This is a genomic window from Pseudomonas sp. BIGb0558 (genome assembly GCF_024807515.1).
In the GTDB taxonomy this organism is placed as follows: Bacteria; Pseudomonadota; Gammaproteobacteria; order Pseudomonadales; family Pseudomonadaceae; genus Aquipseudomonas; species Aquipseudomonas yamanorum_A.
Genome location: NZ_JANUEW010000036.1, coordinates 1 through 54,320 on the forward strand (window position 1 = coordinate 1; position 54,320 = coordinate 54,320).

The window sequence follows — 54,320 nt, forward strand, 5'->3', positions numbered from 1 at the left end:
ACACCGAGCATTAGCGAGGTGCCGAGTGGTGGGGCAAGAGCCTTTTGGTTACTTTTGGGCTCCTTTCAAAAGTGACCCGCTGTAAGAGCGGAACCAATCTAAGCCATCACCCAAATATCGGATATGTACTCAACAGCAGAGCCAATCAAACCCGCCGCGCAAACGTGTCGCTGTAAGTCCCGGAAACCTTCCGGCAATGCACCAACGCATCCCGAATCATGAAGTTCACCAACGTCGGCGAAACCCCAAGCTCCTTGGCAATATCCTTCTGCGGCACCCCATGCAACCGGTACATCTCAAACGCATACCGCGTGCGCTGAGGCAACTCGGTCAATGCATCCGCAATGTTTTCCAAGGTGGAGAAATTGATGTGCGAAGTCTCAGGTGAAGCCCCGTGAATAACCACATTCAAACCTTCCTCTTCAGTACCGGAGTACTTCAACTCCAGCGCCTGCTTACGGTAGTGATCGATGGCCAGGTTACGCACGATCTGGAACAGGTAACTGAGCTGCGCCTTGAACGATGACGTAATGGTCGGTGCCGATTGCAACCGGAAGTAGGCGTCCTGCACCACGTCTTCGGCGCGAGAGCGGCAGCCGGTAATACGCGCGGCGATCTTGACCAGGATCAGCCGGTTATCGACAAAGGCCTGAAGGAGGGGTGAGTCGCACCTGCCTGTGGATACTTGTTCCGTCATGGAAATCACCTAGTTGCAAGAGAAGGTTGGGGGAGGGCGTCCTTGCTGAGGCCTCCTACACATCGGGCAACAAATTATGCTTAATGATAATGATTGTCAAATGAGAAGACGAACTAATCTTATGCTTTATCGAGAGGTGTGAACCGCGTCTCGCTGACTAATTATTTCCAGGTGCCATCCGTTCTCATGGGTGAAAGGCCAGTTAACAAACCGGCCAAGGATCAGCGCCTGGAGGAGTACAAAATGGGTTTTTATCGTGTGGGTCGGGGTGGTCTGAAATGAACACGCCGCTTCGATTACGCCTGTTTTGCCTGCCTTATTCCGGTGCCAGCGCCATGGTCTACAGCCGCTGGCGGCGGGCGCTTCCCGAGTGGTTGCAGGTGCGCCCGCTGGAGTTGCCGGGGCGCGGCATGCGCATGGACGAGCCGCTGCAGCGCGACATCAAGGCCCTGGCCGGGCAACTGGCCGATGAGATCAGCGCCGAGCTGGACGGCCCTTACGCTTTGTTTGGCCACAGCCTCGGCGGCCTGCTGGCGTTCGAACTGGCCCATGCCCTGCGTGAGCGGGGTGTACCGCAGCCACTGGCGTTGTTCGCATCGGGCACCGCCGGCCCGGCCTGCCGCGATGTCAGCGAATACGCCACCGAGAAAAACGACGAGCAACTGATCGCCCGCCTGCGTGAACTCAAGGGCACCGGCGAGGACGTATTGGCTAACGCCGAGCTGATGCAGTTGATGCTGCCGATCCTGCGGGCTGACTTCCTCCTGTGCGGCAGTTTCGAGTATGGCGAGCGCGAGCCGCTGAGGCTGCCCATCCATGTATTCGGCGGCAAGCAAGACACAGTGACCGCCGATCAATTGCTGGACTGGCAGCAAGACACCGCCAGCGGTTTTTCCCTCGACATGTTCGACGGTCACCACTTCTTCCTGATGCAGCACGAGAGTTCTGTGCTGCGCTGTGTCCGGCGTTACGCCGACGAACACCTGGCCCGCTGGCGCAATGACGCCGCGCGGCAGATGGCCCGGGCAGCCGGCTGAACAAGCCCCCTGGCCACACATTCCCCGATTTCCCAGTAAGCCGATTTCAGGCAGGAACCCCACGATGGACGCCTTCGAACTTCCCCGCACCCTGGTTCAGTCCCTTCAACGCCGCGCCGCGCAAACCCCGGATCAACTGGCGTTGCGCTTCCTCGCCGAGACGGCCGAGCAGGGCGCTGTCCTCAGTTACCGCGACCTCGACCTGCGCGCCCGCACCATCGCCGCCGCTTTGCAGGCCAACGCCGGGTTGGGTGACCGTGCGGTGCTGTTGTTCCCCAGCGGGCCGGATTACGTTGCTGCGTTTTTTGGTTGCCTGTACGCCGGGGTGATCGCGGTGCCGGCGTATCCGCCGGAGTCCACTCGCCGTCATCATCAGGAGCGGCTGCTGTCGATCATCGCGGACGCCGAGCCAAGCGTGCTGCTGACCACCACCAGCCTCGGTGATGCGCTGCTGCAACTCGAAGGCGCGCCGCAGTTGCTGTGCGTCGACAGCCTCAATGCCGAAATCGCGGGCAATTGGGTCGCACCGAACTTGCAAGACGATGACATCGCCTTCCTGCAATACACCTCCGGTTCCACCGCGTTGCCCAAGGGCGTGCAAGTCACCCACGGCAACCTGGTGGCCAACGAATTACTGATCCGCCGGGGCTTCGGCATCGACCTGAACCCCGACGACGTGATCGTCAGCTGGCTGCCGCTGTACCACGACATGGGCCTGATCGGCGGCCTGCTGCAGCCAATCTTCAGCGGCGTGCCGTGCGTGTTGATGTCGCCGGCGTACTTCCTCGGCCGGCCACTGCGCTGGCTGGAAGCGATCAGCGAATACGGCGGCACCATCAGCGGCGGGCCGGACTTCGCCTATCGGCTGTGCAGCGAACGGGTCAGTGATTCGGCCCTGGAGCGCCTGGACTTGAGCAAATGGCGCGTGGCGTATTCCGGCTCAGAGCCGATCCGCCTCGACACCCTCGAGCGTTTCGCCGAGAAGTTCGCTACCTGCGGTTTTACCCCGAACAATTTCTTCGCGTCCTACGGCCTGGCCGAAGCCACCCTGTTCGTTGCCGGCGGCACCCGTGGCCAGGGTATCCCGGCCCTGCGTCTCGACGAACAGGCCCTGGCCGCCAACCGCGCCGAGCCGGGGCAGGGCGCGGCGATCATGAGTTGCGGCACCAGCCAGCCTGAACACGCAGTGCTGATTGCCGACCCCGCCACCCTGACGACGCTCCCCGACAATGCGGTCGGTGAACTCTGGGCCACCGGCCCGAGCATCGCCCACGGTTACTGGCGCAACCCTGAGGCCACCGCCAAGACCTTCGTCCAGCACGCAGGCCGCACATGGTTGCGTACCGGCGACCTGGGCTTTATTCGCGACGGTGAAGTGTTCATCACCGGCCGCCTCAAAGACCTGCTGATCGTGCGGGGCCACAACCTGTATCCCCAGGACATCGAGCAAGCCATCGAGCGCGAAGTGGAAGTGGTGCGCAAGGGCCGGGTCGCGGCGTTTGCGGTGAATGACAACGGCCAGGAAGGCATCGGCATCGCCGCGGAAATCAGCCGCAGCGTGCAGAAAATCCTGCCACCCGAAGCGCTGATCAAGGCGATTCGCCAAGCGGTGGCCGAGGCCTGCCAGGAAGCCCCGAGCGTGGTGGTGTTGCTCAATCCCGGTGGCTTGCCGAAAACCTCCAGTGGCAAGGTGCAGCGTTCGGCCTGCCGCACGCGCCTGGCGGATGGCAGTCTCGACAGTTATGCGCAGTTCCCCGGCGTGCCGGCCCAGGCCGCTGATGCGGCGCTGGAGTCCGAGTTGCAGAGCCAAATTGCCGCGATCTGGTGCGAGCAATTGCAGCTGGCGCAAGTCGCCGCCGACGATCACTTTTTCCTGCTGGGGGGCAACTCCATCAGCGCCACCCAGGTGGTCGCCCGGCTGCGGGAAACCCTTGGTCTGGAGCTGAACCTGCGGCTGTTGTTCGAAGCGCCAACCCTGGCCGCCTTCGCCGCCGGCGTCGCGCAATTGCAACAGGACGGCGGTGTGGCCCAAGGCGCGATCCAGGCCCTGTCACGCCAGGAAGACCTGCCGCAATCCCTGGCGCAAAACCGCCTGTGGATCACCTGGCAACTCGACCCGCAAAGCAGTGCCTACACCATTCCCGGCGGCCTGCGTTTGCGTGGCGAGCTGGACGAAGACGCGGTGCGCTCAAGCTTCCAGCAACTGATCCAGCGTCACGAAGCCCTGCGTACGCGCTTCTTTGAGCGCGATGGCCAAGGCTTTCAGCGGGTCGATGCCAAGGTGGATTTCGACCTGCAAGTTATCGACCTCAGCGACCTGCCGGCCGCCGAGCGTGAAGCCCGTGCGACGCAGATCCGCGAAGACGAAGCCCGCACCCAGTTCGATTTGGAGAAAGGCCCGCTGCTGTGGGTCACGCTGGTACGCCTGGATGACGAAGACCACCAGTTGCTGGTGACGCTGCACCACATCATCGCGGACGGTTGGTCGCTCACTGTATTGATCGACGAATTCTCCCGCCTGTATGCCGCAGCGTCCCAGGGCCAAACCCTTGAGCTGCCGGCGCTGGCCCTCCAATACGCCGACTACGGCAACTGGCAGCGCCAGTGGCTGGCCGAAGGCGAGGGCCAGCGGCAACTGGCGTATTGGAAACAACAACTGGGCGACGAACACCCGACCCTGAGCCTGGCCACCGATCACCCGCGTTCGGCTCAACATGTGCGCAGTGCTTCACGTCACAGTGTGCGTTTGAGCGCGAGCCTCGGCGAAGCCATTCGCAAGACTGCCCAGGCCCATGAATCCACTCCGTTCATGCTGTTGCTCGCGGCGTTCCAGAGCCTGCTCCATCGCTACAGCGGCCAGCGCGATATTCGCATCGGCATACCCAGCGCCAACCGTCCGCGCCAGGAAACCCAGGGCCTGATCGGGTTCTTTATCAACACCCTCGTGCTGCGCGCTGAACTGGATGCACGCCTGCCCTTCGCCGAGTTGCTGGCGGCGACGCGAACCGCGGCGCTGGGCGCCCAGGCGCATCAGGATTTGCCTTTCGAACAACTGCTGGAAGCCTTCCCCCAAGCCCGCGAGCAAGGCCTGTTCCAGGTCATGTTCAACCACCAGCAACGCGACCTCGGCGCCTTGCGCCGCCTGCCGGGCCTGTTGGCCGACGAGCTGGCGTGGCACAGCCGCGAAGCCAAGTTCGACCTGCAACTGCACAGCGAAGAAGACCGTAACGGGCGCCTGAGCCTGTCCTTCGACTACGCTGACGAACTGTTCGACGCCGCGACTATCGAGCGTCTGGCCGAGCACTTCATCAACCTGCTGCAAGCCGCCTGCGAGCACCCGCAACAGGCCATCGGCGACTTGAAACTGCTGCATGACGACGAGCACACGCAGCAACACCAGTGGAGCGCTGCACCTTGCGCGGCGGCGCAGCAGTGGCTGCCGGAACACCTCAACCAACAGGTCTCGGAACGCACCGCGCTGGTGTGGCAGGACGGCAGCCTGACCTTCGCCCAACTGCACACCCAGGCCAACCGTCTGGCCCATTACCTGCGGGACAAGGGCGTCGGCCCGGACGTGTGCGTGGCCATCGCCGCCGAGCGCTCGCCGCAACTGTTGATCGGCCTGCTGGCGATCATCAAGGCCGGCGGCGCCTACGTGCCCCTGGACCCGGATTACCCCGCCGAACGCTTGGCCTACATGCTCAAGGACAGCGGCGTGCAACTGCTGCTGACCCAGACCTCGCTGCTGGAGCAACTGCCCACGGCTGAAGGCGTGTGCGTCATCGCCATGGACAGCCTCAAGCTGGAAAGCTGGCCGACCCACGCGCCGGGCCTGCACCTGAATGGCGACAACCTGGCCTACGTGATCTACACCTCCGGCTCCACCGGCCAGCCCAAGGGCGTGGGCAATACCCACGCCGCCCTGGCCGAGCGTTTGCAGTGGATGCAAGCCACCTACCCACTGGATGAAACCGATGTGCTGATGCAAAAGGCACCCATCAGTTTCGACGTGTCGGTGTGGGAATGCTTCTGGCCGTTGATCACCGGTTGCCGGCTGGTACTGGCCGGGCCGGGTGAGCACCGCGACCCGCATCGCATCGCCCAGCTGGTGCAGGAACACGGCGTGACCACGCTGCACTTTGTGCCGCCGCTGTTGCAGCTGTTTGTCGATGAACCGTTGGCCGCCGAATGCACCAGCCTGCGACGCCTGTTCTCCGGCGGTGAAGCGTTGCCTGCCGAGTTGCGCAACCGGGTGCTGGCGCAGTTGCCGGCGGTGCAGTTGCACAACCGATATGGCCCCACCGAAACCGCGATCAACGTGACGCACTGGCATTGCCAGGCCCAAGACGGCGAGCGCTCGCCGATTGGCCGGCCACTGGGCAACGTGATCTGCCGCGTGCTGGATGATCAGTTCAATCCGTTGCCGGCAGGTGTGCCGGGTGAGTTGTGCATTGGTGGCATCGGCCTGGCTCGCGGTTACCTCGGGCGTGCGGGGCTGACCGCTGAACGATTCGTCGCCGACCCGTTGGGCGAGGCGGGCGCACGTCTGTATCGCACCGGTGACCGCGTGCGCTGGAGTGCCGACGGTGTGCTGGAATACCTTGGTCGCCTGGACCAGCAGGTCAAACTGCGTGGCTTCCGTGTCGAACCGGAAGAAATCGAAGCTCGCCTGCTGGCCCTCGACGGTATCGCCCAAGCGGTGGTGCTGGTGCGCGAAACCGCTGCCGGTGCGCAGTTGATCGGTTACTACACCGCCAACGAGCCGCTGGATGAACAGGACGTAAAAACCGCCCTGGCCGCCGAGCTGCCCGACTATATGGTCCCGGCGCAACTCATGCGCCTGGACGCAATGCCCCTGAGCCCCAGCGGCAAGCTCGACCGCCGTGCCTTGCCGGAACCGCTGTGGCAAGTGCGTGAACACGTCGAACCCGAAACAGCGCTGCAACAGCAAATCGCCGGGATCTGGCGCGAAGTCCTGGCCCTGCCACGCATCGGCCTGCGGGACGACTTCTTCGCCCTCGGCGGCCATTCGTTGCTGGCCACGCAAATCATCTCTCGCACCCGCCAGGCCTGCGACGTCGAGCTGCCGTTGCGCACGCTGTTCGAAGCCAGCGAGTTGGGGGCTTTCGCCGAGCAGGTCCGCCTGATCCAGGCCTCGGGCCAACGCAACCAGCAACTGGCCATCGGCAAGGTCGACCGCAGCCAACCGGTGCCGCTGTCCTATTCCCAGCAGCGCATGTGGTTCCTCTGGCAGATGGAACCGGACAGCCCGGCGTATAACGTCGGCGGCATGGCGCGGCTGCGCGGGGTGCTGGACGTGGGGCGTTTCGAGGCGGCGTTGCAGGCCTTGATCATGCGTCACGAAACCCTGCGCACCACCTTCCCGAGCATCAACGGCGTGGCGCAGCAGAAGGTCGCGGCGCAAACCGGCGTGCGCATGGATTGGCAGGACTTCTCGGCGTTCAATCAAGCCGAGCGCCAACAGCGTGTGCAGCAACTGGCCGACCATGAGGCTCATACACCGTTCAACCTGGAAACCGGGCCGCTGCTGCGCGCCTGCCTGGTCAAGGCCGGTGAGCAGGAACATTACCTGGTGCTGACCCTGCACCATATCGTCACCGAAGGCTGGGCCATGGACATCTTTGCCCGTGAACTCAGCGCGCTGTACGAAGCCTTTATCGACGACCGCGAATCGCCGCTGGCGCCGTTGCCGGTGCAATACCTGGACTACAGCGTGTGGCAACGGCAGTGGCTGGAATCCGGCGAGCGTCAGCGCCAGCTGGATTACTGGACCGCGCAACTGGGCACTGAGCATCCACTGCTGGAACTGCCGGGCGACCGTCCGCGCCCACCGGTGCAAAGTCACCAGGGCGAGCTGTACCGTTTCGATTTGAGCGATGACCTGGCCGCCCGCGTGCGTGCCTTCAACGCCGAGCGTGGTTTGACTTTGTTCATGACCATGACCGCCACCCTTGCCGTATTGCTCTACCGCTACAGCGGCCAGACCGACCTGCGTATCGGGGCGCCGGTGGCCAACCGCATTCGCCCGGAAAGCGAAGGGCTGATCGGCGCGTTCCTCAACACCCAGGTGCTGCGTTGCCAGCTCAACGGGCAGATGAGCGTCGGTGAATTGTTCGAGCAGGTGCGTCACACGGTAATCGAAGGTCAGTCTCACCAGGACCTGCCGTTCGACCACCTGGTGGAAGCCCTGCAACCACCCCGCAGTGCGGCGTACAACCCGCTGTTCCAGGTGATGTGCAACGTGCAGCGCTGGGAGTTCCAGCAAAGCCGCACGCTGGCCGGGATGACCGTCGAGTACCTGGCCAATGATGCCCGCGCCACCAAGTTCGACCTCAACCTGGAAGTCACCGACCTCGACCATCGCCTGGGCTGCTGCCTGACTTACAGCACCGATCTGTTCGACGAGCCACGTATTGCCCGCATGGCCGCGCATTGGCAAAACCTGCTGGAAGCCTTGCTCGCCGATCCGCACCAGCGCCTGAGCGAGTTGCCGTTGCTGGAAACCGCCGAACAGCGCGCCCTGCAAGACAGCCTCGGCATTGAAGCCGGCGAACATCGCCTCGACCAGTGCATCCATCACCTGTTCAGCGAGCAGGCCCTGGCCCGTCCGGATGCCCCGGCGTTGACCTTTGCCGGGCAGACCCTGAGCTACAGCGAACTCGACGGCCGCGCCAACCGCCTGGCCTGGATGCTGCGCGAGCGTGGCGTAGGCCCGCAGGTGCGGGTTGGCCTGGCGCTGCCGCGTTCGCTTGAGATGGTCGTCGGCCTGCTGGCGATCCTCAAGGCCGGCGGCGCCTATGTGCCGCTGGACCCGGAATACCCGCTGGACCGCCTGCACTACATGATCGAAGACAGCGGCATCGGCCTGCTGCTCAGCGACGCCGCGATGTTCGACGCGCTGGGCGAGCTGCCCGCCAGCGTCGGCCGCTGGTGCCTGGAAGATGACCTGCCGACCCTGGCCGCGTACCCGGCCAGCGAGTTGCCTTTCATCAGCCTGCCGCAACACCAGGCGTACCTGATCTACACCTCCGGCTCCACCGGCAAGCCCAAGGGCGTGGTGGTGTCCCACGGTGAAATCGCCATGCATTGCCAGGCGGTGATCGAGCGCTTCGGCATGCGCCCGGATGACTGCGAGCTGCACTTCTATTCCATCAACTTTGACGCCGCCACCGAGCGTCTGCTGGTGCCGTTGCTCAGCGGCGCGCAGGTGGTATTGCGGGCCCAGGGCCAATGGGATGCGGAAGAAATCTGCGGTCTGATTCGTCAGCACCGCATCAATATCCTCGGCTTTACCCCGAGCTACGGCAGTCAGTTGGCGCAATGGCTGGCCACACAAAACCAGACCCTGCCGGTGCGCATGTGCATCACCGGCGGTGAGGCTTTGACCGGAGAACACCTGCAGCGTATTCGCGCCGCGTTCAAGCCGGCGCTGTTTTTCAACGCCTATGGCCCGACTGAAACGGTGGTGATGCCGCTGGCCAGCCTTGCCCCGCAAACCCTGGAAGAGGGCGCCGGCAGCGTGCCGATCGGCAGCATCATCGGCGCGCGCGTGGCCTACATTCTGGACGCGGATCTGGCCCTGGTGCCGCAAGGTGCGACCGGCGAGTTGTATGTCGGCGGTGCTGGCCTGGCTCAGGGTTATCACCAGCGCCCGGGCATGACGGCAGAGCGGTTTGTGGCTGATCCGTTTGCCACGAACGGCGGTCGGCTGTATCGCACCGGCGACCTGGTGCGCCAGCGTGCCGATGGCCTGGTGGAGTACCTCGGCCGTATTGACCATCAAGTGAAGATTCGCGGTTTCCGTATCGAGCTGGGGGAAATTGAAACCCGCCTGCTGGAACACACAGCGGTGCGTGAAGCGGTGGTGCTGGCGCTGGACTCACCGAGTGGCAAACAGTTGGTGGCCTACCTGGTCAGCGACGAAGAACAGGGCGCCTTGCGTGAATCCCTCAAGAACCATCTGAAAGCACAGCTGCCGGACTACATGGTGCCCGCGCACCTGATCGTCCTCGACAGCATGCCGCTGACCGCCAACGGCAAGCTCGACCGTCGCGCCTTGCCGCAGCCGGACCCCGAAGCGAACCGTCAACAGTACGTGGCGCCGCGCAACGAGTTGGAGCAAACCCTGGCGGCGATCTGGTGTGCGGTATTGAACGTGCAGCAGGTTGGCCTCGACGATAACTTCTTTGAGCTGGGCGGCGACTCGATCCTGTCGATCCAGGTGGTCAGCCGGGCACGGCAGGCGGGGATTCATTTCAGCCCGCGTGATCTGTTCCAGCACCAGACCGTGCAGACCCTGGCCGCCGTGGCGACCCGCACCGAGCAGGTCATCGCCGAACAAGGCGTGTTGACCGGCGCGTCCGGGCTGACCCCGATCCAGCACTGGTTCTTCGACACCGACATTCCCGAGCGCCAACACTGGAACCAGGCACTGCTGCTGGAACCGGCTCAACCCCTGGAACCCCATCGGCTGGAACAAGCCCTGCTAGCGGTGCTGGAGCACCACGACGCCTTGCGCCTGAGCTTCACCCAGCGCGATGCCCAATGGCACGCCGAACACCTGGCGGTGCCGGAAGGCGGCCTGCTGTTGCAAGCCCAGGTGGCAGACATGGAGCAGTGCAGCGCGCTGTTCACCGACACCCAGCGCAGCCTCAATCTTGCCCATGGCCCGCTGATGCGCGCGCTGCTGGTGGACGGCCCGCAAGGCCAGCGTCGCCTGCTGATCGCGATCCATCACCTGGTGGTGGACGGTGTTTCCTGGCGCGTGTTGCTGGAAGATTTGCAGACCGTGTACCGCCAATTGAGCGACGGCCAACCTGTCAGCCTGCCGGCCAAGACCAGCGCCTTGCGCGACTGGGCGACACGCTTGCAGGCCTATGCCGGCAGCGAATCCCTGCGTGAAGAACTGGACGTGTGGCAGCAGCAGTTGGCCGGCCCTGCCGTTGAGTTGCCGGTGGATCGCCCCCAAGGTTCACTGCGCAATCGCGACGCCGATACCGTCAGCGTGCGCCTGGATGCCGAGCGTACCCGCCAGCTGTTGCAGCAGGCGCCGAGCGCTTACCGCACCCAGGTCAACGATTTGCTGCTGACCGCCCTGGCCCGTGTGTTGTGCCGCTGGAGCGGCCACGCATCGGCCCTGATCCAGCTGGAAGGCCACGGCCGCGAAACCCTGTTCGATGAGATCGACCTGACCCGCAGCGTCGGCTGGTTCACCAGCGCCTACCCGCTGCGCCTGACCCCGCTGCACATCGAAGAAGCCGCCGGGCAGGGCGCTTCGATCAAGGCGATCAAGGAGCAACTGCGCGGCGTGCCCCACAAAGGCCTGGGTTATGGCGTGCTGCGCTACCTGGCCGACGACCTGTGCCGCCAGACCATGGCCGCGTTGCCGACGGCCAGCATCACCTTCAACTACCTTGGCCAGTTCGACCAGAGCTTTGGTGCCGATGCGCTGTTCCACCCGCTGGATGAATTCGCCGGGATTGCCCACGACCCGGACGCGCCGCTGCCCAACGAGCTGAGCGTCGACAGCCAGGTGTATGGCGGTGAACTGGTGCTGCGCTGGACCTTCAGCCGCGAGCGTCACGACAGCCAGACCATCGCTGAACTGGCGGACGCTTACCTGGCAGAATTGCAGAGCCTGATCGAGCATTGCCTCAAGCCAGACGCCGGCGGCCTCACGCCGTCGGACTTCCCGCTGGCGCACCTGACCCAAGGGCAACTCGATGCACTGCCGGTGCCGGCCACTGCCATCGAAGACGTGTACCCGCTGACCCCGATGCAGGAAGGCTTGCTGCTGCACACCCTGCTGGAACCGGGCACCGGTCTCTACTACATGCAGGACCGCTACCGCATCAACAGCGCCCTGGACCCGGAGCGTTTTGCCCAAGCCTGGCAGGCGGTGATCGCCCGGCATGAAGCGTTGCGTGCCTCGTTCTGCTGGAACGTCGGTGAAGACATGCTGCAGGTTATCCACAAGCCGGGCAGCACGCCGATCGAATACCTCGACTGGAGCGCTGACCCTGAAAGTGAACAGGAACCGCGTCTGCAAGCGCTGCTGAAAAGCGAGCGCGAAGCCGGCTTCGATCTGCTCAACCAGGCGCCGTTCCACCTGCGGCTGATCCGCGTGGGCGAGGCGCGCTACTGGTTCATGATGAGCAACCACCACATCCTGATCGATGCCTGGTGCCGCTCGCTGCTGATGAACGATTTCTTCGACATCTACATGGCCCTCGGCGAAGGCCGCGAGGCGCAACTGGCGACGCCGCCGCGTTACCGCGACTACATCGCCTGGCTGCAACGCCAGAACCTGGCCGAGGCGCGTCAGTGGTGGCAGCAGAACCTGAAAGGCTTTGAACGCACCACGCCGATCCCGAGCGACCGGCCGTTCCTGCGGGAACACGCCGGCCACAGCGGCGGCATGGTGGTGGGGGACTGCTACACCCGCCTGGATGTGCGCGACGGTGCGCAATTGCGCGAGTTGGCCCAGGCTCATCAACTGACGGTGAACACCTTCGCCCAGGCGGCGTGGGCCCTGGTGCTGCGGCGTCTGAGTGGTGATCGCGACGTGCTGTTCGGCGTCACCGTGGCCGGGCGCCCGGTGGAAATGCCGGAGATGCAGCGCACCGTCGGGCTGTTTATCAACAGCATCGCGTTACGGGTGAAGCTGCCTGAGGACGACCAGAAGTGCAGCGTGCGCCAATGGTTGAGCGGCCTGCTCGACAGCAATATGCAACTGCGCGAGTACGAATACCTGCCGCTGGTGACCATCCAGGAGCACAGCGAACTGCCCAAGGGGCAGCCGCTGTTCGACAGCCTGTTCGTGTTCGAAAACGCCCCGGTGGAAGTCTCGGTACTGGACCGTGCGCAAAGCCTGAATGCCACCTCGGATTCCGGGCGCACCCACACCAACTTCCCGCTCACCGCCGTGTGCTACCCGGGGGATGACCTGGGCTTGCACCTGTCTTACGACCAGCGTTATTTCGATGAAACCACCGTGCAAGGCATGCTCGGCGAATTCAAGCGCCTGCTGCTGGCATTGGTGCAGGGCTTCCACGGCGATATGGCCGACTTGCCGCTGATTGGCGAGCAGGAGCGCGAGTTCCTGGTGGAGGGCTGCAACCAGAGCGAGCATGAGTACCCGCTGGAGCGCAGTTACGTCGAGCTGTTCGAGGAGCAAGTGGCACGGCATCCACAACGGATTGCCGCCAGTTGCCTGGATCAGCAATGGAGCTATGCCGAGCTGAACCGGCACAGTAACCGCCTGGGCCATGCGCTGATTGCCGCCGGTGTCGGGCTGGATCAACCGGTGGCGTTGCTGGCCGAGCGCAATCTGGACTTGCTGGGCATGATCATCGGCAGCTTCAAGGCCGGTGCGGGTTACCTGCCGCTGGATCCGGGGCTGCCGGGCCAGCGCCTGAGCCGGATCATCGACCTCAGCCGTACGCCGTTACTGGTGTGCACCGAGGCGTGCCTTGAGCAGGCGCAGGTGTTGCTGGAAGAGTTTGCCTGTGGCTCGCGACCGAGGCTGCTGGTGTGGGAGGAGCTGGTGGGGTCAGAGCAGAACCCGGGCATCTACAGCGCGCCGGATAACCTGGCCTACGTGATCTACACCTCGGGTTCCACCGGCCTGCCCAAGGGCGTGATGGTGGAACAGCGCGGCATGCTGAATAACCAGTTGAGCAAGGTGCCGTACCTGAACCTGGGCCAGGACGATGTCATCGCCCAGACCGCCTCGCAAAGCTTCGATATCTCGGTGTGGCAATTCCTCGCCGCACCACTGTTCGGCGCGCGGGTGGATATTGTGCCGAACACCCTTGCCCATGATCCCCAAGGCTTGCTGGCTCACGTCCAGGCCCAGGGCGTCACCGTACTGGAAAGCGTGCCGTCGCTGATCCAGGGCATGCTCGCCCAGGATCGCATCAGCCTGGAGGGTTTGCGCTGGATGCTGCCGACCGGTGAAGCGATGCCGCCGGAGCTGGCGCACCAGTGGTTGCTGCGTTACCCGGAGATTGGCCTGGTAAACGCTTATGGCCCGGCGGAATGCTCGGACGACGTGGCGTTCTTCCGCGTGGACCTGGCGTCAACCCGTAGCACCTATCTGCCGATTGGTACGCCGACCGACAACAACCGGTTGTACCTGCTGGACGGCGCGCTGGAGCTGGTGCCTCAAGGCGCCGTCGGCGAGTTGTGCGTGGCCGGGACCGGTGTGGGTCGTGGTTATGTCAGCGACCCGGTGCGCACGGCGCAAGCGTTTGTGCCGAATCCATTTGGTGCGGACCGGTTGTATCGAACAGGGGATTTGGCCCGCCGTCGCAGTGATGGGGTGTTGGAATATGTCGGTCGCATCGACCATCAGGTGAAGATTCGCGGTTACCGGATCGAGCTGGGTGAAATCGAGGCGCGCCTGCATGAGCAACCGGAAGTTCGCGATGCGGCCGTCGGGGTGCAGGAGGGCGTCAATGGCAAGCATCTGGTGGGTTATCTGGTGGCGACCGATGCGCAGCTCAACCCGGGCGAGCGCCTTGATCGCATCAAGCAGCGCCTGCGGGCCGAGTTGCCGGAGTACATGGTGCCGCTGCATTGGTTGTGGATCGAGCGTTTGCCGCTGAACGCCAACGGCAAGCTGGACCGCAAGGCCTTGCCGGTACTGGAGATTGGCCAGTTGCACAGCCAGGATTACCTGGCGCCGCGTAATGAGCTGGAGCAGACGTTGGCCGGGATTTGGGCCGAAGTGCTCAAGGTCGAGCGGGTCGGGGTGCAGGACAACTTCTTTGAGCTGGGCGGGCATTCGTTGCTGGCCACGCAGATTGCTTCACGGGTGCAGAAGACATTGCAGCGGGATGTGCCGTTGCGGGCGATGTTCGAGTGCAGCACGGTGGAGGAGTTGGCGGGGTATATCGACGGGCTGGCGGCGAATGAGATCAGCGCGGAGAAGGTGGATCGGTTGAGTGATTTGATGGCGGAGCTGGAGGGGTTGTAAGGCGCTGAATCTTCGCTGTTTATGACGGCCTCATCGCAGGCAAGCCAGCTCCCACATTTTTGAATGTGTTCACAATCCAAAATGTGGGAGCTGGCTTGCCTGCGATGGCGTCAGACCGGTCGCCGCTTATTTCGGCCCCAGAATCTTCACCAACTTATCCGGCGACGGCGCCCCTTGCTGTTGCTGCAAACCGCCCTTGTCATCCAGATAGAAAATCGCCGGCGTCGCCGACAATTCCAGCTCATCCATCAGCTTCATGTTCGAATCGAGCTTGGCCTGGATATCCGCCGGGATCTTTTCCAGCGCCTGCAACTTGCTGCCTTTACCGGCCGACTCATGGGCTTCCAGCGCCTGCTGCGGATCCTTGGCGGCAAACAGCGCGGCGGATTTGCCAGGGCTGTCCTCACGAATAATCCCCACCATGATGTGCCGCAACTGCACCTTGCCTGCCTTCACCCACGGCCGCGCCTGTTCCCAGAACATGTTGCAGTACGGGCAGTTCGGATCGCTGAACAGATAAACAATGCGTGGCGCGTCCTTGTTGCCGTCCTGGATCCAGTTGCTGTGTTCCATCTTCGCCCAGACTTCCTTGGCCATGGGCGCGTACACCAGTTTTTCCAGGGGCGCAGTGCTCAGGTCATTGCCGGCGGCGTCGTACAGGTTGCCGGCGATCACGCTTTTGCCGTCTGCGGTCAGGTACAGCGCCATGCCACGGTTCTGGTACTGCGCGGCGTAGCCGGTGAGGCCGCTGGGCGCGTCGAACTTGCCGATGATCTTGGCACCCTTGGCCTCGATGTTCTTGATCGGCGCCGGCCAGTCTTCGGCGTGGACCAAAGTGGCAGCGAGGGTCAGGGGCAACAGGGTCAGCAGGTGGCGGAGGCGGAGCATGGCGAATTCCTTGTGGTGGCCGGCAGGGCCGGCTTGGCGTTGATCGGTTCGAAGCGCTCCATGGCGCGGGCCAGGCTGGCTTGGGACAACTCGCCCAGGTGGCTGTTGATCAGGCGACCGTCCGGTTGATAGAAGAGGGTGGTGGGCAAGGCCATGGAGCCCACGGCCTGGCCGAGGCGGCCGCTGGCGTCGAACAGCACGTTGTCCAGGTTCAGGCCCTGGGTCGCCAGGTAGGTGGCGACGCTTTGCATGCTTTCGGCCTGGTTGACGAACAGGAAGGTCACGTCCGGGCGCTGGCGCTGGGCGCTTTCCAGTACCGGCATTTCACGCCGGCACGGCGGGCACCAGGTGGCCCAGAGGTTGATCACCAGCGGGCCGCCCTTGTAGTCGGCCAGTTGCACGGTTTCGCCATTGGCGTTGCGCAGGGCAATGTCCGGCAGTTGGGTGCCTTTTTCGTAGAGGGTCAGGGACAGGCTGGTCAAGGCCCAGAACGCCAGGCCGGTGATCACCCCGGCGCTCAGTGGCTTGCGCAACAGCGGGCGGCGCCAGCCGTAGACCAAGGCGCCGAGGACCAGCGCGATGACGCCGGGCCAGGCGAGGAAGCCGCCGTCGCGCAGGTCGACGATTTGCAGCGGGTCATTCTGGTAGTACGTCCAGTACATCAGCACAAAGCTGACGCGGGCGGCGAGCATGCCCAGCAAGAACAGGGTGAACAGCACCGACTCCGGGTTTTCGCCGCCGCGCTTGGCCACGCGCCAGCCCACCAGGGTGGCGAGGATCAACGCCGTGATCAGCAGCAAGTGATTCAGGGCGATGGCGAACGTGCCGATGGTCAGTGTCAGCATCAGAGGGCTTCCCGGGCTTGGGTCCAGCGTTGCAGGAAGGCCGCGGCGTCGACTTCGCCGGTGATGCGCTGGGCGCGGCGCTCTTCACCGTCGGGGCCGATCCAGACGAAACTCGGCGGGCCGGGGACCTTGTAGCGGCCCAGCAGCTCGCGGCTGGCGGCGTTGTCGGCGGTTACGTCGAGGCGCAGCAGGCGCACATCCTTGAGAGCGTCGAGGACTTCGGGTTTGCCGAACACCTGTTTTTCCATGATCTTGCACGACACGCACCAGTCGGCGTAGTAGTCCACCAGCACCCATTGGCCCTGGGCCTTGGCGCTGTCGAGCTGGCTTTGCAGCACGGCCGGGTCGTTGATGGTCATGAAGGCTTCGTGGGCGGTGGGGGCTGCGGCCACCCGCGAGCCGCTGTAGACCTTCAACGGTTGCCACAGATCGTCGCTGCCGCCGGCCGCGCCGATCACCAATACGCTGCCCCAAAGGCCCAGTACCAGGGAGCCGGCACCGAACAGCATGGCGGTGCGCCCGAAATCCCGGGCCAGCCGCCAGCCGCAATAGGCCATGACCAGCGCCAGCACACCCCACAAGCCAAGCCACAGGGTTTCGCCGACTACCGGGCGAATCATCAACACGGCGGTGGCGAGGAACAGGAAGCCGAAGATGCCCTTGAGGATATTCATCCAGGTACCGGGCTTGGGCAGGAAGCGGTTACCTACGGTCACCAGCAGCAACAGCGGCACGCCGATGCCGATGCCCATGGCAAACAGGATCAGGCCGCCATGCAGGGCGTTGCCGCTCTGGGCGATATACAGCAGGGCGCCGGCCAGGGGCGCCGTCATGCACGGGCCTACGAGCAGGCCGGACAAGGCGCCGAGCACGCCGGCACCTACCAGGCTGCCGCCGCTTTGGTTGCGGCTGACGTTATCCAGGCGGTCCCGCAGGAAGGCCGGCAGTTGCAGTTCAAAGAAGCCGAACATCGGCAAGGCCAGGATCACAAACAACGCGGCGAAACTGCCGAGGATCCACGGGGTTTGCAGCAGGGCGGCGAGGTTGCCGCCGAGCAGTGCGGCCAATACGCCGAGGGCGGCATACACCAGCGCCATGCACACCACGTAGCTGGCGGCCAGGGCAAAGCCGCGGCGTGGACTGGCGCCGCTGCCGACCACAAGGCCGGCGAGGATCGGCAGCATCGGCAAGGAGCAAGGGGCAAAGGCCAGCAGCAGGCCCAGGCCGAAGAACACCAGCAGGCTCCAGCCCAGGCTGCGCTGTTGCAGGCCGCTGGCCAGGCTTTGGTCCTGGGCCTGGCCGGTAGCGGCGACGGCGGGGTTGCCGCCCAGGTCCACGGTGATCGACTGCGGCGGGTAGCACAGGCCGGCATCGGCGCAGCCTTGCCAGCCGACCTTGACCTGGCCGGTGGCGCCGGCGGGAATCTTCACTTCCAGGCCCTGGCGATAGACCTGCTGCTCACCGAAGAATTCGTCGCTATGGGCTTCGCCCTGGGGCAACGTCGGCTTTTCGGCCAGGCCGTCGAACTTCATGCGCTGCTGGTACAGGTAATAACCGTCGGCAATCTGCCAGAACAGCTGGGTTTCGCCGGAGGCCAGACGCTCGGAGGTAAAGGTGAAGGCTTTGCCCACCGGGAGAAAATCGGGTTTGGTCTCGAAAGGATTGTTGCCCGGCGCGGCCTGGGCGAATCCAGCAAACACTACCAGCAGGAAGATAAACAGATGCCGCATGATCAAGCCTTAGTTCGAAGCAAGTGGGACACACAATGTGTGGCGTTGATTAACCGATGATTAACCGGGCTATCCTAGAGAAGAAGGGATTATCCGGGTTTACGCGCGTTGGCGGCATAATGCGCGCTTAATCCACCGCCTTTTAAATCACCCTCACATTTTGCAAAGGGTTCACCATGCACGTACTGGTCTGTGAAGACGACGAGCTGATCGCCAGCGGCATTGTTGCCGGGCTCAGCGCCCAGGGGCTGACCGTCGAGCGCGTCGGCACGGCTGCCGCTGCCCGGGCGATGCTCAAGGTGGCGGAGTTCGACGTGATGGTACTCGACCTCGGCCTGCCGGATGAAGACGGCTTGAAGCTGTTGCAGCAATTGCGCAGCCAGGGCCTGGAGATTCCGGTGCTGATCCTCACGGCGCGGGACTCGGTGACCAACCGGGTCGATGGCCTGCAAGCCGGTGCCGACGACTACCTGCTCAAACCCTTCGACCTGCGGGAACTGGCAGCGCGCCTGCACACCCTGTTGCGCCGGGTCGCCGGGCGCAGCGTCAACCTGATCGAACACGGGCGCCTGACCTACAACCCCAGCAGCCGCGAAACCCTGCTGGGTGGTGAGTCGGTGGACCTGTCCCGCCGCGAGCAGGCGCTGCTGCAGGCCCTGTTGCAAAACCGTGGCCGGGTGCTCTCCAGCGAGCAGCTCAAGGACAGTGTCTACGGCTTGAACGACGAGCTGGAAAGCAACGCCCTCAACGTGCACATCCACCACCTGCGACGCAAACTCGGCAACGGCATCGTCGAAACCGTACGCGGCCTGGGCTATCGCCTGGGCCCGGCTGATGGTGGAGAGGACGCTTCGTGATGAGCCTGCGCCTGCGGCTGACCTTCAAGCTCGGCGCGGCCTTCGTGCTGATCTGGGCACTGGCCGCCGCGTGGATGCTCAACGACCTGCGCAACCAGATGATGTTTTCCCTGGACCAGCGCCTGGTGGCTTCGGCGCGCATGGTGGCCGGGCTGATGGAGCAGATGCCGGGCCTGTCCAGCACGGGCGAGGGCGCGCATTTCAGCGCTGAACAATTGAATGTACCCGGCGGCATGGCGTGCCAGGTCAGCTCCTTGCGCGGGGTGGTGCTTGCCCGCAGCCATACCACCCCGGACCAGGGCCTGGAGTCGCGCAAGAGCGGCTTTCGCGACCAGATGATTGATGGCGTGGGCTGGCGCAGCTTCACCCTGTCCCGTGGCGATTTGTTTATCACCACCGCCGACCGGCAGGTGGAGCGTGAAGCCTTGAATATGTCGATCCTGCTGGCGGCTTCGGTGCCGGTGGGCGTGGCACTCCTGGGCTGCCTGTGCCTGCTGTGGCTGGGGATCGGCCAAAGCCTGTTGCCGCTCAACCGCATGCGTGACGCCTTGATGCGCCGCAGTGCCGACTCCCTGGAGCCGTTGCAGATCAGCCCGCTGCCCAGCGAGCTCAAGCCGCTGCTCGACACCCAGAACCAATTGCTGCAACGCATCGCCAAGACCATCGAGCGCGAGCGTCGCCTGACCGGCGACGCCGCCCACGAACTGCGCAGCCCGCTGACCGCGATCAAGACCCACCTGCAAGTGGCGCGCATGACCGAAGGCGCCGCCCGTGACCAGTCCCTGGCCCACGCCGAGGAAGGCGCCGACCGCCTGCACCGCACCCTTGAGCAGCTCCTGCTGCTGGCGCGGGTCGAAGGCAGCCTGTCGTTTGATGACGGCCTGCAATCGAGTGCCGAGCAAGTCGCTCAACTGGCGATCCAGGATGCCAACGGTGGTGACAATCAGCGCATTGACCTGGTGCTGGCAGACAGCCTCTCTGACCAACCGGTGGAAATGCCGGTGGGCCTGGCCGTTGCCGCCTTGCGCAACCTGCTGGATAACGCCCTGCGCCACACACCGGCAGATACCCGGGTGGAGCTGAGTGTGTCCAGTACTGGCGATAACGTGGTGTTCCGGGTACGTGACCACGGCGCGCCGATTTCCAGTGAAGACTTGCAACACCTGACCCAGCGCTTCTGGCGCAATGGCAACAGCCCCGGTTGCGGCCTGGGGTTGGCGATTGTGCAGGCGATTGTGCAGCGCTGCTCATGTTCGCTGAAATTCGACAGCCAGGCCGATGGCCTGCGGGTCGACCTCGGCATGCCGCTGCGTCGCTGACACCTTCTTTTCACGGCACACATAGCTACCGCCATCCTCAAGCGCAACGCTTCAGGATGGCGGTAATTTTTTTGTGTTTGAACGGGCTGAATGATTCGGCCTGTGTTGAAAAGGACAGCCTCCATGTTGGTCATCGATTCCACGTACCCCGCAACAGACTTTAACGGCCGTAACGGCGAAGCCGTGCGCCAGGTGATTGTGCACTACACCGCCGCGCCTTTTGCCTCGTCGCTGCAGACACTGACCTGCGGCGGCGTCAGTTCGCACTACCTGTTGGCCGATCCTCATGACCCGAGTTACCGCGCAGCGGGTTATCAGGAGTTGCGGGTCTTCCGCCTGGTGGATGAAGCCCACCGCGCGTGGCATGCGGGCGCCAGCCATTGGGCCGGGCGCGATAACCTCAACCGCAGTTCCATCGGCATCGAAATCGTCAACCAGGCCCGGGATGAGGCCGGTGTGTTCAGCTTTCCTGCGTATGGGCAGGAGCAGGTCGACGTGTTGATTGCCCTGATTCATGACATCCAGGCACGCTATCCGGCGATTGGCCCCACCGACATGCTCGGGCACTCGGACATTGCCTATTGGCGCAAGAGCGACCCCGGGCCTCGTTTGCCGTGGCGTTGCCTGTTCGAAGCAGGCGTAGGCGCCTGGTTTGAGGACACCGCCAAGATCGCCTATCAACGCTGGTTCGACATCGGCCTGCCGCCCGAGGTTGAAGTCGAACGGGCGTTCCAGCGCTACGGGTACGCCCCGGCGAAAAATCGCCTGGGGTTCCAGCAGCGTGTCCGCGCGTTCCAGATGCATTTTCGCCCCTGTGACTACAGTGGGCGGCTGGACGCGGAGACCTGCGCCATCCTGTATGCGTTGAATGAAAAATACACCGGGGTCGTCGGGTAAATCCGCTAAAGCGGTTTTTAACGACCACAGGTGTAAATCCTCCCCGCGCTGATGCGTTTCCAGAACAGGAAATCCGTGCGCTGCCCTTGGGCCAGACGCCAACGGGTTGGCAGTTTGGTCACCATCATCAGCGTATTGAGGGATCGAGAGATGTCAGTCGCTACCAGCCGTATTCAAGAGACCCTGGCGGTCCCTGCGGAAACGCTCTATCAGTTCGACGAAACCCCGCTGCTGGCCCGCCAGCGCCAGCAGGAGTCCAATGCCCGCAGTTATCCGCGACGCATTCCCCTGGCCCTCAAGCGTGCGCGCGGGATTTACGTCGAGGACGTCGAAGGCCGCAGCTTTATCGATTGCCTGGCGGGCGCCGGCACGCTGGCGCTGGGGCACAACCACCCGGTGGTGATCGAAGCGATTCGCCAGGTGCTGAGCGATGAATTGCCGTTGCACACCCTGGACCTGACCACGCCGGTCAAGGACCAGTTTGTGCAGGACCTGTTCGGCCTGCTGCCGCCGGCGCTGGCGCGGGAAGCCAAGATCCAGTTCTGCGGCCCCACCGGCACCGACGCGGTGGAAGCCGCGCTGAAACTGGTGCGTACCGCCACCGGGCGCAGCACCGTGCTGTCGTTCCAGGGCGGTTATCACGGCATGAGCCAGGGCTCCCTGAGCCTGATGGGCAGCCTGGGGCCGAAGAAACCCTTGGGCGCGCTGCTCGGCAATGGCGTGCAATTCCTGCCATTCCCTTACGACTATCGCTGCCCGTTCGGGCTGGGCGGGGCGGAAGGGGTGAAGGTCAACCTGCACTACCTGGAAAACCTGCTTAACGACCCCGAGGCCGGTGTATTGTTGCCGGCAGCGGTGATCGTCGAGGTGGTGCAAGGCGAGGGCGGCGTGATTCCGGCCGATCTCGATTGGCTGCGCGGCCTGCGGCGCATCACCGAGCAAGCCGGCGTGGCGTTGATCGTCGACGAAATCCAGAGCGGCTTTGGCCGTACCGGCAAGATGTTTGCCTTCGAACATGCCGGCATCGTCCCGGACGTGGTGGTGTTGTCCAAGGCCATCGGCGGCAGCCTGCCCCTGGCGGTGGTGGTTTATCGCGACTGGCTCGACACCTGGTTGCCGGGCGCCCATGCCGGGACCTTCCGGGGCAATCAGATGGCCATGGCGGCCGGCTCGGCGGTGATGCGTTATCTCAAGGAGCACGACATTCCCGCCCATGCGGCGGCCATGGGCGAGCGTCTCGGCGAACATCTACGCATCCTGCAGCGTGACTTCCCGCAGTTGGGGGACATTCGTGGGCGCGGGCTGATGCTGGGTGTGGAGTTGGTGGACCCTGCCGGCGCGCCCGACACCCAGGGCCATCCGCCGGTGCATCGCCAACTGGCACCGCTGGTGCAGCGTGAATGCCTCAAGCGTGGATTGATTCTCGAACTGGGCGGGCGACACGGCAGTGTCGTGCGTTTCCTGCCACCGCTGGTGATCACCGCTGTGGAAATCGACCGCGTGGCCGAGATTTTTGGTCGCGCCCTGGCAGCCGCCGTCGCCAGCCTCTAATTTTTTAGCGGGCTGGCACGTTCCTTCTTACATTACACCGACGGAGAACCGTAATGACCTCAGTATTCGACCGCGAAGACATCCTGTTTCAGGTAGTGGTCAACCATGAAGAGCAATATTCCATCTGGCCCGACTACAAGGCTGTGCCGGAAGGCTGGCGTACCGTGGGCAAAAGCGGGATGAAGAAAGAGTGCCTGGCCTACATCGAAGAGGTGTGGACCGACATGCGCCCGCTGAGCCTGCGCCAGAAGATGGATAGCCAGGCGCTGGCTGGCTGATCACCACCTTGAAGGTTGTGAAGATCGAATGTGGGAGCTGGCTTGCCTGCGATAGCGGTGAGTCAGCTTGCATCTCTGTTGACTGATACTCCGCTATCGCAGGCAAGCCAGCTCCCACACTGACCGCGTTTGTCCTTAAGGTGTCAGCGCCTTGATTACCTGATCCACATTGCCTTCCAGCTCCGCCACCGGGTCTGCGCCATCGGTGCCCAGCACCAGCAACTTCGACCCACCCGCCGTGACAGCCGCCTGTACCGCATCGCTTGGCTTGCGGTGATGCAGCACCACGGCCACCTCATTCTCCTTCAGGCTTTCACTCAGTTGCTGCAATGCTTCGGGCGTCCAGTCCGTGTCTGCCCGCGCATCGGTGCTGACCAGTTCCAGGTTCAACCCGCTCACAAGGTAACCAAAGTGATCACTCAGGCTGACCACCGTCAGGTTGTCGGCCTTGGCCAGTCGTGCCTCGCTGTCGGCGGTGAGCTTGAGCAGGCGTTGCTTGAGCGCGGCCAGGTTGGCCTCGATCTGCGGCTTGGCCCCGGGTGCCAGGCGGCTCAGGTCGGCGGCCATCACATCGGCCATGCGTCCCATGTTGTTGCTGGCTTGCCACGGCTGGCTGTTCAGGCCGTCGCTGGCGCCCGGCTGCACGGCAATCCCCGGCAAGCCGCCGTCCACCGGGCGCGCGGCGTCGACTTCGACGATGCGGATATTGCTGCGCCGGGCCACCGGGTACAGCGGGTCGTCGGGCCATAACGAGCGCAGGCCGATGGCCGCATCGGCGTCCAGCGCCAGTGTGTTCAGCGCCGGCGCGCCGCGCCCGGTGAAATAGGCGACTTGCCGCGAGCCGGGCAGGTTGGCCGGCGCCGCACGTTCAAGCTGCACGTCGGTGCCTTTGAGCAGCACTTGTGCCAGGCCATAAGTGATCGGCAACGCGGCGAGGACCTTCACCGGCTTGCTCGCGTGAACACCCTGGGGCGCGGGCTTGACGGCGTCAGCCGCCATCACCGGAGCCGCGATCAAGCAGGCGATGGCCAGGGCCAGTGGATTCAGGACGGTGCGCATTATCCAAGATTCCCTTTCAGGCTGGGGACCGTGCCGCGAGCGATAGCGGCGAGGGCGAAGGCGATACCGGCGACCAGGATGATGGCGGCACCGGATGGAATCGGCAGGTCGAAGATGATCGGCAGCAGAATCCCGCACAGGGTGCTGACGGTGGCGATCACCACCGAGATCCAGAAGAAGCCCTTGAGCGACTGACTCAACAGGCGTGCGGCGGCCGCCGGAATCACCAGCAACGCGCCTACGAGGATCGCGCCGATGACCTTGACTGCGGCAACGGTGATCAACGTCACCAGGATCACGAACAGATAGTCCAGGGTCTTCACCGCCACCCCGCGCACCGCTGCCAGTTGCGGGTTGAAGCTGGCGAGCATGATGCGGTTGTACAGCGGCAACGCCAGGGCCATCACCAGCGAGCCGACAATCGCCAGCACCAGCAGGTCATTGCCGTTCACCGTCAGCACCGAACCGAACAGCACGTTTTCGAGGATGTGTACGTTGATCTTGCCCGCCAGAATCAGCAGCAGGCTCGCGCCCAAGGCCAGGGACACCGACAGGAATACGCCGATCAGCGTATCCGGCGCCAGGCCCGTGCGGTTGCGCAGGTAGTTGAGCAGGATGCCGAACAGCAGGCAGTAGCCGAACAGGCTGCCGTAAGGCCCGGTGTAGGGTTCCCCCAGCAGAATGCCCACGGCCACGCCGGTCAGTGCGGCATGGCCCACGGCTTCGGAAAAGAACGCAAAGCGCTTGACCACCACCAGCGTACCCAAACCGCCCAGTACCGGGCCGATCAGCAGCCCGGCCAGCAGGGCGTTGACCACAAATCCATAGGCCAGCGCTTCCGGCAGATACCCGGAAGACGCCCAGCCCTGGACCATCAAGCGAAAGGCTTCGTAGCTCATAAGGCCGTGCTCCGTGGATGGGTGGAGAACAGGGTCAGCAGGCGGTCGGGGGTCAGCGCCTCCTTGGGCGTGGCGTCGAACAGCACGCGGCGGTTCAGGCCGGTAACACGGTCAGCCAGGCGGCCGACGGCTTCCAGGTCGTGTTCGATCCACAGCACGGTGATCCCGGCGTGGCGCCAGTCGTTCAGCAGCCGCTCGAACACCTGGATGCCGGCTTCGTCCAGCGCCGACATCGGTTCGTCCAGCACCAGCAATTGCGGCGCCGGGATCAAGCCCTGGGCCAGCAGCACCCGCTGGCGTTCACCGCCAGACAGGGCGCCCATGCGCCGCTTGCGTTTGTCCTGCATGCCGACCCGTTCGAGTGCTTCGCCAATCGCGGCGGCGTAATGTCTGGACAGCCCGAGAAACGCCGGACGCCGCTGGCACATGGCAGCCATGAAGTCGTCGACGGTCATCGGCAAGCCGCGGTCGAACTCCAGCGCCTGGGGCACGTAGCCGATGGTGCCCGGCACATCGGGCCAGTGCAGGCTCAACTGGCCCTGGTGCGGCGTTTGCCCCAGCAGGGTCTTGATCAACGAGCTTTTGCCGCCGCCGTTGGGGCCCACCAGCGCGTGGATGCTGCCGGGCTGGACCTGGAAACTCACCGCGTCGAGGATCACCGTGCGGCCCAGGGTCAGCGCCACTTTATTGAAGTCGAGGGTCGGGCCAACACTGACCACCTTCAAATGTTCCGCTGCCGTCATGCCCCGGACTCCTGGATCGCCCGTACCACGGTGTTGAGGTTGCCGGTCATTTCCACTTCGTACTTTTCAGCGCTGTAGTCGCCATAGGAAATGTGCGACAGCGGGTACAGCTTCACGCCCGACTCACGCTGGATGGTGTCGACGTAGCTGGACGGGAAATCCATCTCCGAGAAGATCACTTTCACGTCCAGTTCCCGCAGTTGATCGATGGTTTTCTTCAACTGGCTCGGGCTCGGTTCGATACCGTGGGCCGGTTCTACCACGGCGGTAACTTCCAGGCCGAACTCCCGCAGCAGGTAGTCATAAGCCGCGTGCACCGTGGCTACCCGCAGGTCCGGGTTGGGCGCGCTGGTGAGTTTGGCCAGGGCGTCGGCGCGCATCTGGCGCAGGCGCTTGCCGTAGGCGCGGGCGTTCTGGGTGTAGGTCTTGGCGTTGTCCGGGTCGAGCTTGCCCAGTTCCCGGGCGATGTTATTCACCTGGGCAATCGAGGCGCTGATGGACAGGAAGGTGTGCGGGTTGACTACCTTGCCGGCACCGCGCGCGGCGTTGCCGGTGGCGGCCAGCAGCGGCACGTTGGCGTTGGCTTCGATCACCGGAATGTCCGGGCGCTCGCTGGTGGCGATCATGCGGTCGGCGAAATCGTCATGGCCCACGCCATTGAGCACGATCACATCGAGGGTGCCGATGCGCTTGATGTCTTCAGCGCGGGGTTCGTAGGCGTGGGGGTTGAAGCCGGCCGGAATCAGCGGGACGACTTCGGCCTTGTCCCCGACAATATTGGCCACATAGCTGTAATAAGGATGCAGGGTGATGCCGATGCGCAGGCGTTTGGCAGGGTCGGCGCTGGCCATTGGCGCCAGCAGCAAGGTGAACAAACCCGCGAGCACCAGGCGTAAAAATGGAGATGAAATAGACATGGTCTTCTCTCGGCTACAGCGTGAATTCAATGACGATGCTGGCGGGTGACACCCGCATCGAACTGCGCGACCACTTGTTGCCAGCCCGCGCTGATCAGCGCCTGGTCAGTGAGGTCGGTGGGGGCGGTGAGGTTGGCGCTGCGGTTGAGCCAGATATCCGGCTCGGCTCCACTGATGCGCATCAGTAGCGAACCGCTGAGGGCCGGGGTCTGGCTCAGGCCCAGGTAGGCGGTGTCCAGCAACTGCCAGCGGTGGTCGCCACGGCTCACCGAACTGGCGTCCTGGGCGAAGGGCGCAAAGCCTTCTTCGGCCAGTTGTTCAGGCGTCGGCAGGGCGCTGTGTTCCTCCTGCAGCAAATGGATTTCGTCCAGGGTCACCCGCAGGTCGGCATAGATGCCTTGCTCGGCGGCGCTGAGGTCGCGGCGGGCGTCCAACTGGTGGCTTGGTACCGCAGCGATCTCCTGGCTTTCACCGCGCAAGGCCACCACTGTGCCGGCAACGGCGAGGATGATCAGGCACAGCAGCAGGACGTACAGGGTTTCGTGCCCGGCACCGGCCGGGCGAACAACGTGAGTCGTGCTCATTGGGGCTGGATATCCGCTTGGTCGATTTCCACCACGTGGCCGGGGCCGGCGTCAAACAGCACGTAGAACTCGGCGGACGGTTTCTTGAAGGTCAACTTCGAGTCTTCACCCAGCTTGCCGGGCACCAGGATGGTTTCGTCGTAGCCGATCACGTCCAGGGTCACGCCCGGGGCGCCGCTGCCATCGGAGAAACCGCCGGTGCACTGGATCTGCTCGCCGGCGATTTCCTTGCATTCGCACATCGGGTTGTGGGCGAGGGCGACGGTACTGAAACCGGCGCCGAGGATCAGCACGCCACAGGCGCGGGCCAATTGCTGCAAGGTCATGGTTTGACTCCTCGTTTTTTCAGCCAGTCGATGGTGGCCGGCGATGCCTGGCTCAAGGGAATGGAGGCCTGGTGCATGGCGCCGTCCCAGCCTTCCATGGTGATCCACACTTCGGCGTCCAGCGGCGTGCGTTCAGGGATCGGCAGCGCGGCGCCCATGCGGTACGGGGTGCCGAAGAAAATCACCCCGGCGGCCCGCAGGCTGCGGGGCTTGCCGATGCGCAGGTAGGTGGCCTTGACCTGGTCGGTGCAGGTGTCGCACAGGGCCGCGTTGAAGGATTTCATCGGGCCCGCCGGGTTGGGGCGCGGCGGCTCGTTGCGTAGCTCTGCGAGCTTCAGGCTCCAGGGGCCGACCTGTACGTCACCGATCTCCCGTTCACCCAGGCCGCTGTCACCGCGAAACAGCGCGGCGTCGGCGAAGTACTTGGGCATGAAGCCGAGGGGCACCAGCAACAGCAGGATATTGATGTGGAAGCGCCACTTGAGCCAAAAGGCCCGCAGCGGCGAGGGCGGTTGAATCGTCGTGGCCTTGTTCATGGATTGGCCTCCGTTGTTTCAGCCTGCAAGGCCTGGATTTTCGCCGGTTGACGGGACGCCTTGGCTTCGCGTTTCAGGGCATTGAGGGTGGCCAGGGCCGTGCGTTTGGTCCAGATCAGCAAGCCGCTCAAGACCATCATGCTCAACACCAGGCCGAAGAAGGCCCAGATCAGCTTGATCCAGATACCGCCAAAATCCCCGGTGTGCAGCGGGCGCATGGATTCGGTGACGAACTCCAGGGCCGATCGGTCGGACAGCAGGTGCGAGGCGGCGATTTCGCCGTTGTACAGGTTGATTTCCGCAGTCTGGAACATCAGCGGGTACCAGCCACGCCCGCCGATGCGCAGGTGGCTGTAGGCGTTGCTGGGCAGGCTTACAAAGCTGGCCTCAAGCCCCGGAATCCGCTGGGTGGCGATGGTGATCGCCTCGTCCAGTGGAATCATGGGCGCCGGCACGCCCGGGGCGGACATCGGTACTTTGTCGCGGGCAATCGCCGGGACGATCGGCTCGCTGGAAATGGTGATCTGGTTATCGCCCAGGATCGCCTGGATCAGGAACCAGGTGCCGGTGATGGAAATCACCGCGATAAACCAGATCGACCAGATGCCGCTCAACCGGTGGAAGTCGCCCCAGAAAATCCGCGCACCGTGACGAATGCGCAGCGTTGGCCTGAAAAAACCTTTCCAGAAGCGCTTGTAGACCACGAGGCCGGTGACCAGCGAGGCCAACAGCGGCAAGCCCAGCAGCGAGACCAGGTACCAGCCCCAGCTGTAACCATTGGTGAACGGCACCAGCCACCAGCCATGCAGGGCACGGGTAAATTGCTGGAAGTTGAACGATGGGCTGATGCCCTGGATCACCCCGGTGTACGGGTTGACGTAAACCTCCAGCGAGCGCCCGTCGGGGTAGCTCAGGTCGGCGCTGAGGGCGAAGTGCGATTCGTCCGGGCGGCTCAGGGATTCGACGATCACCTGGGGTTCGGCGCGCTTGATGGCGCCGATCACCTGGTCGTAGGTGAGCGGTTCGGCATCGTCCGACGGCTTGCTGGCGCGGATGTCCGGGTTGGCCAGCCAGACGATCTCCTGGCTGACCACCGCCAGGGTGCCGGTGACGCAGACGATCAGCACAAAGAACCAGATGGGCAATGCCAGCCAGCTGTGCACGAGAAACCAGAGTTTTGAGCGTGACTTCTTCGACATGTGAATGAGGGTCTTGATCGGAGGGGGGCAGTAAAGGCCCGGAAAACGCCACCCGTAGCTTTTGCTGACGCGAGCGGCTGTATCTAAGTTAAGACGGATGAGAAACGCAAAACCCTAAGGCGGATATGAAAGTAAATGTTTCAGATACTCATTCATGCAACACGAAACATGTTTCGAGTCATCACCAAGGCGGGATTGATGGGGCGGGGGCGCTGCCTATGATGGGGTCATACCGTTGAGCGAGCCCCATAATGACTTCTGCCAGAACCCTCTACGACAAACACATCGATTCCCACACGGTGTGCCGCCTGGATGACCAGGGCCATGTGCTGCTGTACATCGACCGCCAGGTGATCAACGAATACACCAGCCCCCAGGCCTTCAGCGGCTTGCGCGAGGCGGGCCGCGGCGTGTGGCGCCCCGGCACGGCGCTGGCGGTGGTCGACCATGTGAACCCCACCACGCCCAAGCGCATCGCGGCCATGCCGGATGCGGGCGGCGCGCGGCAAGTGTCGTACCTGGCGGAAAACTGCCGGGACTTCGGGATTGAACTGCTGGACATCCTCGACAAACGCCAGGGCATCGAACACGTAATCGCCCCGGAGCAGGGTTTTATCCTGCCGGGCATGGTGATCGCCGCCGGCGACAGCCACACCACCACTTACGGTGCGTTGGGCGCGTTCGGCTTTGGCATCGGCACGTCGGAAATCGAGCATCTGCTGGCCTCGCAAACCCTGGTCTACAAACGCCTCAAGAGCATGCGCGTGACCGTGGACGGTACATTGGCCCACGGCCTGACCTCCAAGGACGTGATCATGGCGCTGATCGGCAAGATCGGCGCTTCGGGCGCCACCGGCTACGCCATCGAGTTTCGTGGCTCGACCATCGATGCCCTGAGCGTCGAGGCCCGCATGACCATCTGCAACATGGCGGTGGAAGCGGGCGCACGCGGTGCCTTCATGGCGCCGGATGAAAAAGTTTTCGCCTACCTCAAGGGCAAGCCCCGGGCGCCGAAGGGCGAATTGTGGGAACGCGCCCTGGTGGGCTGGCGCCAACTGCACTCGGACGCCGACGCGGTGTTCGACCTCGAAGTGCAACTGGACGCCACCGCGCTGGAGCCGATGGTCACCTGGGGCACCAGCCCCGACCAGGCCGCGCCCATCGGCGCCCGCGTGCCGGACCCGCAAGACGTCAGCGACCTGATCCTGCGCCAGGACATGCGCCGCGCCCTGAACTACATGGGCCTGGAAGCCGGCATGCCCTTGAGCGAGATCGTCATCAGCCACGCGTTTATCGGCTCCTGCACCAACGCCCGCATCGAAGACCTGCGGGACGCCGCCAGCGTGGTGCGCGGCAAGCACGTGGCCGACCATGTGCGGGCGATGATTGTGCCGGGCTCCACTGAAGTGCGCGACCAGGCCGAAGCCGAAGGCCTTGCCGCGATCTTTATCGACGCCGGTTTTGAGTGGCGCCAGTCCGGCTGCTCGATGTGCCTGGCCATGAACGACGACGTGCTGGAACCGGGCGACCGCTGTGCCTCCAGCACCAACCGCAACTTCGAAGGCCGCCAGGGCGCGGGTGCCCGCACCCACCTGATGAGCCCGGCCATGGTCGCCGCCGCCGCCATCACCGGCCGCCTGACGGACATTCGCCACTTTGGAGACCGCACATGAGCCTGCAACCCTTTACCCGCATCACCGGCAAAGCCGCGCCGATGCTGGCGGCCAATATCGACACTGATGTGATCATGCCCAAGCAGTTTCTCAAGGGCATCGACCGCAACGGGCTGGATCGCGGGTTGTTCTTTGATTTGCGCTTCTTGCCTTCGGGCGAGCCTAACCCGCAATTCGTGCTGAACCAGCCGGCCTGGCAGGGCGCGAGCTTTATGGTGGTGGGGCCTAACTTCGGTTGTGGTTCCAGCCGCGAGCATGCGGTGTGGGGCTTGAAGCAGATGGGCATTCGGGCGCTGATCGGCAGCAGCTTTGCCGGGATTTTTTATGACAACTGCCAGCGTAATGGGGTGCTGTTGATCACGCTGGAGGAGGCGGTGTTGCAGCGGCTGGGGCAGACGGTGAGCCAGCCTGAACAGGCGCAGATCAGTGTGGACCTTGAGGCCCAGGAGATTCGGTTGGCGGACGGGCAGGTGATTTCGTTCCAGATTGATACGTTGCGCAAGACTGCGTTGTTGCTGGGGTTGGATGCTATCGGTACTACGTTGCAGCGCAGCGAGCAGATCAAGGCGTTTGAACGTGAACATCTGGCGGCCAATCCCTGGCTTAGCTGAGCAAGATCACCTGTGGGAGCTGTCGAGCTTCAGCGAGGCTGCGATGCAGGCGCTGCGGTGCTGCAGGTGTACCGCGGTGATCCCATCGCAGCCTCGCTGAAGCTCGACAGCTCCTACAGGGGAGGGGCAGTTTTCCAATGCGATCGTTCCCACAGGGGGGCAGTTCGCCAATTAGACTCAGCACCTTACGTTGACACCTTGGGCACCGTGGGCTTAAGTGGGCCGCGACATGGAGGTTGGTCCGTCACGGAAAAAGGAATTTCAGCGTGTGTAACCGCAATCCCGAGTTCGCCCTGTCGACCCGAAACGCCCGCCTGATCATCTTCGCCCGGGGTGTTTCGGATTTCGGCGCGTTCCTCAACATGGTGGCCTTGTCCACTTACGTCTACTGGCTCAGCCAAAGCGTGGTGTTTGTCAGCCTCTTCCTGGCATGCCGCGTCACCGGCGGCATTGTCGCCAGCCTGTTCGGCATCCCGTTTTTCCGGCGCTTTGCCGGGCGTGGCACGTTGGCGGGGCTTGACCTGGCCCGGGCGCTGTTGCTGACGCCGTTGCTGGTGTTGATCCCGGACCTTCAGCTCAGTGTGCTGCCCTTTATCGCCTTCGGGATCGGCTTGTGCAATTCGCTGTTTGCCATCGGTCTGAACAGTCAGTTACCGACCTGGGTCGCGCTTGAGCAGCGGGTTTCCACCAATGCGTGGATCACTTCAGCGGCTGCCACTGGTGCGGTATTCGGCAGCTTGCTGTCCGGGCTGTTGATCGCCACCGGCGGGTTCGAGGCGGTGTTTGCCGTCAACATCGCCACTTATATTGTGGCCGCCGGCTTGATCCTGCCGCTGCGCGGGCTGTACGCCGTCGCCATGGCCGTGCATCGCGGCCTCTCGGCGGAATGGCACGAACTGAAGAAAGGCTTGCGCGGCGCCCCGGTGCTGGCCGCCATGTTGCTGATCAGCATGCTCGATACCCTGGGCAGCGCTGCCCATAACGTCGGCTGGCCGGTGCTGTCCCAGTACATTTCCCCCGACACGGCAAACACCGTCATGGGCTATCTGCTGGCGGTGTGGGCTTGCGGCAAGTTTATTGGCGCACGCCTGGCCAGTGCGGTTCTAAAAAACCGTGGCACCCAAGGCATGGAACGGATGTTCATGGCCGGTGTAGCGCTGATGTCCAGCGGCTTTATCCTGACCTTCCAGCAAACCGAACTGTGGCTGGCGTTGGTACTGGTAGTGTGGGCCGGGCTGGGAGACGGTATATCCGAGGTGGCCCTGGTCTCCCGCGCGCAAAGTGAACCCGATAGCCTGCGCTTGCCGCTGTTCAGTCTATTGACCCTGATTCAAATGGCCGGCTTCGGCGTGGGCATGCTGGTGGTCGGGCCGTTCTACCTGACGTGGACGCCGGCCCAGGTGATTGTGCTGTTCCACGGGCTGCCGTTGAGCGCCCTGGTGGTCATGGGGTTGTGGATGGGGTTCAGGACTCAGCGGGGTATCAGATCGACAACCCCTTGAAGTGCTCCTGCAAGAACTCCACACACGCCCGCAGCTTCCCGGAGTACGCCAACCGCGTCGGATACACCGCCCACACGTTGGCGCTCTGGGTATAGTCGTGCAGCACCTGCACCAGTTTCCCTTGCTCCAGCAGCGGCTTCACATCCCACATCGACCGCAACAACACCCCACGCCCATCAAGTGCCCATTGCAAGACAATCTCTCCATTGTTGGACGACAACGGCCCGCGCACGCGCACGCTGTCCTGCACGCCATCGCGCTCCAGGTGCCAGATGCCAAAGGCGTTGTCACGTTCCTTGAGCACCAGGCAGTCGTGCTGCTCCAGATCGCCCAAGTGCTGCGGTGTGCCACGGCGTTCGAGGTAGGCGGGCGCGGCACATAGCACCCGGCGGTTGCTCACCAGCCGGCGGCCGATGTGTTGGCCGGGAATGTCGTCGCCCACGCGGATCTCCAGGTCGAAACCTTCGCTGACGATGTCCACCACGCGGTCGAACAGGTCCAGGCGAATCTCCAGGTCCGGGTATTGCTCAGCCAGCAGCGACAGGGCCGGCGCCACATGGTTGCGGCCGAAGCCGAAGCTGCTGCACAAATGCAGATGGCCGCGAGGGCTGTCGTGGGCGTCGGAGAGTTCGTCGGACAGTTGCTGGAAGTCTTCGAGAATGCGCACGGCCCAGCGCTGTACCCGCTCACCGTCTTCGGTCAGGGCGATACGCCGGCTGGTGCGGTGCAACAGGCGGGTGGCCAGGGTGGTTTCGAGAATCTGGATACGCTTGCTGACGTAGGCCGGGGACAGCCCCAGTTCATCGGCAGCCGCAGCAAAGCCGGCCTTGCGGATCACGGTCAGGAATACCCGCAGGTCTTCAGGTAGGGGCACGGTATCTTTCTTGTTAGTCATCAGAAACAGGCGTGGCGGCATGAGCCGCCAGAATAGCACCGGTGTGGTGAGGGAGCTTGCTATGGGAAGGGAGTTTGCTGTGGGGATGGAGCTTACTGTGGCGAGGGAGCTTGCTCCCGCTGGGCTGCGCAGCGGCCCCAAAAAAGATGGGAGCGCTGCGCACTCCAGCGGGAGCAAGCTCCCTCGCCACAGCAAGCCCCCTCACCACAGCAAGCTCCCTCACCACAGGGGATTGGTACTTAAGGTCTACTCGGCAGCGATCTTCGCCTGCGCAGCAGCCCGCGCATGGCGGCCATGCTTGAGGGCGATGGGCGCCATCTTCTCGCGGTCCAGTTCACCCTCCCACGCAGCCACCACCAGTGCAGCCACGGCATTACCGATAATGTTGGTCAGCGAACGGCACTCCGCCATGAAACGGTCAACCCCCAGGATCAGCACCATCGCCGCCACCGGCACCGTCGGCACCACCGCCAGGCTGGCGGCCAGTGCGACAAAACCTGCACCCACCACCGCACCGGCGCCTTTGGAGGTGAGCATTGCCACCGCCAGAAGCGTCAGTTGTTGTTCCAGCGTCAGGTCGATATTCGTCGCCTGGGCCAGGAACAGCACCGCCAGGGTCATATAGATGTTGGTGCCGTCCAGGTTGAAGGTATAGCCGGTGGGCACCACGATCCCCACAACACCTTTGGAGGCGCCGAGGCTCTCGAGTTTCTGGATCAGTTGCGGCAAGGCAGACTCGGAGGAACTGGTGCCCAGCACGATCAGCAGTTCGGCCTTGATGTAGGTCAGCAGCTTGAAGATGCTGAAGCCGACATACCGGGCGATGCTGCCCAGCACCACGGCCACGAAGAAAAACGCGGTGACGTAGAACGTGCCCACCAGTTTCAACAACGGCAACAGCGAACCCAGGCCGTATTTGCCGATGGTGAAGGCGATCGCCCCGAACGCACCGATCGGCGCGACGCGGCTGATCATCCCGACGATGCGGAAGAACACTTCGCTGGCCTGGTTGATCACACCCACCAACGGCCGGCCTTTCTCGCCGATCATCACCAGCCCGAGGCCGAACAGCACCGACACAAACAGCACCGGCAGGATTTCACCTTTGGAGAAGGCGTCGAAGAAGGTGGTCGGAATCACGTGCATCAGGAACCCGGTGACGCCTTCACCATGTTCGGCCTGGCCGACAAAACCGGCGATGGCCGAAGTGTCGAGGGTCTTCACGTCAATGTTGAACCCCACGCCCGGGTGCAGCAGGTGCGCGGCGAGGATGCCGATCACCAGGGCGATGCTGGAGACAATCTCGAAATACAGCAGCGCCTTGCCGCCCACACGTCCCACCTGCTTCACGTCGTGCATGCTGGTGATGCCGGAGACCACCGTGCAGAAGATGATCGGGCCGATGATCATCTTGATCAGCTTGATAAACCCATCGCCCAGGGGCTTGAGGTCGATGCCCACCTGGGGCCAGTGGTTGCCGATCAGTACGCCCAGCACAATGGCGATGATCACCTGCACATACAGGGTTCCCAGCAGTTTTCTGATTGTCATTTTTATTATCTCGAGACGTTTTTTGGGCAAGCAGATCCCGTCGCAGGCTGTTTCAAGCCTGCGGGGCGGGATCAATCAGATCAGCGGTTTACTAAAACCTCAGCGAAGGAAGGTCAGGACTTCGCCCAGCAACAGTTCAGGAGCTTCTTCAGCGATGTAGTGGCCGGCCGGCAGGGCCTTGCCACGTACGTCGGTGGCGACTTTCTGCCATTCCTTGAGGGGTTCGAAGCAGCGCCCGACGGTGCCTTCGGCGCCCCACATCACCAGCAGCGGCAGGTTGAGGTGGTTGCCGTTGTCGAGGTCGGCGCGGTCGTGCTCAAGGTCGATGCCGGCGGCGGCGCGGTAGTCTTCGCAGATGCCGGTGGCGGTGCCGGGCAGTTTCAGGCAGCGCAGGTATTCGGCGAAGGCTTCGTCGGTGAACGGCTTGAGCCCGGCACTGCGGCTGCCCATGACGCTGCGCAGGTACAGTTCCGGGTTGCCTTCGATCAGGCTCTCGGGCAACGGCGCCGGGCGGATCAGGAAGAACCAGTGCCAGTAGGCGCGGGCGAAGGCTTCGTCGGTCTGGGCATACATCGCAAGCGTCGGTGCGATGTCCAGCAGCACCATGCGCTGCACGGCCTTGGGGTGGTCCAGGGCCAGGCGATGGGCGACGCGGGCGCCACGGTCGTGGGCCAGCACCGAGAACTCATCAAAGCCCAGGGCCTTCATCAACTCGACCCCGTCGCGGGCCATTTCGCGCTTGGAATAGTTGGAGTGTTGATCACTGGCGGCGGGCTTGCTGCTGTCGCCATAACCGCGCAGATCGGCGGCGACCACGGTGAAGTGTTCGGCCAGTTGCTCGGCGACCTTGTGCCAGATGACGTGGGTCTGCGGGTGCCCGTGCAGCAGGAGCAGGCCGGGACCCGCGCCGCCTTTGCGGTAGCTGATGTCCACACCGTTGACGTGGCGCTGGTCTTTTTGGAATCCGGCGAACATGGAATGACTCCTTGTGATGATTGCCTGCATCCTGAAATCACACGGCGCCTGGGGCAAGGGGGAAAACGTGGAGGGGTTGTTCATGAAGTGTGTTGAAGCCCGATCTTTCAGGCAATGCAGGTCAACTGTAGGAGCTGGCTTGCCTGCGATGCAGGCAACTCGGTGTATCAGTCGCACCGAGGTGTTGCCCACACAACAGCAAACCGGCAGTTTGCTGCGCCATGGGCGGTCTGCCGCGCGCACATCAGGCGCAAACCCTTGTGTTTGATAGCCTGGCGCCTCAGGCACAGAAGCTGCAATGCCTCAGGTAAATCATTCGCCCGAGAGCGTTGTATGTCTGTACTGCCTGTATCTGCCGATTACCCGATTCACACGCCCCACGCCGAGCTGATCCGTGACGAGGCCCAGGCCCTGGCCGTTGCCCACCAGGTCGCCGCCGTATTGCTGGAGCAAGACGCCGAACGCGACCGCACCCGCCAGGTGCCGGCGGACGTGGTCGACCTGTATTCCAACAGCGGCCTGTGGGGCATCAGCGTGCCCCGCGAGTTTGGCGGTGCCCAGGTGTCCTACGCGGTGCTGGCCCAGGTAATTGCGATTATCTCGGCGGCCGACCCGTCGCTGGGGCAAATCCCGCAGAACCATTACTGCCTGCTGGAAGACATCCGCCTGCAAGGTACGCCCGAGCAGCAGGCGTACTTTTTTGGCCTGGCGCTGGAGGGGCATCGGTTTGCCAATGCGCTGTCGGAAACCGGCGGCAAGAACGTCCAGGACATCCAGGCAACCATTCGCCGGCAAGGTGATGGCTATGTGATCAACGGCCGCAAGGGCTATTGCACCGGTTCGCTTTACGCCCACTGGCTGGCGGTGCTGGCGCTGGATGAGCAGCAGAATGCGCAGTTGGCCTTTGTGCCCCGCGGCACTGAAGGCCTGGTGGTGGTCGACGACTGGGACAGCATGGGCCAGCGCACCACGTCCAGCGGTACGGTGTTGGCCGAAGACCTGAAGGTGCCGGCGTTCAACCTGTTTCCTACCCATCGTTCCTACGATTCGCCGACCCTGGCGGGCCCTTTCGCGCAACTGACCACCGCCGCCATCGACGCCGGCATCGCCCGCGCCGCGTTGCGCGACACGGTGCAGTTCGTCCAGCAATTTGCCCGCCCATGGATCGATGCCGGGGTGGAAAAAGCCAGTGAAGACCCGCTGACCATCATTCAGGTGGGCGCGCTGGATATTCGCCTGGAAGCGGCAGAGGCCTTGCTGGAGCGCGCCGGAAAAGCCCTCGACGCCGCACGCCCGGCGCCCGATGAAGACAACGTCGCTCACGCTTCCCTGGCCGTCGCCCGGGCCAAGGTGCTGACCACCGAAATCGCCATCGAAGCCAGCAACAAGCTCTTCGAACTCGGCGGCACAAGGTCAACCCTGAAGAAGCACAACTTCGATCGTCACTGGCGCAATGCCCGGGTGCACACCCTGCATGACCCGGTGCGCTGGAAGTACCACGTGGTGGGCAACTGGTTGCTCAACGCCGCCAAGCCCCCGCGTCACGACTGGTCTTGAACCATGGCCGAGCTGTTTAAACACATCTATTGGGCCGACATCGGCCAGGCCTGCCTGGAAACCCTGAGCATGCTCAGCGCGGCCCTGGGTTTTACCGTGTTGCTGGGGTTGCCGCTGGGGGTGGTGTTGTTCCTCACCGGCAAGCGCCAGTTGCACGAAACCCTGGTGGTGTACCGAGCGCTGTCGGTGGTGGTGAACGTGCTGCGTTCGCTGCCGTTCATCATCCTGCTGATTGTGCTGATCCCGGTGACCACCTTGCTGGTGGGCACCTCATTGGGCGTGCCCGGCACGATCCCGCCGTTGGTGGTGGGCTGTACGCCGTTCTTCGCGCGGCTGGTGGAAACCGCCTTGCGTGAAGTCGACCGTGGCGTGGTGGAAGCCACCCAATCCATGGGCGCCAGCACCTGGCAGGTGATCCGCCACACGCTGTTGCCGGAAGCCCGGGGCGGGCTGCTGGCGGCGGTCACCGTCACCGCGATTGTGCTGGTGGACTACACCGCCATGGCCGGGGTGATCGGCGGCGGTGGCCTGGGCGACTTGGCCATCCGCTATGGCTATCAGCGTTTCCAGACCGACGTGATGGTGGTCACCGTGTTGCTGCTGTTGGTGCTGGTGCAGGCCCTGCAGATGACCGGCGACCGCCTGGTGGCGCGTTACAGCCGCCGTTGAAACCTATTCCTAGAACCACTGCTTTCGGAGCAATCATGAAAAAATCCCTGGCCATTTTGGCTGCTGTCTTCTCCCTGAATGCCGTCGCCAACGAGACGTTGGTGGTGGGGGCCACGCCCGTGCCGCATGCGGAGATCCTCGAATTCGTCAAACCGGTGCTGGCCAAGGAAGGCGTGGACTTGCAAATCAAGGTCTTCACCGATTTCATCCAGCCCAACCAACAACTGGCGCTGAAGAATATCGACGCCAACTACTACCAGTACCGGCCGTTCCTGGATGACTACAACAAGACCCGGCATACCAATCTGGTGCCGGTGGTAGGCGTGCACATCGAGCCGTTCGGTGCTTATTCGACCAAGATCAAAAATATCTCGGAGTTGAAAGACGGCGCCACGGTGTCGATCCCCAACGACCCGGTCAACACCGGACGCGCGCTGGTGCTGCTGGATGAAGCCGGCCTGATCAAGCTCAAGGACCCGAGCAACACCCTGGCCACCCCGCGGGATATCGTCGAAAACCCCAAGCACCTGAAAATCCGTGAACTGGAAGGGGCATTGCTGGCCCGCTCGGTGAGCCAGGTGGACCTGGCATTCGTGTTCGCCAACTACGCCCTGGAAGCGGGGATCGATACCAACAGTGCGTTGATCGTCGAGAAGGGCAAGAGCCTGTACGTCGAGTACCTGGTAGCGCGCCCGGACAACATCAACGACCCGGGCATCCAGAAGCTGGCCAAGGCGTTGAATTCCGATGAAGTACGCCAGTTCATCCTGACCCGCTACAAAGGGCAGATTGCCCCGGGTTTCTAAGACCCAGACCGATCTAAGGTGGGCGCTGGCTTTTGTGGGAGCCGGGCTTGCCCGCGATAGCATCACTGCGGTTTGCCAGAAAAACCGAGGTGCTTGCATCGCAGGCAAGCCAGCTCCCACATTGAGTGGGTTCACACATCAGGGATCAGGGGTGGGCTCCAAGAGTTGTGCGCCGGGGCCGCGCTCACCGAGTACGTCGTCGTGATTGCGCAACGGGCACGCCTGCAGCGACAAACATCCGCAGCCAATGCAGCCACTGAGTTTGTCCCGCAGCAGCATCAGCTTGTCGATGCGCTGGTCCAGGTCTTCACGCCATAGCGCAGACAGTCGCTCCCAGTCGGCCGCGTTAGGCGTGCGACCATCGGGCAGGGTTTGCAGCGCCTCATGGATCGTCGCCAGGGGAATGCCCAAACGCTGGGCAATCTTGATCACCACCACCCGGCGCAACACATCCCGTGGGTAGCGCCGTTGATTGCCGGCGTTGCGGTTGCTCTTGATCAACCCCTTGGTTTCATAGAAGTGCAGCGCGGTGACTGCCACGCCGCTACGGGCCGCCAGTTGGCCGACGGTAAGTTCTTTGTTGACCATGAAAAAGCCCTTGACCTTGACTTAACTAGAGGTTTTACCCTGCGTGGCATCGAATCGCAAGATTGTGCCTACAGTGAGAGGGGAATGTTCATGCAGGTATCAGAGAAGCGTCTGAGTTTTACCCAGATGGTCGAGTTCCAGATCGAACCGCAGCAGCAATCGGCTTTGGTGGCGGCCCTGTCATCCCAAAGCGAGCGTCTGGCCCAAGGCCATGGCGGCTTTATCAATGCCAGCGTGCAGGTCAGCGATGATGGACGCCGGGTGCTCAGCTACTTGCAATGGCGCTCCCGCGAAGACGGGGAGGCGGCCTTCAAGTGTTTTGAGCACGGTGAGGAAGATTTCTGGACGCTGATCCGCGCCCACCAGGCCACGGCAGTCACCTTCGGTTCGTTCCAGGTGCTGCGCAGCATCGAGCGCAGCCATGACAACGCCTTGCACTGCCGCCTAAATTGACAGGTGCAGCATGCGCTCGCCCTGCACGTTCTCGCCGGGGCGTCGCTTGTTTACCGCCAGCTCACCGATCTTGATCAAACGGGTTCGCGTCACGTTGCGGCTCAGGCCCAGCAGGTTGGCGGTGTGCACCTGGTTGTAATGGCTGAAGCGGTAGGCGGCCCGCAGCAGCGCATCCTCGACCTTTTCATGCAGGGCGCCGGCCTGTTCTTCGAAGAGCTTTTGAAAGGCCCGTTCCAGCAACGCTTCGGCGCTGTTGTCGATGCCGTGCTGGCTGTCGTCCTGACGCTCGATGCGCATGTTCGACAGGCGCAGGTCGTCGCGCTCGATCACGCCGTTGCGGCAGATCAGCAGGGTGTGGTGGATCACGTTTTCCAGCTCGCGGATGTTGCCCGGCCAGCTGTAGCTTTTGAGTTTCTGCTCGGCCTCGCGGCTGATGGTGATCGGGCCGTAACCCAGGCGCTGGCTGTAGGCTTCGATGAAGTGCCGGGTCAGCGGCAGGATGTCACCGGGGCGGTCCCGCAGCGGGCTCAGCTCCAGGCTGACCACGTCGAGGCGGTAGTACAGGTCCTCGCGGAAATGCCCGGCGTTGATGGCTTTTTCCAACTGAACGTTGGTGGCGGCCAACACCCGCACGTCGATGGGAATGCTTTTGCGTGAGCCCAGGCGCACCACTTCGCGCTCCTGCAGGACACGCAGCAGCTTGACCTGAATCGCCATCGGCAAGTCGCCGATTTCATCGAGGAACAGGGTGCCGCCGTCCGCCTCTTCGAACCAGCCGGCCTTGGCGCTGAGGGCGCCGGTGAAGGCGCCTTTTTCATGGCCGAACAGTTCGGCCTCCACCAGGGATTCGGAAAACGCGCCGCAGTTCACCGCCACGAACGGCCGGTTGCGCCGCGCGCTGAGGTTGTGGATATGGCGCGCCACCAGCTCTTTACCGGTGCCGGTTTCGCCGATGATCAGCACGCTGGCTTCGCTCGGCGCGACTTGCTGGATGTGCGCCAGCAACGCCTGGGATTTGGGGTCTTCGAAGACCTGGGCCGTGGCGCGGATCGAGGTCGCAAGAGCGGGCGAGGGCGGTAAGGTTAAAAGCTGCATGGGCACCTCTTCTAGGAGTAGAACGTGGGAATCGGCAGGGACTGGTTCAACGCCCAGTCCCCCAGTTCGTGGAGTTTGTAGTCCACCGGGTCGTGCAGGGTTTGCGTGCGCAGGTTGCGCCAGTGCCGGTCCAGGCGCAGGGAGGCGTGGGTGGAGCGCGCGCCGGTGACTTCGAACAGGCGGCTGCACAGTTCCAGGCCGTTGCGGGTGGCGGCCACCTTGGCCGTGGCGATGGCGATGGCCAGTTCGCCGCGCTCACCTTCGCTGAGGCTCGGGCCTTTGGCCCAGGCCTGGTCCAGCAGTTCGGCGGCACGCTCCACCAGCAGGCGCACGCCTTCCAGCGCGACCCAGAATTCGCCGTAGTGGTTGAGTACGTAAGGGTCCTGGCGAATGTCCTGCACCGTGGATTTATGCCAGGGCCGGGTTTCGGTCAGGGTGTAATGGCGGGCTTCGGCAAAGGCGCCTTCGGCGATGCCGAGGAACATGTGGGTGAAGGTCAGTTGTGCGATCAGCGGGCGCAGGCAGGCGAAGGGTGTGCTCAGCGGGCCGGGGTCCAGGAGCAGTTCCGACTCCTCCACACGTACCCGTTCGAAAGAGGCGCTGCCGCTGTCGGTCTGGCGCTGGCCGATGTTGTTCCAGTCGTTGTGCAAGGTGATGCCGCTGCGCCCGCTGGGAATTGCGGCGATCAGCAGTTTGCCGCCTGCGCTTTCATCCACGGCCGAGGCGATCAGCATTTCCGAGTCGCTGGCGCCGGAGCAAAAACTCTTTTTGCCGGAAAATTCCCGCCAGCCGCCGAAGGCCTTGACTACCGTGCGCGTGTCCAGCGGGTTGAGGGCGTTGCCCCAGAACCAGTTTTTGCGTGCGGTTTGTTCGTACCAGGGTTGCCATTGCTCCGGGCGGGAGAACAGCCGTACGGTGGCGAGCATCAGGTGATGAAAACCGAAGACGTGGGCGATGGAGCTGTCGACCTTGGCGAATTCGCGCACGATCTCCAGGGTCTCGCTCCAGCGGGCGCCGAGGCCGCCGTATTGGGTGGGAATGCTCAGCGCCAGCAGGCCGCTCTGGCGCAGGGCGTCGCGTTCGGTCTTGGGGGTGCCGCCACGTTCGTCGCGTTCGACGGCGGTGAGGGCGAATTCGGCGGCCAGCAGTTTGGCGGTCTGCAACGGTGAGGGCAGGACGCTGTTGGGTTTGGCTGTCACGCGGTATTCCTCAATGTCTGTTTGGCAATAAAGCCCAAATGTGGGAGCGGGCTTGCTCGCGAATGCGGTGGCCCAGAAACAACTTCGGTGACTGACACACCGCTTTCGCGAGCAAGCCCGCTCCCACATACAGCAGATCTCAGCGTGCTCAGGCTTTTGCCGGCAGCACGTCGTTGGCAATCATTTCGCCGAACGGTCCGGTGAGGTTGGTGACGCCGCGCCCGGCTAGGCTCGCGTAGGGCTCCGGCAGCAGCGGGAACACCAGCTCGGCAAAGCGGTACGCCTCTTCCAGGTGCGGGTAGCCGGAGAAGATGAAGCTTTCGATGCCCAGGTCCGCGTATTCCTTGATCCGCTCGGCGACTTGCTGGGGGTTGCCCACCAGGGCCGTGCCCGCGCCGCCTCGCACCAGGCCAACGCCGGCCCACAGGTTGGGGGCGATTTCCAGGTTGTCGCGACGCCCGTCGTGCAGGGCGGCCATGCGCCGCTGGCCTTCGGAGTCGAAGCGCGAGAAGGATTTTTGCGCGGCGGCGATGGTGTCGTCGCTGATGTGTTCGATCAGTTTGGCGGCGGCTTTCCAGGCGTCTTCTTCGGTTTCGCGCACGATCACATGCAGGCGAATCCCGAACTTGACGGCGCGGCCATGGCGCGCGGCGCGTTCACGCACGTCGGCGAGTTTTTCCGCGACGGCAGCCGGTGGTTCGCCCCAGGTCAGGTACACGTCTACCTGTTCGGCAGCGAGGTCGTGGGCAGCGTCCGAGGAACCGCCGAAGTACAGCGGTGGATACGGCTTCTGCACCGGTGGGTAAAGTGCCTTGGCGTTCTGCACACGCAGGTGTTTGCCTTCGAAATCCACCGATTCGCCCTGCAACACGCGGCGCCAGATCTTGAGGAATTCGTCAGTTACTTCGTAGCGTTCGCTGTGATCGAGGAAGCTGCCGTCGCCGCGGTTTTCGTCGGGGTCGCCGCCGGTCACCACGTTGATCAACAGGCGGCCACCGGACAGGCGGTCAAGGGTGGCGGCCATGCGGGCCGAGACGGTCGGCGAAATGATCCCCGGGCGAATCGCTACCAGGTAGCGCAGGCGTTCGGTCAGCGGCACCAGCGCCGAGGCGATCACCCAGGAGTCTTCGCAGGAGCGGCCGGTGGGGATCAACACGCCGTGGTAGCCGAGGTTGTCGGCGGCCTGGGCGACTTGTTTCAAATAGTTGAGGGTGACCGGGCGAGCGCCTTGGGTGGTGCCCAAATAATGGCCGTCACCGTGTGTAGGTAGAAACCAGAAAACATCCATGACAAATCCTTAAGCGATTTTCAGCAGAGAGGTGGGATGCGCGGCAAACAACGGCGCGGCGCGTTCTGCAGCAAGGCGAATGCGGGCCTTCAAGGGCTCACTGGTTATTTGGTAATCGGTGAAATCGGCCTCGGTGGCGTACACGCCAATCGGCAAGGTCAAGGCCTGGAAGAAACTGAACAGCGGGCGCAACTGGTGATCGAGTACCAGCGCATGGCGTTCGCTGCCGCCGGTGGCCGCCAGCAACACCGGGGTGTTGATCAGGGCGTTGAGGTCCACCAGGTCGAACAGGTGCTTGAGCAGGCCAGGGTAGGAGCCGCGATACACCGGGGCGGCGACGATCAGCAGGTCGGCCTGTTCGATGGCTTGCAGTTGGGCTTCGACGTCGGCGGGCAATTCCTGGCGGGACAGTGCGCCGCCCAGCGGCCGGGCAATGTCGCCCAATTCAATCAGGGTGGTCTGGATCGGCAATTGATTGGCCAGTTCGGCCAGCACCGCCTGGGTCAACACCAGGGTGCGGGACGGACGCCAGGTTCCGCCGGAGAGGGCAACGACATTCAGTGGACGGGTCATCAACAGTTCCTTTTTCAACAGTGGCTCAGGGCAAGAGCAGTAGCGGGGCTTGAGCAAGAGCTGTACCAAGCTGCGTAGCCCTTGACTGGCGCGGGCTGTGGGCCAGGTGTTGGAAAATGGCGGTGTTGTCTGCCTGGTGTTTTGTTGAATGACTGTTGCCTGGGCAACAGTTGCCAGGCGAACAGTGGCGTGAGCGTTGAAGCCATTTATAGAGGGTTGTGTTTATTCCGTAAATGAACGTATTTCCATACTTATAGATCCGTATGGAATATATGGCGCAACTATCACCAGCGTCGCAAAGGTTGATAGCGACTATCACGGCTGATGATTTTTCACCTTGAAGGGGCGGGAGTAGCCTGTGCTCATTGACTTCAACCCGTTTCGCAGGACCTTCGCCATGAACCGTTTTCTCGCCATTTCCGTATTGCTTGTCACCTCAGTCCTTGCCGGTTGTGCGACACCGTCGTCGCCTGAACTGCGTGGTTACTCGGCTGAGGAAAGCAAGGAGCTGGCGCTGGAAGCCCTGAGCCGCCGAGGCCTGTCGTTTGATGAATACCAACAGAAGAAAGCCGAACTGACCGGCCAGCCACAGAAAAGCTTTGGTTTTGACCGTCAGGGCGAGATGAATGCCGAGCGCGGTGTAACGCTGCATGGTCGCCCCAGCTGAGTCAGTGGCCAGGTCGATGAGCCCGAGGTTTCCTACAGGAACCTCGGGCTTTTTGTTTGCCATCCGTTTCCCGGAGCCTGTTAAGCTGAGTTTCAGGAGCGTTCCTACGCACTTTTAAATAAAGTGGTCTTTCTTTAACGGCACGGGATCAGGTAAACCATCTTCCTTTCTGATCGCTGCCCCTGAGACGCTGCTCTCGGGAACATGCTCTGCGAGTCTTTAACGTCATGAATAAACGTCCGCTGTATTTCGACTATGCCGCCACCACGCCGGTGGATGAGCGGGTCATCCAGGTGATGGTCGAGTGCCTGGGTTTCAACGCCAACTTCGGTAACCCTGCGTCCAGTTCCCATGCGTTCGGCCAACAGGCCCGGCAAACGGTTGAGCAGGCGCGGCGCCAAGTGGCGGAATTGGTCGGCGCCGAGCCGGCAAGCATCGTCTGGACCTCCGGTGCCACCGAGTCCAACAACCTCGCCATCAAGGGCGTTGCCCAGGCGCGGGGTGTGGCCGGTGGGCACATCATCACCAGCCAGATCGAACACAAGGCCACGCTCGACACCGCTCGCCAGTTGCAGGAAGCCGGGGTTGCCGTGACGTACCTGGTGCCGGATGCCGAGGGGTTGATCAGCGTCGAGGCCGTTAGCGAAGCGTTGCGTGAAGACACCTTCCTGGTGTCGCTGATGTTGGTGAACAACGAGTTGGGCACCCTCAACGATATCCAGGCGATCGGCGCGCGCGTGCGCGAGCATGGAGCGTTGTTTCACGTGGATGCGGCGCAGGGCGCGGGCAAGGTGGCGATTGACCTGGCCGAATGGCCAGTAGACCTGATGTCGTTTTCCGCCCATAAACTCTATGGCCCCAAGGGCATCGGCGCGCTGTACGTCGGCCCGCGTGCGCAGCAGAAAGTGCTGGCGCAGATTCACGGCGGTGGCCATGAAGGCGGCTTGCGTTCCGGCACCCTGGCGACTCACCAGATCGCCGGCATGGGCACAGCGTTCGCGTTAGCGGCAGCGTCGTTTGCAGAAGAAAAGGCGACCATCGTTGCCTTGCGCGAGCGCCTGCTGGAACAACTGAATACGATTGCCGGGGTGCGCCTCAATGGCAGCCTTACCCAGCGCATTCCCCACACCTTGAGCCTGACGTTCAGCGAGGGCGAGTTCAATTCCGCCGCCTTGAGCGCGGGCATTGCATTCTCGGCCACGTCGGCCTGCAATTCGGCGAGCAATGCCCCGTCCCATGTGCTTCTGGCGCTGGGCCACGATGCCCGCAGCGCGGGTCGCACCATTCGCTTGAGCCTCGGGCGGTTTACCACCGAGCAGGACATCGATCAGGCGGTACAGCTGATCAAGGCGGCACTGGCCAGCGCACCGGCGTTCTGGGCCGTTTGACCCCATAACAATTATTAGTGGTTAGCAGGAGACACGATGAGCACACAGCCTTTGACCCATGGAACGGTTCCCCAGCGCCTGGCGCATACCCGCGAACTGATGAGCCGCGAGGGCATTCATGCCCTGTTGGTGCCGTCGGCCGACCCGCATTTGTCCGAATACCTGCCGGGTTACTGGCAGGGGCGCCAGTGGTTGTCGGGCTTTCACGGTTCTGTGGGCACCCTGATTGTCACCGCTGATTTCGCCGGTGTATGGGCAGACAGCCGCTATTGGGAGCAGGCGACCAAGGAACTCAAGGGCAGCGGAATCGAGTTGGTCAAGCTGCAACCCGGCCAGCCCGGGCCGCTGGAATGGCTGGCGGAGCAGACCCCGGAAGGTGGCGTGGTGGCAGTGGACGGTGCGGTCATGGCCGTGGCTTCGGCGCGCACCTTGGGCAGCAAGCTGGAGGCACGCGGTGCACGCTTGCGCACGGATATCGACCTGTTGAATGAAGTCTGGCAAGACCGTCCCACCTTGCCGAACCAGCCGATCTATCAACACCTGCCGCCCCAGGCCACCGTCAGTCGCGGCGAAAAACTCGCGGCCCTGCGCGAAAGCTTGAGCGAGAAGGGCGCCGACTGGCATTTCATCGCAACCCTGGACGACATCGCCTGGCTGTTTAACCTGCGTGGCGGTGATGTTTCATTCAACCCAGTGTTTGTGTCGTTTGCCTTGATCGGCCAGCAGCAGGTGACATTGTTTGTGGCTTTGAGCAAAGTCGATGCCGAGCTTCGTGCCGTGCTGGAGCAGGATGGCGTGACCCTGCGTGATTACAGCGAAGTCGCAGCTGCGTTGAAGGCCATTCCGTCGGGCGCCAGTGTGCAGGTCGATCCGGCGCGGGTGACCGCCGGGTTGCTGGAAAACCTCGGCAGTGACGTCAAGCTGATCGAAGGGCTTAACCCGACCACCTTGGCCAAATCGCGCAAAAGCCTGGCAGACGCCGAGCATATTCGTCAGGCCATGGAGCAGGACGGCGCGGCCTTGTGCGAATTCTTCGCCTGGCTCGACAGTGCGTTGGGTCGTGAGCGCATCACCGAACTGACCATTGATGAACACCTGACGGCGGCGCGCACCCGCCGGCCGGGTTATGTGTCGTTGAGCTTCAACACCATTGCTGCATTCAATGCCAATGGCGCGATGCCGCACTACCACGCAACTGAAGAAGAGCACGCGCTGATCGAAGGCGATGGCTTGCTGCTGATCGACTCCGGTGGCCAGTACCTGGGCGGCACCACCGATATCACGCGTATGGTGCCTATTGGTACGCCAACCGAGGAGCAGAAACGCGATTGCACGCGTGTGCTCAAAGGTGTGATTGCCTTGTCCCGCGCGCATTTCCCCAAGGGCATTCTTTCGCCGCTGCTGGATTCCATCGCCCGTGCGCCGATCTGGGCCGAAGGCGTGGACTATGGCCACGGCACCGGTCATGGCGTGGGCTATTTCCTCAATGTGCATGAAGGCCCGCAGGTGATCGCCTATCAAGCCGTCGCCGCACCGCAAACCGCGATGCAGGCCGGCATGATTACGTCCATCGAACCAGGCACTTACCGTCCGGGGCGTTGGGGTGTGCGGATCGAGAACCTGGTGCTGAACCGTGAAGCGGGCAAGACCGAGTTTGGCGAGTTCCTCAAGTTCGAGACACTGACGCTGTGCCCGATCGACACCCGTTGTCTGGAGCCGTCGCTGCTGACGGTGGAAGAACGCCAGTGGTTCAACGATTACCACGCGCAAGTCCGTGAGCGCCTGAGCCCACTGCTCAGTGGCGCGGCGCTGGAATGGTTGCAGGTGCGTACGGCCGCTATCTAAGGGGCTGCAGCTCGGGCGCCTGGGTCAGGGCATCGGCCATGTAGTCGATAAACGCTTTGACCCGGGCGGACTGGCGACGATTCGGCGCCGAAACGGCATGAATCGGCAGCGACTGTGGGGTGTAGTCCTGCAGCAACGCGACCACCCGGCCAGCGTTCAGGTCATCAAAGAACAACCATAGGGGCGACAGCGCAATGCCGAGCCCTGCCAATACCATCTCGCGTACTGCCTCGGAGTTATTGCTCTGGGCGTTGCCCTTGATCTTGACACTGTGCCGCGTCCCGTCCTGTTCGTAAACCCATTGGTTCTGGCTGCTGAGCAGGTTGAACAGCAGGCAATTGTGCTGGGTCAGCGCTTGCGGGGTTTGCGGCGCTGGGTGTTTGGCCAGGTAGGCCGGGCTGGCGAGCGTGACTCGGTGGGTAGTGCCGATCTGGCGGGCGACCAGGCCGCTGTCGGGCAACTCGCCAATGCGCAGGGTGACGTCCAGGCCTTCACTGACCAGATCCTGGTTCTGGTCGTTGAGTTGCAGGTCAACCTGGACCTGTGGATATCGCTCAAGAAATCCCGCCAGGCGCGAGGCAATGTGCAGGCGGCCAAAGCTCACCGACGAACCTATACGTAGCGGACCTGCAACGGCTTCCTTGCCGGATTGGAAGCTGTGTTCCGCGGCATCCACTGTGCCGCGAGGATTTGTCGGCAATGGCTGTAATAGCGTTGGCCTTCGTCGGTCAGGGAGAGTTTGCGGGTACTGCGGGAAATCAGCTTGCCACCCAGTTCGGTCTCCAGCGCCCGCATTACTTTGCTGATGGTGGGCTGAGTGGTCTGCAACTCCCGGGCGACCGCAGAGAAACTCCCGCGCTCGATTACCCGGACGAAAATGGCCATTGCGTTGAGCTTATCCATGGGGCTACCGATTCATGCAAAATGAGCATGGTCACTATAGCGGCTTGGCGTCTTATCGGCATGAATCGGCGGGCACATCATGGTGATCACTTCCTGATGAATCGAGATCGCGACCATGACTGATACAACTCAAATGCGTGCCCTGATGGTGGATGTGGCGAACGGGCCGTTGCGGCTGGCGATGATTCCCAGGCCGACTCCGGGTGACGGTGAGGTGCTGGTAAGGATCAAGGCCAGTGGCCTCAATCCATTGGACGGGAAAATTCGCGCAGGCGAGGCAGCCCATGCCCGTCAGTCGTTCCCAGCTGTAATTGGCTTGGACTTGGCGGGGATCATCGAGACAGTGGGCCCGGATATCAACGAGTGGAAGGCGGGCGATGAGGTGTACGCCCTGGCGACGGGAGTTGGGGGCATCCAGGGGTCGTTGGCGGAGTTTGCCGTGGTGGATGCACGCCTGCTGGCGAGAAAACCCGTGACCCTGAGCATGCGCGAAGCCGCGGCATTGCCGCTGGTGCTGATCACCGCATGGGAAGGGCTGGTGGACCGTGCGCATGTAGGCCCTGGGCATAAAGTACTGATCCAGGGTGGTGCGGGTGGTGTAGGACATGTTGCGGTGCAGCTGGCTAATGCGTTTGGCGCAGAGGTGTTTGCGACAGGTTCCGTCAGGCATCGGGCGCTGATCGAAGGGCTGGGCGCGACGTTTATCGACTATCAACAGCACACCGTCGAGGAGTATGTAGCCTTGCACACGGCGGGCGAAGGTTTTGACATTGTGTATGACACGGTGGGCGGGCCGACGCTGGATGCATCCTTCCGCGCGGCCAGGACTTATCACGGCCATGTGCTGAGTTGTCTTGGCTGGGGCTCTCATAGCCTGGCGCCGTTGTCGTTTCGCGGGGCGACTTACTCCGGGGTGTTTACCCTGCTGCCGATGCTGACGGGCAAGGGCCGCGAGCACCACGGGCAGATTCTTGCCGAGGCGGCGCGGTTGATTGATGCCGGGAAGCTCAAGCCGATTCTCGACGGGCGTCAATTCGACCTGCACACGGCAAACGCCGCCTATGAGTTACTCGCAGGCGGCGCTCAAGGGCGTTTGGTGATTGAAATCTAGCTCAACGCTTCGCGAACAAACTCCAGGCGATCCTGGCCGAAGAACAGCTGGTCGCCGACGAACATCGTAGGCGCCCCGAATACGCCGCGCTGGATGGCGTGCTCGGTGTTGTCCTTGAGGGTGGCCTTGACGGCGTCGTCATTCGTCAACGCCAGGACTGCTTCGGGGTCAAAACCCTGTTCAGCCAGCACCGCAGCCACCACAGCAGGATCACCCAGGTGACGGCCTTCTATCCAAAGGGCTCGGAACAGGCAGTCGATGAAATCCTGGAAGCGCTCGGGTTGGCGCATTTGGACACCGGTGACTGCACGCATCAGCGTCAATGTATTGATGGGGAAGTGCGGGTTGAACTTGAGCGGGACGTTGTAGCGCTGGGCGTAGCGCGCCAGGTCCTGGAGCATGTAGCGGCCTTTGGCGGGAATGGTGACCGGCGATGCATTGCCGGTGGCCTTGAACACGCCGCCCAACAGCATTGGCTTGTAAATCAGCTGGGCGCCGGTTGCAGCGCACAGGCCAGGAAGCTGGGTGTAGGCCAGATAAGTGGCAGGGCTGCCGAGGTCGAAGAAAAATTCCACGGTTTTACTCATGCTGGGTACTCGCTGTTTATTGTTATGGGGGCGTGCTTACCAGGGTTCATTCCACGGGCGCAGGTCCAGCTCGAAGGTCCAGGCGTCCCGAGGCTGGCTGTGCAGGTACCAATAGTTATCGGCGATGTGCTCGGGGTTGAGAATACCGTCCTGATCCTTGAGGGCGTACTTTTGCGGGAAGTTGTCGCGGATGAAGTCAGTGTCGATGGCGCCATCCACCACCACGTGGGCGACGTGGATATTCCGCGGACCTAGTTCACGAGCCATGCTCTGCGCCAGTGCACGGATCCCGTGTTTGGCGCCTGCGAATGCGGCAAAACCGGCGGCGCCACGCAACCCGGCAGTGGCGCCTGTAAACAGAATAGTGCCGCGATTGCGGGTGACCATGCGCTTGGCCACTTCCCGGGCGTTTAGGAAGCCTGAGAAGCAGGCCATTTCCCAGATCTTGAAGTACTTGCGGGCGGTTTCTTCCAGGATACTGCACGGCACGTTCGCGCCGATGTTGAAGACAAAGGCTTCTATGGGGCCCAGCTCGGTTTCAATCTGCTCGATCAGCGCGATAACGTCTTCTTCCTTGCGGGCATCGCAGGCAAAACCATGGGCTTCGCCGCCAGCCGCGTGGATGCTTTCCACCAAGGGTTGCAGTTTATCGGCGCTGCGCCGGGTCACGCATGCGACATAACCTTCGCGTGCAAAGCGTTTGGCGATGGCGCCACCCGTGGCATCGCCGGCACCCACTACCAATACGATTTTCTTGTTGTTCGTCATGGGAAATCCTTTAGTAAACGATCGTTTGCCAAACGAACGTTATGCTACGATTCGGTAGGCGTCAAGCTGACGAAACCGGGGGTAAGTGATGCGATATTCAGCCAGCCATAAGCAGGAAACCAGAGAGAAGCTGCTGGATAGCAGTGCTGCCCTGGCGAAAAAAGAAGGGTTTTCCAGTGTTGGAGTGGATGGCTTGATGAAAGCCATTGGCTTGAGTGGCGGTGCGTTTTACAGCCACTTCGCTTCCAAGGATGAGTTGTTCAGCTCGATAGTCGAGCGCGAATTGAGCCATAGCCTCGAGCGCTTGAATGGCACCGGGGTGCAGAGTAAGGAGCGGTTGGATCGCTGTTTGAAGTTTTACTTGAGCATGGCTCATGTGGAGCAGTCGGAAGCCGGCTGTGCGTTGCCGAGCCTGGGTGCGGAGATTGCGCGATCGGATGTGTCGGTGCGCCAACAGGCGCAGGACTGGATTTGCCGGTTACAGGCGGGCTGGGCTGCAACGCTGGGTAGCGAGGACCTGGCGTGGTCGATCCTGTCGCAATGCATCGGCGCCCTGGTGGTGGCGCGGATGATGGTCAACCCGCAGGTGCAGGCGCAGGTCCTGTCATCGAACTACGACGTGCTCAGCCAGCAACTGTCGAGCCTGTAAGTGCGTCGACAGTTATTTGCAGATGACAATCATGCTCCGGCTGGTGTAGCCGGCAGGGTTGAGGCCGAACGGGTAGTCGCCCGGGTCTTCGGCGTTGTCGCCCGACTTGGCGATGACTTTATAGCCTTTGGCGCCACATGAATTGGCTGCACTGGCGTAGCACTGATCCCAGGAGGAGGACAGGCCCGAACAGTTGATATGCAGCCCTTTTTTTCCCCGTTTCACTTCAGTCTTGGTTGTCGCGGCACAACCTGCGATTGCCACAATCATGAACAGCATCAAAATTCGCTTCATTACTATCCTTAATAGCCGCCTCGCTTAACTGCGCGAAGCTGGCTTTGCTCGCTCTCGAGTGTAGCGTTCATGATGTCCTTATCGAAATTCTCCATGAGTGACACTGGGTTACGGCCTAAACATGGCCTAATTGAGCGGCAAATGCCAGAGCTACGTCAAATCCTGAATCAATCGGCAGGAACGAGTGGCTTCGATTCGTTACGCATGGTCAGGGTTGCGCCAACCGAGGCCAGGATGATGCAGGTGATGGCCAGCCATTGCGCCAGGGACAGGTGTTCTTGAAGGAAAAACAGGCCTGACAAGGCGCCGAACGCGGGTTCGATACTCATCAAGGTGCCGAATGTGCGGGCAGGCAAGCGAGTCAGGGCGACCATCTCCAGGGTGTAGGGCAGGGCGGTGGATAAAACCGCGACTCCAATGGCGATCGGGATCAGCGAGGGGGTGAGTAAGGCTGCGCCTGCGTGGACGATCCCGATCGGTGCAACAAACAGTGCGGCAATCATTACGCCAAGGGCAGCAGTTTGTACGCCGTTGTCGGCACCAGCCTTTTGTCCAAAGAGGATGTAGAGCGCCCAGCATGCACCAGCGCCCAGTGCATAGGCTGCGCCAGTGAGATCGATGCCGCTGCTGGCTTCTCCCGTGGGGATCAACAGCAGGAGGCCAACGATGGCCAATGCTATCCAGAGAAAGTCCACAGCGCGTCGCGAAGCATAGATGGCGACTGCCAGCGGGCCGGTGAATTCGAGGGCTACTGCGATTCCGAGGGGGACGGTGCGCAGCGACATATAGAAGAGGAAGTTCATTCCGCCCAACGCCATTCCGTAAACGATGACGGTTTGCAGTGACTTGGCTGTCAGCTTGGCGCGCCACGGGCGTAATAGAAGCAGCATGATCACGCTGGCGAAAACCAGGCGCAGGGTAGTTGTGCCCTGGGCTCCGACGATGGGGAACATGCTTTTGGCTAGCGATGCCCCTGATTGAATGGAGGCCATGGCAATGAGTAGCAGGCCGACCGGAAACAATGTCGTGGCCAGGCTACGGGGTGAAGTGGTCATTGAGGGTGTTCGTCCGAGGTCATATTAAAGAAGCAGAAGTGACTATGATGCTTAACTGTTAGGCGATGGGCAATATATTGCTCAATTTGTTCGGGATTCTTCTCTATATAGTCGAATTTCGGGATTGTCGGGATGGATTGATAGAAAAGCTGAATTAAGGGTTGACGGCAGATTCTGGAAGTCTATAATTCGCCCCACTTCCGGCGCAGTCGAAACGGAAAACTCCTTGGTAAACAAAGAGTTATGTACGTTTCGA

The 54,320-nt window shown here is 62.7% G+C and carries 43 protein-coding genes and 1 pseudogene; 19 read left to right on the forward strand and 25 right to left on the reverse strand.

What is annotated here, in order from left to right; all coding sequences use genetic code 11:
• Window positions 1–145: 145 nt before the first annotated feature.
• Complete coding sequence (locus tag M2400_RS27465) at window positions 146–697, reverse strand: RNA polymerase factor sigma-70 (RefSeq protein WP_259201077.1); 552 nt, start codon at window positions 695–697, stop codon at window positions 146–148.
• Between the two features lie 278 nt (window positions 698–975).
• Here M2400_RS27465 and M2400_RS27470 point away from each other — a divergent pair, with 278 nt between their 5' ends.
• Both M2400_RS27470 and M2400_RS27475 read left to right on the forward strand, forming a co-directional pair.
• Complete coding sequence (locus tag M2400_RS27470; RefSeq protein ID WP_259201079.1) at window positions 976–1,734, forward strand: thioesterase II family protein; 759 nt, start codon at window positions 976–978, stop codon at window positions 1,732–1,734.
• A gap of 64 nt (window positions 1,735–1,798) precedes the next feature.
• Window positions 1,799–14,734 (forward strand): non-ribosomal peptide synthetase, encoded by a 12,936-nt coding sequence (locus M2400_RS27475; RefSeq protein ID WP_259201080.1) that lies wholly within the window; start codon window positions 1,799–1,801, stop codon window positions 14,732–14,734.
• 126 nt (window positions 14,735–14,860) lie between these two features.
• On the opposite strand, the gene dsbG is transcribed toward M2400_RS27475, so the two are convergent.
• Genes dsbG through dsbD form a run of 3 tightly spaced genes read right to left on the reverse strand, consistent with a single transcriptional unit; the run spans window position 14,861 to window position 18,197 of the window.
• The gene (gene dsbG / locus M2400_RS27480; protein WP_177042815.1) at window positions 14,861–15,622 is read right to left on the reverse strand and encodes a thiol:disulfide interchange protein DsbG; all 762 of its coding nucleotides are present in this window, start codon (window positions 15,620–15,622) and stop codon (window positions 14,861–14,863) included.
• Entirely contained in the window at window positions 15,598–16,467 is an 870-nt protein-coding gene (locus M2400_RS27485; protein ID WP_177042814.1) for a TlpA disulfide reductase family protein, read from the reverse strand. Before M2400_RS27485 ends, dsbG begins: the two co-directional genes overlap by 25 nt.
• On the reverse strand, window positions 16,467–18,197 hold the full coding sequence (gene dsbD / locus M2400_RS27490) for a protein-disulfide reductase DsbD (RefSeq protein WP_177042813.1): 1,731 nt from the start codon (window positions 18,195–18,197) through the stop codon (window positions 16,467–16,469). The genes M2400_RS27485 and dsbD overlap by 1 nt, the downstream gene beginning before the upstream one ends.
• A 176-nt stretch (window positions 18,198–18,373) precedes the next feature.
• Between dsbD and M2400_RS27495 the strand changes: the two genes are divergently transcribed.
• The 5 genes from M2400_RS27495 to M2400_RS27515 all read left to right on the forward strand — a co-directional run bounded on the left by M2400_RS27495 (window position 18,374) and on the right by M2400_RS27515 (window position 23,099).
• Window positions 18,374–19,054 (forward strand): response regulator, encoded by a 681-nt coding sequence (locus M2400_RS27495; RefSeq protein WP_003209011.1) that lies wholly within the window; start codon window positions 18,374–18,376, stop codon window positions 19,052–19,054.
• Window positions 19,054–20,373 (forward strand): ATP-binding protein, encoded by a 1,320-nt coding sequence (locus M2400_RS27500; protein ID WP_177077882.1) that lies wholly within the window; start codon window positions 19,054–19,056, stop codon window positions 20,371–20,373. Before M2400_RS27495 ends, M2400_RS27500 begins: the two co-directional genes overlap by 1 nt.
• Window positions 20,374–20,496: 123 nt before the next feature.
• The gene (locus M2400_RS27505; protein WP_259201083.1) at window positions 20,497–21,270 is read left to right on the forward strand and encodes an N-acetylmuramoyl-L-alanine amidase; all 774 of its coding nucleotides are present in this window, start codon (window positions 20,497–20,499) and stop codon (window positions 21,268–21,270) included.
• A 150-nt stretch (window positions 21,271–21,420) separates the two neighbouring features.
• On the forward strand, window positions 21,421–22,821 hold the full coding sequence (locus M2400_RS27510; RefSeq protein ID WP_259201084.1) for an aspartate aminotransferase family protein: 1,401 nt from the start codon (window positions 21,421–21,423) through the stop codon (window positions 22,819–22,821).
• Between the two features lie 53 nt (window positions 22,822–22,874).
• Window positions 22,875–23,099, forward strand: a complete 225-nt coding sequence (locus M2400_RS27515; RefSeq protein WP_003209001.1) for an MbtH family protein — start codon at window positions 22,875–22,877, stop codon at window positions 23,097–23,099.
• Window positions 23,100–23,234: 135 nt separating this feature from the next.
• Here M2400_RS27515 and M2400_RS27520 read toward each other — a convergent pair whose 3' ends face one another.
• From M2400_RS27520 to M2400_RS27555, 8 genes are read right to left on the reverse strand one after another with little or no spacing between them, the layout of a single operon-like run.
• Window positions 23,235–24,158, reverse strand: coding sequence for a metal ABC transporter solute-binding protein, Zn/Mn family (locus tag M2400_RS27520; RefSeq protein ID WP_177042809.1), 924 nt, complete (start codon window positions 24,156–24,158; stop codon window positions 23,235–23,237).
• A complete protein-coding gene (locus M2400_RS27525) occupies window positions 24,158–25,057 on the reverse strand; it encodes a metal ABC transporter permease (protein ID WP_029300631.1) in 900 nt (299 codons plus the stop codon). The genes M2400_RS27520 and M2400_RS27525 overlap by 1 nt, the downstream gene beginning before the upstream one ends.
• On the reverse strand, window positions 25,054–25,800 hold the full coding sequence (locus tag M2400_RS27530) for a metal ABC transporter ATP-binding protein (RefSeq protein ID WP_259201087.1): 747 nt from the start codon (window positions 25,798–25,800) through the stop codon (window positions 25,054–25,056). The genes M2400_RS27525 and M2400_RS27530 overlap by 4 nt, the downstream gene beginning before the upstream one ends.
• On the reverse strand, window positions 25,797–26,717 hold the full coding sequence (locus M2400_RS27535; RefSeq protein ID WP_177042807.1) for a metal ABC transporter substrate-binding protein: 921 nt from the start codon (window positions 26,715–26,717) through the stop codon (window positions 25,797–25,799). The genes M2400_RS27530 and M2400_RS27535 overlap by 4 nt, the downstream gene beginning before the upstream one ends.
• Window positions 26,718–26,743: 26 nt before the next feature.
• The gene (locus tag M2400_RS27540) at window positions 26,744–27,301 is read right to left on the reverse strand and encodes a DUF6162 family protein (RefSeq protein ID WP_177121931.1); all 558 of its coding nucleotides are present in this window, start codon (window positions 27,299–27,301) and stop codon (window positions 26,744–26,746) included.
• Complete coding sequence (locus M2400_RS27545; protein ID WP_177042805.1) at window positions 27,298–27,627, reverse strand: hypothetical protein; 330 nt, start codon at window positions 27,625–27,627, stop codon at window positions 27,298–27,300. The genes M2400_RS27540 and M2400_RS27545 overlap by 4 nt, the downstream gene beginning before the upstream one ends.
• Window positions 27,624–28,163, reverse strand: a complete 540-nt coding sequence (locus tag M2400_RS27550; protein WP_177042804.1) for a thiamine pyrophosphate-binding protein — start codon at window positions 28,161–28,163, stop codon at window positions 27,624–27,626. The genes M2400_RS27545 and M2400_RS27550 overlap by 4 nt, the downstream gene beginning before the upstream one ends.
• The gene (locus tag M2400_RS27555) at window positions 28,160–29,362 is read right to left on the reverse strand and encodes a PepSY domain-containing protein (RefSeq protein ID WP_259201089.1); all 1,203 of its coding nucleotides are present in this window, start codon (window positions 29,360–29,362) and stop codon (window positions 28,160–28,162) included. Before M2400_RS27555 ends, M2400_RS27550 begins: the two co-directional genes overlap by 4 nt.
• 251 nt (window positions 29,363–29,613) lie before the next feature.
• On the opposite strand from M2400_RS27555, the gene leuC reads away from it, so the two are divergent.
• The 3 genes from leuC to M2400_RS27570 all read left to right on the forward strand — a co-directional run bounded on the left by leuC (window position 29,614) and on the right by M2400_RS27570 (window position 33,148).
• Window positions 29,614–31,035, forward strand: a complete 1,422-nt coding sequence (leuC, locus tag M2400_RS27560) for a 3-isopropylmalate dehydratase large subunit (RefSeq protein WP_177134593.1) — start codon at window positions 29,614–29,616, stop codon at window positions 31,033–31,035.
• Window positions 31,032–31,646 (forward strand): 3-isopropylmalate dehydratase small subunit, encoded by a 615-nt coding sequence (gene leuD / locus M2400_RS27565; RefSeq protein ID WP_259201090.1) that lies wholly within the window; start codon window positions 31,032–31,034, stop codon window positions 31,644–31,646. The genes leuC and leuD overlap by 4 nt, the downstream gene beginning before the upstream one ends.
• A 266-nt stretch (window positions 31,647–31,912) precedes the next feature.
• Entirely contained in the window at window positions 31,913–33,148 is a 1,236-nt protein-coding gene (locus M2400_RS27570; RefSeq protein ID WP_177077864.1) for an MFS transporter, read from the forward strand.
• Here M2400_RS27570 and M2400_RS27575 read toward each other — a convergent pair.
• The 3 genes from M2400_RS27575 to M2400_RS27585 form a co-directional block, all read right to left on the reverse strand.
• Window positions 33,129–34,043, reverse strand: coding sequence for a LysR substrate-binding domain-containing protein (locus tag M2400_RS27575; RefSeq protein WP_218170970.1), 915 nt, complete (start codon window positions 34,041–34,043; stop codon window positions 33,129–33,131). The genes M2400_RS27570 and M2400_RS27575 overlap by 20 nt on opposite strands.
• Before the next feature lie 246 nt (window positions 34,044–34,289).
• On the reverse strand, window positions 34,290–35,594 hold the full coding sequence (gene dctA, locus M2400_RS27580) for a C4-dicarboxylate transporter DctA (RefSeq protein WP_003207293.1): 1,305 nt from the start codon (window positions 35,592–35,594) through the stop codon (window positions 34,290–34,292).
• 99 nt (window positions 35,595–35,693) lie between these two features.
• Window positions 35,694–36,569, reverse strand: a complete 876-nt coding sequence (locus tag M2400_RS27585) for an alpha/beta fold hydrolase (protein ID WP_177077860.1) — start codon at window positions 36,567–36,569, stop codon at window positions 35,694–35,696.
• Between the two features lie 333 nt (window positions 36,570–36,902).
• On the opposite strand from M2400_RS27585, the gene M2400_RS27590 reads away from it, so the two are divergent.
• The 3 genes from M2400_RS27590 to M2400_RS27600 are packed head-to-tail and all read left to right on the forward strand — an operon-like array spanning window position 36,903 to window position 39,601.
• A complete protein-coding gene (locus tag M2400_RS27590) occupies window positions 36,903–38,126 on the forward strand; it encodes an SfnB family sulfur acquisition oxidoreductase (RefSeq protein WP_259201285.1) in 1,224 nt (407 codons plus the stop codon).
• Window positions 38,127–38,129: 3 nt separating this feature from the next.
• Window positions 38,130–38,795 (forward strand): methionine ABC transporter permease, encoded by a 666-nt coding sequence (locus M2400_RS27595; protein ID WP_259201286.1) that lies wholly within the window; start codon window positions 38,130–38,132, stop codon window positions 38,793–38,795.
• Window positions 38,796–38,830: 35 nt separating this feature from the next.
• Window positions 38,831–39,601, forward strand: a complete 771-nt coding sequence (locus M2400_RS27600; protein WP_177042794.1) for a MetQ/NlpA family ABC transporter substrate-binding protein — start codon at window positions 38,831–38,833, stop codon at window positions 39,599–39,601.
• Between the two features lie 138 nt (window positions 39,602–39,739).
• Here the strand turns inward: M2400_RS27600 and soxR are convergent, their stop codons facing one another.
• Window positions 39,740–40,189 carry a redox-sensitive transcriptional activator SoxR gene (gene soxR, locus M2400_RS27605; RefSeq protein ID WP_259201288.1) on the reverse strand — a complete coding sequence of 150 codons (450 nt, stop codon included), beginning with the start codon at window positions 40,187–40,189 and terminating at the stop codon, window positions 39,740–39,742.
• Window positions 40,190–40,279: 90 nt separating this feature from the next.
• Here soxR and M2400_RS27610 point away from each other — a divergent pair, with 90 nt between their 5' ends.
• Complete coding sequence (locus M2400_RS27610) at window positions 40,280–40,642, forward strand: antibiotic biosynthesis monooxygenase (RefSeq protein ID WP_177042792.1); 363 nt, start codon at window positions 40,280–40,282, stop codon at window positions 40,640–40,642.
• Here M2400_RS27610 and M2400_RS27615 read toward each other — a convergent pair.
• The 4 genes from M2400_RS27615 to msuE form a co-directional block, all read right to left on the reverse strand.
• Window positions 40,634–41,737, reverse strand: coding sequence for a sigma-54-dependent Fis family transcriptional regulator (locus M2400_RS27615; RefSeq protein ID WP_010166567.1), 1,104 nt, complete (start codon window positions 41,735–41,737; stop codon window positions 40,634–40,636). The genes M2400_RS27610 and M2400_RS27615 overlap by 9 nt on opposite strands.
• An 11-nt stretch (window positions 41,738–41,748) precedes the next feature.
• The gene (locus M2400_RS27620) at window positions 41,749–42,936 is read right to left on the reverse strand and encodes an acyl-CoA dehydrogenase family protein (RefSeq protein WP_177077856.1); all 1,188 of its coding nucleotides are present in this window, start codon (window positions 42,934–42,936) and stop codon (window positions 41,749–41,751) included.
• Window positions 42,937–43,084: 148 nt separating this feature from the next.
• Window positions 43,085–44,224 carry an FMNH2-dependent alkanesulfonate monooxygenase gene (gene ssuD, locus M2400_RS27625; RefSeq protein WP_259201290.1) on the reverse strand — a complete coding sequence of 380 codons (1,140 nt, stop codon included), beginning with the start codon at window positions 44,222–44,224 and terminating at the stop codon, window positions 43,085–43,087.
• A gap of 9 nt (window positions 44,225–44,233) precedes the next feature.
• Window positions 44,234–44,797, reverse strand: a complete 564-nt coding sequence (msuE, locus tag M2400_RS27630; protein ID WP_088425167.1) for an FMN reductase — start codon at window positions 44,795–44,797, stop codon at window positions 44,234–44,236.
• A gap of 397 nt (window positions 44,798–45,194) precedes the next feature.
• Here msuE and M2400_RS27635 point away from each other — a divergent pair, with 397 nt between their 5' ends.
• From M2400_RS27635 to M2400_RS27645, 3 genes are all read left to right on the forward strand, one after another.
• Window positions 45,195–45,464 carry a hypothetical protein gene (locus M2400_RS27635; RefSeq protein ID WP_177042789.1) on the forward strand — a complete coding sequence of 90 codons (270 nt, stop codon included), beginning with the start codon at window positions 45,195–45,197 and terminating at the stop codon, window positions 45,462–45,464.
• Between the two features lie 227 nt (window positions 45,465–45,691).
• Window positions 45,692–46,852 carry a cysteine desulfurase family protein gene (locus M2400_RS27640; protein WP_177042788.1) on the forward strand — a complete coding sequence of 387 codons (1,161 nt, stop codon included), beginning with the start codon at window positions 45,692–45,694 and terminating at the stop codon, window positions 46,850–46,852.
• Window positions 46,853–46,888: 36 nt separating this feature from the next.
• Complete coding sequence (locus M2400_RS27645) at window positions 46,889–48,697, forward strand: aminopeptidase P family protein (protein ID WP_259201292.1); 1,809 nt, start codon at window positions 46,889–46,891, stop codon at window positions 48,695–48,697.
• Here M2400_RS27645 and M2400_RS27650 read toward each other — a convergent pair.
• A pseudogene (locus M2400_RS27650) lies at window positions 48,690–49,600 on the reverse strand (LysR family transcriptional regulator). The gene M2400_RS27645 and the pseudogene M2400_RS27650 overlap by 8 nt on opposite strands.
• A gap of 115 nt (window positions 49,601–49,715) precedes the next feature.
• On the opposite strand from M2400_RS27650, the gene M2400_RS27655 reads away from it, so the two are divergent.
• Entirely contained in the window at window positions 49,716–50,711 is a 996-nt protein-coding gene (locus M2400_RS27655) for a zinc-dependent alcohol dehydrogenase family protein (RefSeq protein WP_259201293.1), read from the forward strand.
• Here M2400_RS27655 and M2400_RS27660 read toward each other — a convergent pair.
• Both M2400_RS27660 and M2400_RS27665 read right to left on the reverse strand, forming a co-directional pair.
• Window positions 50,708–51,298 carry a 2-hydroxychromene-2-carboxylate isomerase gene (locus tag M2400_RS27660; RefSeq protein WP_259201294.1) on the reverse strand — a complete coding sequence of 197 codons (591 nt, stop codon included), beginning with the start codon at window positions 51,296–51,298 and terminating at the stop codon, window positions 50,708–50,710. The genes M2400_RS27655 and M2400_RS27660 overlap by 4 nt on opposite strands.
• Window positions 51,299–51,334: 36 nt before the next feature.
• On the reverse strand, window positions 51,335–52,066 hold the full coding sequence (locus tag M2400_RS27665) for an SDR family oxidoreductase (RefSeq protein ID WP_167665787.1): 732 nt from the start codon (window positions 52,064–52,066) through the stop codon (window positions 51,335–51,337).
• An 88-nt stretch (window positions 52,067–52,154) separates the two neighbouring features.
• Here M2400_RS27665 and M2400_RS27670 point away from each other — a divergent pair, with 88 nt between their 5' ends.
• A complete protein-coding gene (locus M2400_RS27670; RefSeq protein ID WP_177042783.1) occupies window positions 52,155–52,715 on the forward strand; it encodes a TetR/AcrR family transcriptional regulator in 561 nt (186 codons plus the stop codon).
• A gap of 12 nt (window positions 52,716–52,727) precedes the next feature.
• Here M2400_RS27670 and M2400_RS27675 read toward each other — a convergent pair whose 3' ends face one another.
• Both M2400_RS27675 and rhtA read right to left on the reverse strand, forming a co-directional pair.
• Window positions 52,728–53,009 carry a hypothetical protein gene (locus M2400_RS27675; protein ID WP_003210144.1) on the reverse strand — a complete coding sequence of 94 codons (282 nt, stop codon included), beginning with the start codon at window positions 53,007–53,009 and terminating at the stop codon, window positions 52,728–52,730.
• Window positions 53,010–53,176: 167 nt separating this feature from the next.
• On the reverse strand, window positions 53,177–54,064 hold the full coding sequence (rhtA, locus tag M2400_RS27680) for a threonine/homoserine exporter RhtA (protein ID WP_177042782.1): 888 nt from the start codon (window positions 54,062–54,064) through the stop codon (window positions 53,177–53,179).
• Window positions 54,065–54,320: the final 256 nt, after the last annotated feature.

What these genes read in the sequence shown, in the direction of transcription:
- M2400_RS27575 (WP_218170970.1), bottom strand. Translation starts at nt 34,043, where the DNA reads ATGACTAACAAGAAAGATACCGTGCCCCTACCTGAAGACCTGCGGGTA.
- M2400_RS27670 (WP_177042783.1), top strand. Translation starts at nt 52,155, where the DNA reads ATGCGATATTCAGCCAGCCATAAGCAGGAAACCAGAGAGAAGCTGCTG.
- M2400_RS27615 (WP_010166567.1), bottom strand. Translation starts at nt 41,737, where the DNA reads ATGCAGCTTTTAACCTTACCGCCCTCGCCCGCTCTTGCGACCTCGATC.
- M2400_RS27470 (WP_259201079.1), top strand. Translation starts at nt 976, where the DNA reads ATGAACACGCCGCTTCGATTACGCCTGTTTTGCCTGCCTTATTCCGGT.
- M2400_RS27600 (WP_177042794.1), top strand. Translation starts at nt 38,831, where the DNA reads ATGAAAAAATCCCTGGCCATTTTGGCTGCTGTCTTCTCCCTGAATGCC.
- dsbG (WP_177042815.1), bottom strand. Translation starts at nt 15,622, where the DNA reads ATGCTCCGCCTCCGCCACCTGCTGACCCTGTTGCCCCTGACCCTCGCT.
- M2400_RS27555 (WP_259201089.1), bottom strand. Translation starts at nt 29,362, where the DNA reads ATGTCGAAGAAGTCACGCTCAAAACTCTGGTTTCTCGTGCACAGCTGG.
- M2400_RS27485 (WP_177042814.1), bottom strand. Translation starts at nt 16,467, where the DNA reads ATGCTGACACTGACCATCGGCACGTTCGCCATCGCCCTGAATCACTTG.
- M2400_RS27635 (WP_177042789.1), top strand. Translation starts at nt 45,195, where the DNA reads ATGAACCGTTTTCTCGCCATTTCCGTATTGCTTGTCACCTCAGTCCTT.
- M2400_RS27545 (WP_177042805.1), bottom strand. Translation starts at nt 27,627, where the DNA reads ATGACCTTGCAGCAATTGGCCCGCGCCTGTGGCGTGCTGATCCTCGGC.
- M2400_RS27655 (WP_259201293.1), top strand. Translation starts at nt 49,716, where the DNA reads ATGACTGATACAACTCAAATGCGTGCCCTGATGGTGGATGTGGCGAAC.
- M2400_RS27465 (WP_259201077.1), bottom strand. Translation starts at nt 697, where the DNA reads ATGACGGAACAAGTATCCACAGGCAGGTGCGACTCACCCCTCCTTCAG.
- M2400_RS27505 (WP_259201083.1), top strand. Translation starts at nt 20,497, where the DNA reads ATGTTGGTCATCGATTCCACGTACCCCGCAACAGACTTTAACGGCCGT.
- M2400_RS27520 (WP_177042809.1), bottom strand. Translation starts at nt 24,158, where the DNA reads ATGCGCACCGTCCTGAATCCACTGGCCCTGGCCATCGCCTGCTTGATC.
- rhtA (WP_177042782.1), bottom strand. Translation starts at nt 54,064, where the DNA reads ATGACCACTTCACCCCGTAGCCTGGCCACGACATTGTTTCCGGTCGGC.
- M2400_RS27675 (WP_003210144.1), bottom strand. Translation starts at nt 53,009, where the DNA reads ATGAAGCGAATTTTGATGCTGTTCATGATTGTGGCAATCGCAGGTTGT.
- M2400_RS27645 (WP_259201292.1), top strand. Translation starts at nt 46,889, where the DNA reads ATGAGCACACAGCCTTTGACCCATGGAACGGTTCCCCAGCGCCTGGCG.
- M2400_RS27530 (WP_259201087.1), bottom strand. Translation starts at nt 25,800, where the DNA reads ATGACGGCAGCGGAACATTTGAAGGTGGTCAGTGTTGGCCCGACCCTC.
- M2400_RS27510 (WP_259201084.1), top strand. Translation starts at nt 21,421, where the DNA reads ATGTCAGTCGCTACCAGCCGTATTCAAGAGACCCTGGCGGTCCCTGCG.
- M2400_RS27665 (WP_167665787.1), bottom strand. Translation starts at nt 52,066, where the DNA reads ATGACGAACAACAAGAAAATCGTATTGGTAGTGGGTGCCGGCGATGCC.
- dsbD (WP_177042813.1), bottom strand. Translation starts at nt 18,197, where the DNA reads ATGCGGCATCTGTTTATCTTCCTGCTGGTAGTGTTTGCTGGATTCGCC.
- M2400_RS27590 (WP_259201285.1), top strand. Translation starts at nt 36,903, where the DNA reads ATGTCTGTACTGCCTGTATCTGCCGATTACCCGATTCACACGCCCCAC.
- M2400_RS27660 (WP_259201294.1), bottom strand. Translation starts at nt 51,298, where the DNA reads ATGAGTAAAACCGTGGAATTTTTCTTCGACCTCGGCAGCCCTGCCACT.
- M2400_RS27540 (WP_177121931.1), bottom strand. Translation starts at nt 27,301, where the DNA reads ATGAGCACGACTCACGTTGTTCGCCCGGCCGGTGCCGGGCACGAAACC.
- M2400_RS27525 (WP_029300631.1), bottom strand. Translation starts at nt 25,057, where the DNA reads ATGAGCTACGAAGCCTTTCGCTTGATGGTCCAGGGCTGGGCGTCTTCC.
- msuE (WP_088425167.1), bottom strand. Translation starts at nt 44,797, where the DNA reads ATGACCCGTCCACTGAATGTCGTTGCCCTCTCCGGCGGAACCTGGCGT.
- ssuD (WP_259201290.1), bottom strand. Translation starts at nt 44,224, where the DNA reads ATGGATGTTTTCTGGTTTCTACCTACACACGGTGACGGCCATTATTTG.
- M2400_RS27640 (WP_177042788.1), top strand. Translation starts at nt 45,692, where the DNA reads ATGAATAAACGTCCGCTGTATTTCGACTATGCCGCCACCACGCCGGTG.
- M2400_RS27515 (WP_003209001.1), top strand. Translation starts at nt 22,875, where the DNA reads ATGACCTCAGTATTCGACCGCGAAGACATCCTGTTTCAGGTAGTGGTC.
- M2400_RS27550 (WP_177042804.1), bottom strand. Translation starts at nt 28,163, where the DNA reads ATGAACAAGGCCACGACGATTCAACCGCCCTCGCCGCTGCGGGCCTTT.
- M2400_RS27585 (WP_177077860.1), bottom strand. Translation starts at nt 36,569, where the DNA reads ATGTTCGCCGGATTCCAAAAAGACCAGCGCCACGTCAACGGTGTGGAC.
- M2400_RS27610 (WP_177042792.1), top strand. Translation starts at nt 40,280, where the DNA reads ATGCAGGTATCAGAGAAGCGTCTGAGTTTTACCCAGATGGTCGAGTTC.
- leuC (WP_177134593.1), top strand. Translation starts at nt 29,614, where the DNA reads ATGACTTCTGCCAGAACCCTCTACGACAAACACATCGATTCCCACACG.
- M2400_RS27595 (WP_259201286.1), top strand. Translation starts at nt 38,130, where the DNA reads ATGGCCGAGCTGTTTAAACACATCTATTGGGCCGACATCGGCCAGGCC.
- M2400_RS27500 (WP_177077882.1), top strand. Translation starts at nt 19,054, where the DNA reads ATGAGCCTGCGCCTGCGGCTGACCTTCAAGCTCGGCGCGGCCTTCGTG.
- soxR (WP_259201288.1), bottom strand. Translation starts at nt 40,189, where the DNA reads ATGGTCAACAAAGAACTTACCGTCGGCCAACTGGCGGCCCGTAGCGGC.
- M2400_RS27535 (WP_177042807.1), bottom strand. Translation starts at nt 26,717, where the DNA reads ATGTCTATTTCATCTCCATTTTTACGCCTGGTGCTCGCGGGTTTGTTC.
- M2400_RS27475 (WP_259201080.1), top strand. Translation starts at nt 1,799, where the DNA reads ATGGACGCCTTCGAACTTCCCCGCACCCTGGTTCAGTCCCTTCAACGC.
- leuD (WP_259201090.1), top strand. Translation starts at nt 31,032, where the DNA reads ATGAGCCTGCAACCCTTTACCCGCATCACCGGCAAAGCCGCGCCGATG.
- M2400_RS27495 (WP_003209011.1), top strand. Translation starts at nt 18,374, where the DNA reads ATGCACGTACTGGTCTGTGAAGACGACGAGCTGATCGCCAGCGGCATT.
- dctA (WP_003207293.1), bottom strand. Translation starts at nt 35,594, where the DNA reads ATGACAATCAGAAAACTGCTGGGAACCCTGTATGTGCAGGTGATCATC.